Source organism: Acinetobacter sp. ANC 4204, from assembly GCF_002135205.1.
GTDB lineage: Bacteria > Pseudomonadota > Gammaproteobacteria > Pseudomonadales > Moraxellaceae > Acinetobacter.
Map to the genome: position 1 here is coordinate 1 of NZ_NEFZ01000011.1, position 57671 is coordinate 57671.

The following is a 57671-nucleotide window of genomic DNA, read 5'->3' on the forward strand; positions in this document are numbered from 1 at the left end:
CGAGGCACGAATGAAAATACAAATGGTTTAATCAGACAATACATTAAAAAAGGCAGTAATTTAAATGCCTATACGGATGAATATATCTCAGAAATCACTCAACGTTTGAATCATCGCCCAAGAAAAAGACTCAGCTTTAAAAGTCCGAGTCAGGTATTATGGCAACAACATGGTGTTGCACTTCAAATGCTAATCTAAGAAATAAAAAAAGCAGCATCGTAAATGCTACTTTTCATTTTGAATTATTTTTCAATCAGATGATCTAGGCTCATTTTTCCTGCACCATGTAGCATCAGAAAAAACAAACCTCCTGCCATGGCAAAGTTTTTCATAAAATTAATACTGTCTTGTGTGCCATCATGAAAGATAAAAGCGGTAATCACACTAAATAGACCCAAACCAAACGCAGCAAAACGCGCTTGGAATCCAAACAGCAGCGCTAAGCCACCACCAAACTCAACCAAAATAGTTAATGGTAATAGCGCTCCGGGAACGCCCATAGACTCCATATACCCTACAGTTGCGCTATAAGCTGTAATTTTCCCCCAACCTGCGACAAGGAAAATATAAGCCATCAGCACGCGTGCAATTAAAGCTAAAACAGCATCGGTATTGGGTTGATTGACAATATTTTTGACCACAACATTTGGATTAAACATTTTTACACCTTTAAATACGTTTTATTTGAAGTTGTAGCTATCTTAATAATCTCTGTTTTTAGAATAAATATGCATTTTCATTATGCATCGTTCCGAATAGAGAACAATAATAGCCGAATTTATTTACGTTTTAATACTGACTTCTGACAATGAGACTGCTAGGATTTCTGCACTCTTCTGTTTAATTGTGCCCCATGGAACTGATTGATTTTATATTACATGTCGATGACCATCTGCTCGAGTTTATCACCAACTATGGGGTTTGGATTTATGCAATTTTGTTTCTTATCATCTTTGTGGAAACAGGCTTGGTGGTCATGCCCTTTCTACCCGGCGATAGCTTATTGTTTGCCGCAGGTGCCTTAGCTGCATCAACGGGTGCAATGAATCCATGGTTCCTTGGTATTTTACTTTTTGTCGCAGCCGTACTGGGCGATACATTGAACTATCACATTGGTCGTTATATTGGGCCGCGTGTTTTTGAAATCGAGTCACGTTTTATTAATAAACAACACCTGATAAATACACAAAAATTCTTTGAAAAACATGGTGGTAAAACCATTATTTTTGCGCGTTTTATTCCCTTTGCGCGCACCTTTGCACCTTTTGTGGCAGGCGCAGGAAAAATGGACTACAAATTTTTCCTGTCTTATAACCTGATTGGTGCATTCTGCTGGATTGGTTCATTCATTACTTTAGGTTATATTTTTGGCAATGTGCCTGTGGTCAAAGACAATTTCACGCATCTGATTTTCGGTATCATTATTATTAGTGTCTTGCCTGGAATCATTGGTTTTATTCGGGCGAAATGGAAGAAAAAATCAACCACTCGTGCTTAGGCAAAAAAGCGTAAAATCACAGGGAACATACATACCACCAATAACATGGCCGATCCTTTGTACAAGAGATCGGCTTTTATTTGCTTGGACTCACCCGATAAAATGGCACGACCAAATGACATCCAAAACAAAGCCGTAGGTAATAAAACTAAGCTAAATACAATAAAGACCCATAAAAAATTCGTCGGATTATCCCATGTTTCATAAGGAAAAATACCTGCAGCAAACAGTACAGCTTTTGGGTTTTTCAAAGTTGAAAAAAACAACTGCATTGGTCGAATCGAGGTAAAACGTTGATTATGTTTTTCTAAATGTGAGCTTTTCCATAGGTGAAAGGCCAGCCAAAATACGTAACCTGCGCTAATAATATGCAAAATATCAATCAGATATGGCCAGATAGGGGTACTCAAATGAATTAACAATGCCCATAAGTTGATGGCATAGAAATACCCGAACAGTTCTGCAGGCACAAGCGCACTGGTTTTCGCCAGACCTTGCTGATGTGCAGAGCTTGCGAGTAAAGCATTGGTTGGTCCCGGAATCATCAGGACAGCAATCATTGCCAATACAAACAGCCAACTCTCAATCATAGACATCCAACAACAGTATTCAAGATGCGCAATTTAGCCGAAAAAGAGCAGTTTCCTCAAGTCAAGGCAGACAAAAAGACAGAACCTACTTACTGAAAAGTGACCTTAAAAAATAATAAGACGTTGTTTTATTGTGATTATTTTTGAAACATTTTGCTAAAATTTTCATTCTGCTAAAGATACAAACACTTCAGCAGAATGAATCTATCCGTGTTTAATTTGTCTTATTTCGGACAGTAATCGTACAACCCTTAAACTTTGCAGCTTGTACTATGGCTTCTTGTTGGCCCAAAAGCCTTGAAATTTCGGTCTTTTTAGTATTCGAAGATTGTCCCATATTGAGCGAAATACTTGGACCAAAGCCCCAGCCGCCACCATGACTCCAACCACCACCCAGTCCCACACCTACACCCATACCCGTGCGTTTTTCAGTCGGTACACCTTCATCTAAATGTTGTTGAATACGATTATACTCTGCCTGTAGCTGTTGGCAGTTCAGCGCTTGGTACTGTGTAGGAGAAACATAGGTTGGTTTAACCGTTGTGGCACACGCACCTAATAACAACGTACTGCCCGCTAAAAAAGCAACTAAGATATTTTTCATGCTGAATCTCGCAGTTTATTATTCTCAATCTCATTGAACAATGATTGATAGGCCTGCGTCAATTTATGATCATGCGCCAAATGAATCAACGGTAAATTTTTATGATGTGACTCTTTCATCATCACCGATGGCGGTAACATACTTTCTAAAACAGGTAGACCTTCATCTTTCAACTGTTGCACCACTTCACGTGGCAGTTTAGCCTGTGCTTGGTATTGATTGACCACGATGCCCTCAATTTCCAAATGGTCATTATGATCATCTTGGGTTTCAAGTACATTTTCAATCAAGGTTTGTAGTGCTCGTTTAGAGAAAACATCACAGTCAAACGGAATTAGAACTTTATTGGCCGCAATCAATGCCGATAAGGTAAAGAAATTAAAGGCTGGTGGTGTATCAATATAAACTCGGTCGTACTTCCCAACCAGTTGTTGTAAGGCATCACGCAATTTATAAATTTTATGTTTGGATTCTAATGCATGGGCCAAGGCACCCAAATTTGGGCTGGCAGGAATCACATCAAGATTTTTAAAAGGAGACTGATGCACATAGCTTTCTAAGCCTTTGGCACGTCCTTTCAGGATCGAACCAATCGCATTGCCGAGCAAGCTTTTATTTTGTGTAGCACCCAGAACTTCTTCAAAATAGTTCTCAATATTTGGCTCTAAAGCAGGCTTATCCGCAGTATAGGTTGCATCATCGCCCAACACATACTGACTCGAATTCGCTTGTGGATCGAGATCAATCAATAATGTTTTTAGACCTTGATGCGCACTGATAGCAGCCAAATTCACAGCAATACTGGACTTGCCTACACCACCTTTTTGATTAAATACCACACGTGTATGCATAAAATCCCCTCCATCTTGTTATTTTTCCACCTTATCTAGCAGTGTAGCGCAGAACAGGTTTCGTGCCGAACATTATGTCTAACAATTAGCCAAAGTTTGGTTTAATCATGACTAAACCAATAATCGAAACCATCGACACTACAGCGAGAAATAAGCCTGCACGGCGCTGTGCTAATAAAATTGTGTCATCCTTTTTATAGGCTTTAGATAAAGAAGACAGTATGACTAAAAATAAAACCACTTTGGCATAGAACCATGTTTGCACTTCAAAGTTTTTCATCACCAATAAGATGATGCCTGTGAGTACAATCATAGTCATACTCAAATGCTGAAATGCAACAAAAGCGATACGACCTGTAGGATTGGGCTGGTTACCCTGAACCCCTTTAAACAAGGTCATCGCACGTGCCAAAATAATTATGCATGCAATACTCACCGCACTCATATGTACAATTTTAATCAGTAATTGTGTTTCCATTCGCAAGCCTCTGTTTAGCTTTTCGGTGCATGCGCACAGTTTGGGCTAGAAGTGTCTTGCCCTTCCCACTCTTCTGGTAGAAAAGCATGAATAGCTAAAGCATGAATTTTTCCAGGACTGAGTAAATCGCCTGCTACGGCATAAATTTTTTGATGCCGCTGTACCAAACGCAGACCAGCAAAGGCTTCACTCACCACAATCACTTTAAAATGTGATTCCTTACCGGGGAAATATCCACCATGCCCCGAAGATTCATTCACCACTTCTAAATGGGATGGGGAAAACTGCTGTAAGCGCTCAATTAATTGCTGCTCTAAGCTCATGCCTGTCTCCAAAAATGATTATTCTGAGAGTATACCTGTTCCTTGCTGCTATGCGACGGTTAAAACGATCATCATCCGAACCAAGACTTTACTTTTCAGCGGTAAAAAATCAAAAAGTCGGAACAGACTGCATTAAACTGGCTTTATTTTATGCAATTAAACTCAGCTTTTTCATAAAGCTATTGACCCTGAACTTGCTTGCTGTATCATACAGCGCTATGCGGGAATAGCTCAGTTGGTAGAGCACAACCTTGCCAAGGTTGGGGTCGCGAGTTCGAGTCTCGTTTCCCGCTCCAAATTTTTTTCAGGGTAAGTTTTCGTAAAAACTGCTCAATACGCGGGAATAGCTCAGTTGGTAGAGCACAACCTTGCCAAGGTTGGGGTCGCGAGTTCGAGTCTCGTTTCCCGCTCCAAATTTTTTAGTGTAAGTTTTTATAAAACTGCTCAATACGCGGGAATAGCTCAGTTGGTAGAGCACAACCTTGCCAAGGTTGGGGTCGCGAGTTCGAGTCTCGTTTCCCGCTCCAGATTCAAAAAAGCCCTCATCGAAAGATGGGGGCTTTTTTATTGATTTGATTACAATTTTCTCTAACATCTAAAGGCAGTATAGACAATTTCAGCAAAGTCTTACCATAGATAGTGTCACCTTTACATCAATTTCTAAGCTGCGCGATATTCAGTAAATTTTTGTAGTAACTGCTGTCTAAACTCTTGCTCTTTCATGCCCTCTTTGGCACAAATAAATGCCCAAGGCAAAATCACAGTATCCTTAATTAAATCCGCTACATCAAACACCAAAGCACCACGTCGAGTTTTACCGTGCATCACTGCAAATGAATGAGAAATGCCTAACACCCAAAGCGTGGTTGCAGCTAAACCGTAGGCGAGATAATTACCATGATTCAAAAAATCATTGGCTAAATCCCCTTGTTCATGATTGCGTTCAAAACTGAGTTTGCAACGTGTGGCCGCAATCTTATAAAGTTGCTTGGTCATTTGTGCTTCAGCAAGCAATAAATCACCAACTTTGCTTTGATGTGGAATTTTCTTTTCAAACCCTGTTAACGCTTGGGTGATATCTTGGTCATCCAGATAAAATCCTTCGGCTTGTAAATCCCGATCTTTAGCCCAAACTTTACGAATAAACTCAATACGGGCGAACTGAAATTGTTTTGCGACCTCTAAACGTTTCGCCTCATCAAACCAAAAGCTCATCCACCCCTGCATGTACTCTGTTGGACGATATTCACTTTGTGGCATCATCCATTCAATTTCGCTCCCCATAAATAAAGGCGTTCCACCGCCGCCTGTAAAACCGACCAATACTCCTGCACTGGCGAGCATCCGCATCGCTGCTTGGGTAATGGATGTGCCTGTACCCAATAAAATGACCGTGGTATTGGCGATTGGAATATTCCAATATTGGTTTTCATTTTTGGCTTCTGTGAGATATAAAACTCGACCATCTTTTTGCATGACACGTGCATGTTCAAGGTAGTAAAGATTGGCACGTTTAGAATGTAAAATTGCTTTTAAATCGGAAGGATTAAGTTGTTCCATTATTGTTATCAATTTTAAAGAGGCGTTATTATTAAAATATCTTCACCCCATCTTTATTGAAATAAAATTAAGCAAGCTAACGTCACATCTTGACGCAGAATCTTCGCAAGATGCATCTGTATGGTAATTTATACCTCGATTTGCTGAAACTACTTCGTAACAACCCTCTTTAACTTCCTAAACCCCTAGTTATCTATTCTCAATAGAATTTCCATCAAGGTCATAAAGATTTACTGCTCGTGCACCAGTATCAAGAAATAATTCTTTAAAAGCTCGTATTTCAATCTTAGCTAAATTAGCCTGTATTGGCTCCATTATTTGGACAATCGCAATAGGAGCTGTAAACTTGAAAAAAGATAAACTATTAGAATGATGTTTCATTAAAGCTTTCAATGTTGTTGTAGCACTTTCAAAATCTGCCAAAATCATTCTCGGATGATCATAAGGTATTTGAGGAACTTCTGTTGCTTTGACAGTACCATCCCCTGACATCAAATCCATACGGTTTTTATAAAAATGTACCCACATTGCTTTAGGATGTTTCTTTAAATCGTCGCTTATCATCTTGATTCTTAATTTTCTCTAAATTAACATAATACGCTTATACGAAGTGCTTGAAATTTTCCTTTTAGCATCAATCCCCCAGCCAAAAAGATTTTAGAATTCAGCATACTAGAACGGCTTTTCATCATTATTCATGCTTCACACTTACTGTTTAAACAAGATAAAGCCACTGAGCCTAACCGCTCATGAAAACCGCTGACTTGAGCGATAAAACCATGATTATTTTATATCAAGCCGAGCCTTTCTCTTGTTTATAGAAAGACCCAGCCCATCAGTCACATTAGAACTTTACTAAGTCACCTTTTAACGCCACCCCTGCTAATGCCGTACCTTTCGCACATTGGTAAGTCGTGGTGCTACGTGTTTCGTTGGACTTATAGAAACTCACCAAATTGGTCACGGCATTTGCACCTTTTGCTTTTGCCGTATTTTGGAACTGAATCAACGCAGAACGTAGCACATGATCACATGAACTTTCTGCCGATTTAGCAAAACCATTGGTTTTTTTATTGGTCACTAAGCCTTTTTGAATGACCTTGCCACCTGACTTAGTGCCCGCTAAATAAAACTTGACTGAACCATCCAACACCCCATCAGCGACAGCACGGTTTACGGCTTCTTGGAAATTGAAATCATGCATTTGGTCAGCTGCTTGAGCCGATGCAATCCCACATAAAGACAATACTGTTACTGCAAAAGCTTTTTTAAAAGACATCATTTTTCCCTCATCTTATTTGAAACGTTTAAAAATTAAGGAGGTATTAATCCCTCCAAAAGCAAAATTATTGCTCATCATGGTTTGCGTTTCTGCTGAACGCATGCCCGATACCACATAATCCAGATCACCGCAGGCGCTGTCAATCTGATCTAAATTTAAAGTCGGCACCAATTGATTGCGTCGCATCATTTCAATACTGAGCCATGCTTCAATGGCGCCACACGCCCCAAGCGTATGCCCAAAATAACTTTTTAATGAGCTAATCGGTTTTTTGCCTAAGATCCGCGCAGTCGCTTGTGATTCAGCAATATCCCCCTGATCGGTCGAGGTACCATGCGCATTAACATAATCAATATCTTCGGCTGTAAGCTGTGCATCTTTGAGTGCCAACTGCATACAACGGCCCATCATTTCAGAATCAGGTCGGGTCACATGCTGACCATCGGTATTGCTGCCATACCCCACAATCTCGGCATAAATGGTCGCCCCACGTGCTTGCGCATGTTCATACTCTTCTAAAATCAAACAACCTGCGCCTTCACCCACCACCAAACCATCTCGGCTTGCATCAAATGGACGTGGGGTTTTCTCTGGATGGTCATTTTGCACACTGGTCGCCAATAGCACATCGAACACGGCTGAACCCGCTGCACTGAGCTCTTCCGCACCACCTGCAATCATCACAGTTTGCTTGCCATATTTGATCGCTTCATAAGCTTGGCCAATCGCCATAGAACCTGAAGTACAAGCACTCGAAGTTGGTAGGGTTAAACCCTTTAAACCAAAATACACCGTCATATTGACTGCACTGGTATGCGACATCATACGAATGTAGGTCGTGGCATTCAGTTGGCTCATATTGTGCTCAATCAACATGGCGCCAAACTCACGTACGGCATCCACACTGCCCGCAGAGGAACCAAAGGCCACACCTGCATCACCACTTTTTAAGATATCCGCATGCAGTAAACCTGCATCTTCTAATGCTTTTTCAGCACATACCGTAGACATTAAAGCAACACGCCCCATGCCACGGGTTACTTTACGGTTAAAATGCTTCGGTACAGTAAATGACTCCACCGGGCCAGCCAATTTACTGCGTAAATCAGGATAAATTTCCCAGTCAGGCATATAGCGAATACCGCTTTTGCCTTGTGCAAACTGCTCAAAAATTTGTTCTGCGGTTTCACCCAAAGAAGTAATTCCAGACATGCCTGTTACGACAACACGTTTCATTAGATCAAGCCTCCATTGACTGAAATCACTTGACGAGTGATATAACTGGCATCATCACTACATAAAAACTTCACCGCTTTTGCGACTTCTTCTACCTGTCCCATGCGTTGCATCGGGATCATTTTCAAGGCGTGTTCTTTAACTTCTTCGTTCACCATTTCGGTTTCAATCAAGCCCGGAGCAACACAGTTCACCGTAATTTTACGTTTGGCCAATTCCAGTGCCAATGCTTTAGTCGCTCCAATCAAGCCTGCCTTAGCAGCGCTATAGTTCACCTGACCACGATTCCCCATGATTCCAGATACTGAAGACAAGGTCACAATACGTCCGCCCTTTTTCAAGCGAATCATCGGCATCATCAGGGGTTTCAGCACATTATAAAAACCGTTCAGAGAAGTCGAGACCACATCATCCCAGTCTTCATCAGTCAGTGCGGGGAAAGCACCATCACGGGTTAATCCTGCATTCAACACAGCGCCGTAAAAAGCACCATGCTGTGCTATATCTTGCTCTAAAATAGCGGCAATATTTTCACGCTCATTCACATCGAACATCAGTACATGGCTGGCCTGTCCAAGTGCTTGAATTTCCTGAGCCACCGTTTCGGCCTCAGACTGTCTTGAACGAGCATGTACCGTGACATCAAAGCCCGCCTTTGCCAACTCCAAAGCGATCGCTTTACCTATTCCTCGACTCGAACCCGTGACTAAAATTCTTCTGTTCACACTAATTTTCCAATGATTTCATTCATATTTTCAGGCTCAAATACGCTCAACATAGCGCTGAACCGACGTTCTTGATATTCAATTTCACAATTAAACTGCCCCAAACCTTCGTGCAGATAACTTTGTTCGACCCGAATCTGCACGGTTGTACCCAAACTAAAATAGGCACAGGGTAACTGCATTTTACGCGTTCCCAATAAAAAGCCAATTTTCGGTGGCCAACCCTTGGTTTGCCCTTTATAGCCTGCATAGGCACTAATGGTCTGCGCCATCAGCTCAATACTGCTCCATGTGGGCAAGCCATTTGGCTCACAAAACATCAAATCAGCTGTGATATTAAGTTCTGCAATCGCAAACGTATCATCGGCTTCAATCAGATGACTTACAAAAACCATCGGTTTCGCATGCGGAATAAACTGTACTGCGTCCATCATGACAAAGCCGTCCCGAAAATTAAACTGATATTGCTCCCCCCAAAAGCAAAAGAATTACTCATCGCATAGCGAATAGGTGTATTCAAATGCGGTGTAAGCACATAATTTTGCCCAGCCAAAACATCATCCAATTCGCCTGCCTGATGCAGCGGCAACCAAGATTGGTCCAATAAAACTTGCTGGCAAATAAAGGCTTCTATTGCACCCGCCGCCCCCAGACAATGCCCTGTTTTATGTTTGGTGCTGCTAAGTGCAACTGGATAATCTGCAAAAACAGTCTGCACCGCCTTCATTTCCATCGCATCATTTTGCGGTGTAGAAGTCCCATGCAAATTTAAATACCCAATATCGCCTGCTTCAAGCTGTGCCATATCTAAAGCTTTTTGCATCGCCTCCGCAGCCCCTCGTCCTTCTGGATGTGGTGCCGAAATATGCCATGCATCCATTGACTCGCCACTCGACAGTAACATCACAGGAGCGGGCGTTTTGGACAGTAAAAACAGTCCTGCGGCTTCACCAATATTAATACCATCACGGTTGGCACCACAGGGCTGACAAATTCCGCTCGATAGGCTTTCTAAACTATCAAAGCCATTTAAGGTCAGCTTGCATAAGGTGTCTACTCCACCGACTAAGACAGCATCGGCCAGATCGGCATTCAGCAGACGTTGCCCCGCCGCCAGCGCTTTAGCTGCCGAGGAACAAGCGGTAGAAATGGTATAGGCAGGCCCTTTCCAGCCCAAATACTGTTGTAAGGCTTTCGCTAAACTGCCCATTTCTTGCTTTTGGTGCTGTACAGACTGCGGTACTGACTGTTGAAACTGGACTTTTAAGACAGGCTCATTATCCGCGATGCCTGAGGTTGAAGTACCGATAATCACAGCAAGACGTTGTTTAGCAAACTGTGCTGTATAAGCATGAATTTCAGTTTCAATGTGCGCCAAAGCCGTCAGGGCAAAGCGTAGATTCCGTGAATCTGCAGCGCTCAAGCTTTCAGGGACTTGTTGAACTAAGGTTTGATCAGATGCACCGACCCAGACCGAACGCCCCGCAATCAGATCCTCTCGTTGCGACAAAGTATTCTCTGTGCTGGTTAAGGCATGCTGAAGCTCAGTGGCATTTTGCCCCAAAGCCGACAGCGCCACACTGAACTGAATCCCCACGGCTGAAACATGCTGTAGATTTTTAGTCATGATGGTCACCTTGATCATCTTCTAAAGTATTGCTCACCGTGCTGATCACCATTTGATAAGGCACTTGCAAATTATCCAGTTCAATTGTTCCTTCATTGTGCTGAATTTTCAACACGGGTTGCTGCTGTATATAAATGGTATCGTCTTTCTGCACGACCGCATTTTGAGCAGTATGTAAGGCAGCAAAATTTGGATACGTAGCATACAGAATATCACGCACCACATAATCAAAAGGCAACCGTTTCATTGGATCAATCCGCTGTTCAACTTCGACCTTTTGACCATCAAAACTGAGCTTAAACAACTGCTGTCCTGTGAGGCTGAGCGCTAACATATCAAGCGACTGCCCCCGTTGTTGCTGATACAGTAAAAAGCTGAAACTCTGGGTTTTCCACTGTACTTCGATTTGATCTTGACGTTGATAATTTTGCGCAGCCCACTGCGGGGTCGCGAGTCCCTGCGCCTTGGGAATCCAGCTTTGGCAGGCACTACAGAGCAGAGCACTGGCTAAAACCCAACTGACGGTTTTCAAACGCAGCTTAAGTTTCATCAGTCAACGACTCTTTTTGCGGTTGTTCTTCTCGGCAATATTCGACCAAAGTGCTCAAGCGTTGCTTGGCATTACGATGAATCGGGTTGCTTGCATCCCACGCATAACCTGCCAGTAAGGAAGCAATCATACGGCGGATTTTTTCATCCTGATGAGTGGAGAACACCACATCCTGAAATTCACCTGAATACCATGACTCGACATAGGCACGAAATACTTGAATGCCTTTACGTAGTGGCTTTTCATATTGCTCCATCCAATCGACTGCCTGACCTTGCAGCACTTGCTCAACCAATGGCACCGCTAGACTGGACGATTTTAAGGCAATCGTTACCCCTGAAGAAAAGACAGGATCGAGGAACTCTCCCGCATTACCGAGTAGCGCATAATTGTTTGATGCCAAATGTTTCACATCGGCAGAATAGCCCACCAAAGTACGCACAGGAGTATCATGTTTGGCGTGACGCAGTACATGCGACAAACTGGCATCATCGGCTAAAATACGTTTCTGCAAGGCTTCAAGGTCATAATCTGCACTGCCGTCATAACCATATTTTTCAAAGAAATCCTGCTCCGCCACGATGCCAAATGAAGAACGCCCATCGGCAAAGGGAATCAGCCAATACCATGCACGGTGGTCTTTTTCATGTACGGTAATTAAAATTTTCTCACGGTCAAACTCAGGGTCATTCAATAGACCGTCTTCAATGTGGGTAAAGACCGCACGGCGCACAGGAAAGTCCGATGGGCTTTCTAAGTCGAGAAACTTCGGCAAAATACGGCCAAAACCACTGGCATCTAACAGGAACTTGCCTTGAATTTGGTAGCTGTTGCCTTGCTCATCTTTGACCGTCAAAATCGGCTGTGTGGATTTGACATCGACGGCCAAGACTTCATGGCCAAAACGGATGTCCGCGCCCATTTTTTCGGCTTGCTGTGCCAAAAGCTGGTCAAAGTTGGCACGTCGGACCTGCCATGTAGTGCCTGGGCCTTCACTAAATTTTTGGGTAAAGTCATAAAAACTACGCTGTCTGCCTCTTAAAAAAGCCGCGCCATTTTTAAACTGAAAGGCATATTCGTCGGCATGTGCACGCACCGTTTCCAATAAACCCGCTTCTTCTAAAAACACCATACACTGCGGCAATAAAGACTCGCCGATGGAAAAACGCGGAAAATATTGCTTTTCAATGACCGTGACTTGGTAACCTTTTTGGCGCAACAAAGCTGCAGCCGAGCTGCCTGATGGTCCCGCCCCAATAATTAAAACATCTGTCTGTTGCATGGTGCTCATTGCACTGTACCCTTTGACTCAGCTCTTTGGCTGATATTGTTGAACCACCACATGTTTTGCATCGGAGGATGTAAAAAGTGTGGCATAAATAAATGAAAAAATAACGCCCAGCAACACTGTTAAGCCAAAACTGTGAATGGCATAGGTATGACTAAAGGACAGCAAACCAAAACTAAAAAACGTCGACATCATGCACAGGAATAAAGCCATCCCCACCACCTGCGGATGATCATGTCCGTGGCGGTAGAAAATCGCATAGTCCACCCCAATCCCAATGATTAGGAAGGTACCCATAATGCTGAATAAATTAATCTCGACACCCAGCCATGCTTGAATCGCAAACGTGGTCATTAAGGCCATGCTGACAGGCAACACCAAAGGCAGAATGGATTTTTTGCCATATAGTGTCCCTAAGCCAATGGCTAAAATCACCAAAGCGCTGAGTAATAGCCACTGTGCCTGCTCACGGTGCTGTTTAAACAATTCAGACAGTTGATGAACGGGACGTAACAGTTGTACATCAGCATTCTCAAGCTGCTGTACGGCTTTGACATCATGCACATTTTGCAGCATCACCAAACGTTGTGTCGGACTCATCTGCAGAAAATGCAGAGGATGATCTTTAATGACTGCTTCGGTCAACAACGGTTGGTCTTTTAAATGGGCTTGCCAGTTTAAAACATCGGCTGCGTTGAGCTGTAGCGCTTGCGCATATTTCACTAAAGCTGGCTTGGGAATCGCCTGCAACATCGCGATATTGTGCTTCTGCTGCTCAAGCGAGGGAATCCACTGCCCTAAAGCTTGTACAGCATCCAACTTGCCAGCCTGTTGTAAGGGCGCAAGCTCTGCCAGTAGTTGCTGTTCGCGCTGCTCCAACTCTGCTGGGGTTCTGCCCTGTACCACAAAGTATTCACTGCTTTGCTGTTGCATAAAACGCGAACGAATATATTGATCTTCCTGCTTTAAGGTGGCATCCATACTTTGTAAATTACGGATGTCATCATTGCTTCTCAGCAAGGCGAGACTACTACCCATCACCAGTAGAATCAGTGCAATCATGCCATAACGCAGTGTGTTACGGCTCTGCACATAACTGCGTGCTTTGCCAATAAAGCCCAAAGCACGTATCGCAGGTTCCGCATTCAACGCAGGCAAACGTGGTAGCAATAAAATACTGGTCACCCATGCTGCGCTCAGTCCAACCATGGAAAAGACCGCAATCTGCTTAAAACCCGGAAATGGGGTAAAACTCAGCACTACATAAGCCAACAATGTAGTCATCAAACCCACAAATAGGCTTGGCAATAATGGTTTTAAAACTGCAAATCCATCCACCTGTCGGTGCTGAGACTGCATGGCCATAAAGTAAAATGAAAAATCGACACAAACCCCTATCAGACTGGCGCCAAAGACCAGTGTCATCAGGTGAATTTCACCGAAAACCCAATACGTCACCGCAAAGGCCACCAGACTGCCGGTACCGACTGCAACCATTTCCGTCAGCATCGGGCGTATCGAACGGAAGCCAAACCAGACCAGTAGTAATATTCCGATGGTCGAACCCACGCCAATAGTCGAGATTTCCTCTTTGGCAGAATTGGTGCCAAACTGTGCAAACAGTAACGTGCCTGTCCAGTGCGGTTTAACCTGCAACTGGTTGAGCTGCCGATTGATATTCTGAATAAATGCAGCAGTCTGCTCTTGGTAGGCAATGTTATAGGGACTGCTATTGAACTGAAGCACCATCAGGCGCGAGATGCCCTGCTCATCACGAATCGTGGCAAAGCCCTGCTCTAAATTGATATCGGCATTACTTTGTAGGGCACTTAAACCCACTGCATAACGGGGAAACAGCAATAAAGGATCTTGCTTGAGCATTTCAGCCGTGATTGGCATGCCCGGACTCATCAGTTGTAATAAGCCCTGCTCCATCAACGCGGCATCATCCTGCCCTTGCACAATCTGTTGATCTGTCTTAGATAATAGCCCTGCTTTGTGCTGATACAGCGCTTGAGCAAATTGATCAGGATCGAGTTGTGGGCGAACAGGTAAAAATAGCTGACTTTGGTCGGCTTGGGTTTTGAGTGCTTGCGTTGCCTGTTCGAGTTGCTGATCTGTTTTGGCATCCAGCACCACAAAGACTTTGTCATTTAACTGCTGACTGACATATTGCTGTGCTTGTTCCAGATAAGCATCTTGATGTGCCTCAGGCAGCAAAGCAAAAATATTGGTCTCAATCTTAATGCCTTTATTCAGCCAAGCCACGCCCAGTGCCAAAGCAATGACACACAGCACCAACAGCCACAGGGCGCTAAATTTATTTTGCCAATTGGAAAAGCGCATTTTCCACAGCCGTTAAAGTTTGAGGTTGAGCCGTTTGCTGGCTAAAACGAATGATGGTGCGATTATTGGCTTGTTCCAAAATCGTAATACGATCCACATAACGCTGACCTTGCGCATCAACTTGGACAAAAAGCTTTTTAAACAGACTGCTTTTCGGCGTTAAGCTGACATTCCACTGCGTCGGACTGTAATTGGCAGACACCACATTAAAGTTTTTAGCGAGTGCCGCTTCATTGCCCGACATCAACTGTAAAAACATCGTCGCTACAGAGCCATAAGGAGTCTTATCGACTTCAATTTGACTGGATGTGCGTTGTGTCTTTTGTACCAGCTTACGCGGTGTCACCACCAAATCGGCTTTGACTGGACTTTGAATCTGCCACAGCACCCCTTGGTTTTTGCTGAACAGCACCGTGCCTTTGGACACATAGGTTTTATTCAAAGTGGCCAATTTCTTCTGCTGCTCAAATTGGGCACGCACCACAGGCGTTGCACCGAGCTGAGCAAACACCTGTTTCAATTCAGTATTTTGTGCATTCACTGCGGGAGCAAGCAGTGTCATCACGCTAGCTGTACACGCAACCAAAATCGGCTTAAAAAATTTGTATCGAATCATGCTTGCATTACTCCGCTTTAAATTCAGGCCATGCATTTAAACAGTCCAGCAACACCTGTGGTGACTGGAAGCACATTTCACGTTTTTCAATATGTACCGCCACTTGCGAGGTATAACCCTTGGTCAGCTTTCTGCCTGAAACCGCATCGAAAATCAGATATTCGATTTTTAAGCGATTTTCCCATTCTTTCAAAACGGCGCGCACACGAATTTTTTGCTCAAACTCAATGCCTTGTACATAACGCACATGACTTTCAATCACCGGCCATGCATAGCCCGAGTCACGCATTTGGTTATAGTTATAGTGAAATTGATCCAGCAATTTGCAGCGCGCAATTTCAAAATATTTTAAATAATGCCCGTGCCACACCACATTCATGGTGTCGACATCATGAAAAGGCACTTCAATGATTACATCAGCATGCATGCTCATTTCCTATGAATATTGAACAGCAATGCTGTCTAACAGTTCTAAATCCTCAAAGCGATGAACCAATGCCTGAAGCTCTTGTTGCAAAGGACGATCTTCCGCTACATAGGTGAAGCTCTGAAGCACCCAGTGTTGAAATGCTGTTAAAACAGGGCTGAGTTCTGTATCTACCCCTTTGAGTTTGACCGCCTGAACCGCTGCACAGCTGAGTGCCACAATCACTTGTTCAGTCAGGGTAATCACTCGACTGGCATCACGCGCAGCAATGGTACCCATACTGACTTTGTCTTGATTATGACATTCGGTTGAGCGTGAGAAAATCGACGCAGCGAGGGTTTGTTTCAAGGCTTCTGCTGTCCATGCCGAAACCCCAATTTGCACCGCTTTAAAGCCATGATTCAACGGCAAACGCTCAGGGCTTGAACCGGTTAAATTGCGCGGCAAACCATTGTTCATTTTATAGTCGACCAACTGTGCCAACTGACGATCCATCAAGTCGGCAATATTCGCGATCATAATTTTCAGGCTGTCCATGGCTTGGGCAATATGTCCTCCATAGAAATGTCCACCATGCAGTACCCGCAAATTGACAGGATCAATCAATGGGTTGTCATTACTTGAATTCAGCTCATTTTCAATAAACTGACGCAACCAGACTTTAGAATCTTCAAATACCCCAATCACATGCGGCGCACAGCGCAATGAATAACGGTCTTGCAGACGTGAACTTTGGTGTTCAGTCTGCACTTCACTGTTTAACCAGTCACGTAACTGAGCTGCAATATGTTGCTGTCCTGGATGTGGTTTCTGCGCAAACAGGACTTCATCAAAATGGCTTGGATTCCCTTCTAAAGCCAAGACATTCAGGGCAGTAATCAAAGTACTGGCAAAAGAAATCTGTTCGGCTTTTTTATAATTCAGGCAGGCAATCGCGGTCATAACCGCTGTACCATTCATCAGGGCTAAGCCTTCTTTAGGACGCATCACCAAAGGCTGTATACCTTTTTCGGCATACACTTGTGCAATCGGCACAATCTGGTCTTGATAGTACACATCACGCTCACCGACCAAGGCCCCAGCGATATAAGACAAAGGCGTCAAGTCCCCACTGGCACCCACCGAACCTTCTGAGGGAATTACAGGAATGACATCTTCATTCAGCATCCAGACCAAACGCTGTAACAAGGCATGTGAAACACCCGAATAACCGCGTGCTAAAGAACATAAACGCACCACCACGACAGCACGTGCGGTAATTAAGTCTAAGTTTTGTCCCATGCCACAGCCATGAAAACGCGACAAATGTAGTGGCAACTCATGCACTTGATGGGCTGGAATTTCGACCAAGCACGAATCGCCATAGCCCGTGGTCACGCCATAAATGACGCCTTCGTCTTGCAACAGCTGATCGAGGAAATCTGCGCCACGTTGAATCAATGCTGTCCATTCAGCAGAGGCAGGCAATGCCACCTGTTTTTCTTTACGCGCTACAGCCACAACATCTTCAATACTGAGCGGAGTTTCCCCAACAATTAACACAAGACTTATCCTTTATTCCAAAAATTATAAAAATTAAACCATTGATAGGGTGCGCGTATGCAATGCTGTTCCAACAGCTCCACATACTGTCGTGTGGTCTGTTGCATGGCCTGTAAACGCTCTTTACGTGGCCAGTTTAACTGCTCCGCGACTTGATGGATATGCACTTCAAAATGTGTATCGACTCGATAGCAAAACACAGCTAGCACAGGAGCTTTCAACAAACTGGCCAAAATCCATGCGCCCTGTGGCCACAGCGCCTGCTCACCTAAAAACGCAACCGATTGTACCCGATCTGACTGCACAGGTACGCGGTCTGCAGCCACAATCACCCATTCACCTTGATCCAACTTATCCTGTAAAATCAGTGCTGTTTCAATTCCCAACTCATCCACCGAAACCAAATTAACATCGGCATGTTCATTCAGCTTTTTTAAAAACTCATTGAATTTGGTGGCATGTTTTTGATAGACCAACACATTAATTCTCTGCGGATGCTCTGCTTTGACGGCGCGCAACAATTCAATATTGCCAAAGTGCGACACCACAATCACCGCACCTTTTTGATAGTGCGAGCGAAAGTGCGCATGACCATGTAGCTTTAAGTTCTGTTCAGGAATATGCCCAAGCCAACCTTCAATTTTATCTAAAATACATTCGCCAAATTGCATCAAATGCGTATAGCTATGCCAAAGCTGCGGCTCAGCCTGAAACGGTGACTGTGCACCTGCAAAATGATGCAGTTTTTTTAAGTACAACAGAGAAGCCTGACGCGCGGTATTGGAAAAGAGCCAGTACCATAAAATCACAAAGTACAAGATGACCCGACACAGCCAGCGCCCACCCAAACGGTAGAAACCCAGCATCAGCATCAGCGGCAACATCCCGCCCCGCTCTTTCACGGCGCTCCATTTCTGCATATGCTTCTCTGACCGCCTTAGCCTTTAACTTTCTGATAAATCAGTTTGGGGAACCGCAGCAGCATGCCACCTAACAAGCGACTATGCGCGCGCGCCATGCCCAAATTGTCACGCCAAACATCAAAATGTGAAATGCCACCTTCAGGGTAAACGACATGCGTGGGCAAATTGATAAACGGCACATTATCCCATTTCAAACGCACCAAAATTTCCGAGTCAAAGCCCATCCTCGGTTGAAACTTGGCTGTATTTAGAATGTTCACCGTCTGCGCCAAAGGATAAACACGAAAGCCACACATGCTGTCTTTAATCTCAAAAGACAGACTGTTAATCCACACCCAAATATGGGTTGCATAACGGCCATAGAGACGTTTTTTTGGAACAGTCGCATCAAAGATCGGCTGACCAATAATCATGGCTTCGGGATGCTGGATAGAGGTGTCTAAAAAGCGTTGCACATCCTGCCAATCATGTTGTCCATCGGCATCCAGTTGCAAGGCATGGCTATAGCCACATTGAAAGGCATGCTTGAGACCCGTGATCACTGCCTGCCCCTTCCCCTGATTGTAGGTATGTTCAACCAAATCGACCCTTGGGTAGTCCTGCGCAAGCTGATGTAACACTGCTGTACAAGCGGCATCACTGCCATCATTCACCATAATGATGGGTAACTCAAAAGAGCTTAAATGTGACAATAACGCAGCCAAATAATGCGGATGGTTATACACAGGGATCACAAAGCAATGTTTCATTTTGTCTCTCGGCTTAAACGTCTGAAGGGACAGCAAACAGCAAACGCCCTGATGCCAATATTTTGTCATGATTTTTCAGTTCAAAACTGACCTTATGCGCTTTACGGCTGAGCACCAGTTCCAGCGTTTGATAGGGTTGGATCAGTCCTTGAAATTTTAACTGCTCAAAACCATTGCACCACAGTAAATCTGCCCAATTTTGTTTGGCAAAATGTTGAATAAATCCAATTTGCCCTACGCCTGGATAAATCGGGAAGTTCGGAAAATGCCCTTTAAAGCATTCCAGCTCAGGCACAAACTCCAAAGCATAAGTGATCTGCATATCCTGTGACTGCTGTGTCAATACCACAGGCAGAGTCATCGGCTGAAAGAGTGATTTTAAATACTGTTTGTTCAGCTTCGATTGTGCATTTTGTGGCATTTGCGTTAAAAACCGCCACTGCCGCGGAATCGCGATACTTTCCAATTTCAGTTGTAAGTGTTTTTTCAGCTGTGCGGTAAAGGCAGCTTTACCCTTTTCAATGAGCAGCGCCCTTGCATCATCCGTTAACACTGCCACCACCGCCAACATCTGACGCTGTTCTTTTTCATGAATTAAAACATGGCACTGCTGTATTTCTGCCAACTCAGCGATTTTTGCTTCAATCGCATCGAGACTTAACCGCTTTTCTTCGAGTTTGACAATGCGATCCAAACGCCCCAATAACTGGAATGGACTTTTGGGATTATCTGCATCCATAACCTGCACTTTATCTCCCGTCAGAATCCAATCCTCGCTATAGGCATGGTTGGTTTTAACGGCTAACTCTTGCTGCTCGGCGCAGTTAATTTCGACATTGGCAAAGGGTGTCCATAGTGCATCATCCGCCTGACGGTGAGCAATCCCGCCTGTTTCAGAACTACCAAACACTTCGGTAATGGGACGGTTCAGCAAAGGACGCACACCTGCATCCAACTTTCCGCCAGAGGAATAGACCCGATGGCAGTCTTGCAACACCACATCTGTGGTCCAGCGCTTCAACAATGCAGGACTTGAAATCAGATAATTGGGCAGTTGCAGATGGGCAATTTTCTTTTGAAGGTCAACCACATCTTCAGGGAAAGCCAGTTGTTTTTGGTAGAAACTACGTCCACTGGCTAAGGGCCACAACAGCTTGAACAACAAACCATAAATATGTTGATGACTCACCGTGGCAATCGCAACTGCCTGCTCAGGCAAATCAAAACTGGCTTCTAAACCACAGACTTCATTGAACAATTGTTGCAAGGTGCGCGGAATCTTTTTCGGCTGCCCTGTTGAACCCGAAGTATAAAAATACAGCTGTGCCTGATTGAGAAAGGCAGCATCAAATTGAAGCTCAAAGGTTGACGCGGCTGTCGACGGCAAACGTTTTAAAAAATAAATCTGCTGTTCAGCCAATTCTTTTTCTAAGTCGCTGACCCGATGCGGCGGCAACAGCACTTGCTTAGCTGCTTGCAAGGCTGCAAACAACAATACCAAAAACTCATAACTGTCTTGTTCCCAAAGCGCCCATACTGGCTGTTCCAACTGCTGAATTTGCGTAGCCTGCTCAGCTACATCCAACCAAAAAGTGTGAAAGGACACAAAACTTGAGTCCGCCTGAATACACAAGGGACGCGATGAATGGAGATGGTGTTGAAAATGACAAGACATAAAATTTGTTTTTAAAAACCGTATTTCTAATCGCTATAGTTCGAGGCCACTGTTTCAGTTGCCCTGACGGAAATGCTGTTATTTCTGTGCCTGATGCAGTCGTTGCTGGCGTTTACGCAACACAAACTCACCCAGTAACAGTCCACCCATCAAGACATAAGAGATCAAACCGTTATACAGCACCCAAATCTTCATCGGTGCAAAGAAAACAGTGATCAGGGCAATGACCGCATTGATGCAAAAAAAACCACACCAAACTTTGGTCACTTGACGGGTCCATTCTACTCCTTCTTCGGGCAGATTAGGCTCTGCCAAACGTGCAAAACGTTCAATCATTGAAGGCGGTCGAATCAAGGTGCTGGCAAAAATAAACAACGCCCCAAGACTCATAAAGACAGGATAGAGTTTAAGCCACGCATGATCTTTTAAAATCAAACTCAGCCCGCCACATAAAATGGCAAAACCTGTCAATGGCCACAGCAGGGCATTGCCCTTACTCAAGAGACGTAAAATGCCCAGTGCAATCAATACAGCACTGACCCAGACATACTGTCCATGTGCCAAAGCATATGCGACAAAAAAAGGATAGAGGATCAATCCGATCCCTGCTACCCCTTTTAAGATGTTGTTCATGCAACTGACATATTCTGAATCACGACCACCACATCTTCTACGGTGCGCACATTTTTAAAATCTTCAGGGTTGACTTGTTTGCCTGTCAACTCTTTAATTTTTACCACCAAATCAATGGCATCAATACTGTCAACATCGAGGTCTGAAGCTAGGTTTGACTCTAATTGCACATCTTCAGGCGCAATTTCAAACAGCTCTTCCATCCATTCACGTAATTTTTCTAACACGGTTTCTTGTGCAAGCATAGCAACCTCTTATGCTGTTTTCTGTGCTTCAACCAAAGCCACTAAGCTTTGAATTGATTTAAAATGTTCTTTGGTTTCTGCAGACTCTGCATTCAAATGAATGCCATAACGTTTTTTCAATGCCAAGCCTAATTCAAGGGCATCAATCGAGTCCAAACCTAGACCATCGCCAAACAAAGGCGCGCCTGTATCAATGTCTTCAATACTGATGTCTTCAAGGGCAAGGACATCAATAATCATTTGCTTTAATTCATCAGCAAGATTAGTCATTTAGGGATAACTCTTGGTTAAAAAACCACTGTAATTGTTGATTTAATTGACGTACATTTTTTGGATTGACCGTTACGTCATCCAATACGTCTTCCACGCGGATCGCATCCAAGACTTTTACATGGATATGAAAAGGCTGTTCTGGAATGTGATACCATTTTTCGTTTTTAGTGAGTGTCGAGGGCGTACAGCTAATTAGCACAGGCCGAATCGGTACCCCTGCCCTTAGTGCAATATTGGCTGCGCCACGCTGGAACTCGTTCAACTGCTCACCTTTGGCCGTCCGTGTTCCTTCAGGAAAGATGAGCAATGAGGCAGCATGGTCTTGTTGTAATTTATGTACACAGTCCTGAATAAACTGCTCGGAACCTGCATTTAAAATATAGCCTGCGCTTTGTACAGGGCCTTTGGTAAATGGATTCGACCACAGCGCCTGTTTCACAACGCAATTCGCTTGTTCCATTAAACCAATTAAAACCACCACGTCAATCAGTGTCGGATGGTTGGCAATCACCAGCTCTTGCTGGCTGTGCTGTAGCTTATCTAAACCTTCAACCGTATAGGTCATAATGCCCAGTTTTACCATCATCTCGGTAAAACCTTTGAAACTGTGCTTAATGACCTTTTGGGTGCGCTGCTTGCGAACTTCTGGGTCTTGTGAACTCAGCTTGACCATTGGTGCAATCAAACTACCAATCGCCACACCGCCTAAGCCAAAACTGGCAAAGCTAAAGCCCGTTGCCCCAACACGCCATGCATAGTTGGCTTTTTGCTTGATTTCATCTAATTTCAGCATTTTGTCCACACTTCAAATTCGGTTTCGTTGTTATTGTTCCAAAACGCATTAAACGCTAAAGCTTGTTGATAAGCAGGATCTTGAGCGATGTGATGCTCTGACTCTAAAATCAAATTTGCTGGCGCTAATGAAATCATCGCTGCCATCGCAAAAGCAGCAAATGGCTGATGCTCGATATAAATTTCAGGTAGCGCATCATCATAATACACCAGCAAAACCTGACGGGCTTCGGGCTGTGTTTTTAACCACGCATAGGCTTCAATCAACCCATCATTCCACGAGCCTGCCAAACTGGTCGCAGGTGTCGCATCCTGACATAAAATAGAATACAAGCCTGAAATTGCATTATGAACCGAGGTTGAAAACTGTGTCGGTGAAGGCGTTTGCCCTCTCAAGACATCTTCTAATATATTCAGCGTTTTGGCTTCATCGCCATATTGCGACACCCAAACAATATAATCGACATTGCAGGTATCTAAAGCTTGTATGGCACTATTCAAAGCCAGCTTTGCCAGACGCGATAAACGTCGACGTTGCATCGCAGGAATGTGTTCTATAGCTGATAATTCTTGATCAACCGAACTTAGATTTAAGCGGGATACGTGGAGTTGCATCATCATGATCAGTGTTTAAAAAATTGACAAATTATCAGGCGCGCAATTATAGCACCGAGCCAAATTTTTCACAAAAAATAACAAAACCACGTTGTTTTCAAAAATAAAAATGTGAAATACCATTCACTTATCAATAAAAAATTGCCGCTTTTTTTATCAATACCTCTAAATTGGCGGATTTTTAGTATCCCCACGTAACATGGACTACATTTAACCTACACGTTGTATCATTTTAAAAGATCGCACCATAAGCCTTTGATTATATCTATTGGCAAACCAAAGGCTTAAAAAGAAAGGATCTTCATTAAGCTTGGGCAATGACGGGCTCAGTTTGTGGCAAACGACGTTTGATCACGGCATAAGCTACACCAGTCACCACGCTTCCAATCGCAATCGCCAATAAATATTTTAATGGATAATTCATCGCATTCGGAATGATCAGCACCATTACACCGCCGTGCGGAGTGACCAATTCACATTTAAACAATGCAACCAAAGCCCCCGTTACAGCACCACCTGCGATCGTACATGGAAGCACTCGAATCGGATCTTTGGCTGCAAACGGAATAGCTCCTTCCGAAATAAAACATAGGCCAAGGACCACAGCAGCCTTCCCTGCATCTTGCTCAGGTTTGGCAAATTTATGCTTTGCCAGAAAAGTTGCAATTGCCATACCCAATGGCGGTACCATACCCGCGGCCATGGTAATCGCCATCGGTCCGTATGTTTGTGACGTCAGTAAGCCTACCGTAAAGGCATAAGCTGCTTTATTAATTGGCCCCCCTACATCAATACACATCATACTCCCAAGAATAATCCCCATGATCATGGCATTGGTCGTACCCATATTGGCAAGGAAATGTGTAAGTAATTCAAACAATTGTGCAACAGGCTGTCCAACCACATAAATCATGATTAAACCAACAGCTAAACTGGCTAATAGTGGAATAATCAAAATTGGTTTTAAGGCTTCTAGGCTACTTGGGAGTTTTAATTGTTTCGATAAAAATAACGCAATATAACCTGCAATAAAACCTGCAACTAAGCCACCGAGAAAGCCTGCCTCTAATTGTGTTGCAAGCAAGCCTCCAATCAAACCAGGGGTTAAACCTGGACGATCCGCAATAGAATAGGCAATGTAACCTGCCAGCATAGGTACCATGAGGGTAAATGCTGCAGCGCCTATTTGTTTTAAGGATGCTGCAAAGCTCCCTTCAACAGGATTGAGGCCAAACATAAACGAGATCGCAATGATCAAACCGCCCGCCACCACCATCGGCAGCATGAAAGACACCCCCGTTAAAAGGTGTTTATAAATTCCAGCTTTTTCTTTGTTTTCACTTTCTGTCTTGGTGGCTGTTTGCTTACCCGTTTCAAGCACTTTGGCCTCAGCAATTGCATTTGCAAAAGTCTTATCGGTTTGCTTAAGGGCAAATCCCGTACCGCAGCGATATACACGTTTGCCTACAAAGCGATCGGTATTGACCTCAATATCCGTTGCTAAGATCACCACATCTGCATTGGCAATACATTCTGCCGATAAAATATTTTTAGCCCCAACCGAACCTTGGGTTTCAACATCAATCTGATAACCATGCTTTACTGCACCTTGTTGCAAGGCTTCGGCCGCCATAAACGTATGTGCAACACCAGTTGGACATGCTGTAATTGCGACAAACCGTGTAACCTCAGCATTGTCTGCAATAGGTTCATCTACAGCATCTGAATACTCAAAGACTTGTTGCAAAAGTATGGTCGCATCATGTTGTGCGGCACCCAAACGAATGACTTTCACAACTTTGTCACGCAGTTGATCTGTATCTGTCGACTTCTGTCCCACAAAAACAACCGTATCAATAGCATTTGATAAATCGAGATGTTCGACTGACGTCGCTACATGATTGGAAATACCAAGTGCTGTTGCTGCTTTGGACAATTTTTTGGCAAAAATCACTGCATTAATCGGCTGCTCGGGACTATGTGGCACAAATAGAATATGTTTTATCTCTTGCATCGTATTAACTCAATGATTGGACTGAGATTTGCGATTTCAAATCTTCAATAACAGCAAATTCTGGAAGGGCAAACCCAATTTGGGTCACAGCATTGCTCGCAATTGCGGTTGCTGTTTTCAATGTTTCTTCTGGGGAAGTTGAACTCAACAAGCCATGAATCATCCCTGCCACTAAGGAATCTCCTGCACCGACCGTACTTTGGACGCTGACCTTCGGTGCAGTAGCATGCAGGGATTGTGTGCGGTGAAGCCAGTTCACCCCGTTTTCACCCATCGAGACCACAATGTGTTCTATCTGACTATTTAAACGGGCAAAAAGGTGCTGTTGTTCTGCAAAAGTTTCTGCTGGCAAATGGTAAGTTTCTGTCAACTCATCCGTATTGGGCTTAATCAACCAAGGATGGGCAGCAATTGCCGCTTTCAATGCAATACCACTGGTATCCACTGCGACTTTTTTACCCTCAGACTGTAACCATATAATCAGCGTTGAAAGCTCTTCTGCAGAAAAACCTTGTGGCAAACTACCTGCAATCACAATCGCATCCACTGCAAAAATCAGTTGTGATAAGCGCTCACGTAGCTGTTGTTTTGCGGTGGTATCCACAAAAAAGCCCTTGCCATTGATGTCTGTCATCTGACCAGAGGCTTCTGCAACTTTAATGTTTTGTCGTGTTTCACCTGCAACATAAATAAATTGGTTATCAAATTGCTCTTGCTGGATATGATGGTCAAAAATTTGACGGTTTTCTTGCCCCAAAAAGCCACTCACAATCAGTTCATGTCCCAAATCCTTAAGGACCTGTGCCACGTTTAAGCCTTTACCTGCTGCATGGCTTTGGGCCGTTAACTGACGATTGACCTCACCAATTTTTAGTTGATCCAATTGCACGGTAAGGTCAATTGCAGGATTCAGGGTAATGCTTAATATCTTAGCCATTCGGTAATCACTCCACCAATGCACGTACGGCAGTTGCACTGTCACAACTTAAGGCTTGCTGTGCGATCTGTTGGCAATTTATATAGTTCAAACCACGAATTTGCGCCTTCACCAATGGAATACTGGTACTCGACATACTCAACTCATCCACGCCCAAGCCCATCAATACAGGCACAGCTTTTGGGTCAGCAGCCAATTCACCACAAATGCCCACCCATTTACCATGCTGATGTGCTGCCCGAACCGTCTGATCAATCAATAACAAAATACTCGGATGTAAGCCATCAGCTTCAGCAGACAACAGCGGATGACCACGGTCAATCGCCAGAGTATATTGAGTCAAATCATTGGTTCCAATACTAAAAAAATCAACTTCTTGAGCAAGAATCGGAGCCAACAATGCTGCCGCAGGAACCTCAATCATAATACCGACTTGTAAGTTTTCACATGGATGCTGTATGCGAACCTCATCCAAAATCGCTTTTGCTGCTCGCCATTCTTCAACCCGCCCAATCATAGGAAACATAATCCTTAATGGGCGATTATCCGCCGCTTTAAGTAAAGCAACCAATTGCTGACGTAACAATTCTGGCTTACGTAAAGTCAGACGAATACCACGTAAGCCCAAGAATGGATTTTCTTCTTTTTCAATAGGCAAATACGGCAAAGGTTTGTCCCCACCCACATCAAGTGTACGTACCACCAATGGACGACCCGCCAAAGCATCTAACACCACCCGATAATCGGCTTCCTGTGTAGCCTCATCAGGCGCACTGCTGTGTGACATAAAGACCAATTCTGTGCGTAGCAAACCAATTGCTTCTGCCCCATCTGCCACAGCCTGTATCGTAGCGCCCACTTTGCCAATATTGGCTGCAATTTCAACTTGATGTTGATCCAGTGTGATGGCAGGTTCTAAACAGTGCTGTTCCGCTTGTTCTCGTAACTCACGCTGGCGTTGGCGCTCTGCAATAGCATGATCAATCTGGCTTGGCTCTGGTGAGACCACATACTCACCTGTATCCCCATTAATCAGCACGGTGGCATGGTTCTCAATACTTAAAACAGTTGCACCCGCACCTACGACCGCTGGAATAGCCAAAGCACGTGCCACAATAGCACTATGGGCACTCGCCCCACCAACCGCGGTCAAAATACCTGCAACCCGGTCTTTATTCAGACGCGCGACATCACTTGGACCAACATCATGCATAATTAAGATATAAGGTTGTTCGGGTTCTGTGACCTCAGCAACACCGCACAAAGCAGCCAAAACACGCTCACCAATATCTCTCAAATCAGCCGCACGCTCTGCCAGTAAATGATCACTAAGTGCAGCCTGCGCAGTCGCAGCCACTTCAATATGCTCATGCCAAGCCGCCGCAGCAGACAACCCTTGTTTTAAACCGCGTTGCACACTTTGGATGAGGTCTGGGTCATCCAGCATTTCCAAATGTGCCATGAAAATCTGCTTAATGGCGGTAGATTCAGTATGCGCAATGAATTGACGTAAGCTGTTTTTCACCTGATGAAGCGCAATTTCAAGCTTTTCATTCTCAGCTTTAAAGCTCTGTCCGAGACGTTCATAGCTAAATTCACGTGGCTTCACCACATGTGCAGGACCAAAAGCAAGGCCAGTTGATGCTGCAATACCGCAGCTCCCCGTATCGCCATGTGATTCAAAACGCAGTAATTCCAAAGTATTTACGACTGGGTCGCTACTGCTGTGCTGATGAGATACAAGGTCAACAGCTTCAACCTCTTCTCCTAAACCCTGTTGAACTGCATCAATAATCTGTTCTAAGCCTGCTACAGCATCGGTATCAGGTTGTGCAATAAAAGTCAGAGTTTGACCACGGCGGCATCCCATGGCTAATAATTTGGTTAAACTTTTTGCCGAAACGTAAGCCCCCTCATCTACAGCAACGAGAATATCCCCTGCAAATTTCTTGGTCATATTGACCAAGTGTGTCGCGGGACGCGCATGTAGTCCATGAGCGTTGGCTAAGACAATACGACGAGATGGCCAATCAGGAATCAGTTCAGCACCAATTAACTGCGCCAACTGGTGACTATCTTGCTCTTGGTTGAGGGTATGAACTTGTTCAGTATCAAACAAAATATCCATTAATTGTTGAAACCGTGGCATATCCAGTTGCTCATTACTGGCAATACACACCAAAGTCTTGAGCATTTCCTGCTGATGGCTTAAAACCTGTTCCGCTTTTACCAAACTTACAGCTGGGCTCAAAACATGCTGGTTCGAAGTGATCGACCAGACCCCCTCCCCTAAATGAATCATGCTTTTTAGATTTAAACCCGACAGAAAACCACACTCCACCATTTTTTGCTGTTTCAGTAGCTGTGTTGCCTGCCAAATCAAATCCTCTACATCTAGTGCGGGAACTTGAGTGGCGATTAAATTTTCATGCAATGCCAAAGATGCTGGTTGGGCTTGTAATAATGCAATAATTTGCTCTGCAGATTGAGCCTGTTTCACTTGGTCAGCGACCTCGTTAATTAAAGCCCGTGTCAAAACTTGTAAGACTTGCAAATGCTCATCTGATTTCGCAGCAATCACCACCGCTAAATAAATTTTATTTTCACCGTCCCAAACAATTCCTTCAGGAAAGTGCGCCAGACGAATACCCGTTTTTAAAATAGATTGGCGCGACTGAGGTGTCCCATGCGGAATGGCAATTCCTTGCCCTAAATACGTTGCACTTTGTTGTTCGCGCGCGGTCAAGCCATGAATATAATCAGGGGTAACCAATTGGTCTTCGACTAAGATATCGACTAGACATTGCAACGCTTGTGCCTTATCAGTGGCGTGTTGTTTCATTCGAACATGTTGTATATCTAGCGCGAGCATAAAACGTCCTTGCAAAGCAGCATAGTGAGAAGCCATGCCTTTTTTACTGGAGAAAAAATAAAAGTCGAATTCTACTCAGGATTTACCCGAAAATCTGTATATTTTAGTCAATCATTTAAATGATTGTTATCGTGAATAAAGGTTTAATATTTTATGAAGAAAAATTTTCATAAATTATAAATAGTTAAGAATAGTTAAAAAAAGAGAAGGAAATATGTTCCTCCTCTTTTTATTTTTCAACTAGATATAGTATTGCGCTCTTTTTTTGGCAAATTTATCGAGCTGCTTTAAAAAGCCTTCAAAATAGTCTTTTTCTTTTTCTTCAGTACGATATCCAGCGTAGAGAGTACGACGCAAACCTTCAGGTGCTACACAGTCCAAACGACGTGAAGTCACCCAGCCTTTTTGTTCATATTCATTCACCACCCAATCGGGTAATGCTCCTATGCCACGACCACTGGCCACCAACTGGATCAGCATTTGAGTCAGATCGGTGGTACGGATTTGTTTTGGCAGAATATTGGCTGGAATAAACAGACGCGACATAATATCCAAACGATGTTTATCAACTGGATAGGTAATAAGAGTCTCTTCGGCAAGCTCTTGTACAGTAATCTCTTTAGCGCGAACCAAAGGATGGGTATTGGATAAGACCAAACGTGACTCGTACTCAAAAATTGGGAAATATTCTACCCCTTTTAATGCAATCGGATCGGCTGTAATCAATAGGTCAAATTCGCCCGTCTGTAATAATTCATGCGGGTTCGCCTCAAAGCCTGAAGCAAAGTCCAAATCAACATCAGGATATTGCTGACGATATTGATTTAACAACGGCATTAACCAATCAAAACAACTATGACACTCAGAAGAAAAGGTAATGCGTCCTGTTTGCCCATGTACGATACGGGTAATGTCGCTTTGTGCAATTTGTACCTGTGGTAACACCTCATCCGCTAGCTTTAATAGACGCTGTCCAACATTCGAAAAACTGACAGGACGACTGCGACGATTCACCACCTCCACGCCAAACCATTGATCAAGCTCACGCAACTGGTGCGATAGTGCTGAAGGGGTTAAACACAAATCCCCTGCGGCAGCAACCAATGAGCCATGCTCTCTTAAGGCGGTCAAAGTTTTTAAATGGCGGAGTTCTAACATCTGGCGCAACTCAAGGTTTAATTTTAATAGATACGGTATAGCTTAACTGATAATTACGCCCAATACTTAATATTTTTCATCTTTAAATTAAACTTATTAATTTATTTCATTATTTAATTTGAAAGCATGCTGTCTATAACAAAAATTTTACCGCCCTACACGGTATGTAAATATATTCAGCACACGATCAAAAACTCAGAGATGCAAGCCATAATTTACTGCTGAAGCCTGTTTTAGACATGAAAGTAACTCTCAAACAAGTAAAGAAAATGATTGGCACGATCAACTACAAGTTAAAAACCACAGCTAAACACTTCTTATGGGTTAAGCTCAATCCACCCTATTATATACCTGAGTGATATTCATCTCATTTATATAAAGCTGATGTTTTCAAACACCTTCAATCAACTAAAGCACACTACATTATTTGCCTCAGCCTTGGTTTTTGATGTTCCACGTGAAGCATCATGTAAGCAGGGAGCAAAAGTCGTTTGTATCTCAAACTAACGAGATACAAAACAAGGCATGCAAAAACAAAAAAAGCTTCCTATTTTGGAAGCTCTTTTCAATCTTAACTTAACTATCAATCGTGAGTTTTAAAATCTCAGCTTTGGTATAACCACGTTCTTTTAAAAGATGTTGAATGGCTTTTTTCTCATCTTGATCTTCAAGAAATTTACAGCGTTGGATCAAACGCATATCAGTTTCAAATTGGAAATTATGACGACACTCCAATTCCTTATTAGAAGGCGTAGTAAAAAAATGCAGCACTGTTAGATACTCTCTTTCTTGCTGTTGAAGTGGCCCGCCTTCAACGAATACCTATCTAACACAACTGTTAAACACCCTTTGTGTAAATGATGACGAATCTCGATCCATTATGCAAGTTTAGGCCTCTCAAATGTTCTCTCTATATCCATTACAAGGCTAAGTGCATATCTTAATCATCGACTCAACTCGCTTTTGATCATGAAAATTCATCAGCTCATCCTGAGAATTCTTCACCCAATCTGGATTGATCTGTCTCTTAGACGTTTTAAACTGTCTGGTTTAAATATATAACCATTCAATATGTCGAAGCTCGAACGTCAGAAACTTACCCTCCCCACAGGTCATGACAAACTGCTCCTGCATTCCTGCTGTGCACCTTGTTCAGGTGAAGTCATGGAAACCCTGATTGAGTCAGGTATCAATTTTTCCATCTTTTTTTACAATCCCAATATTCATCCCGTGAAAGAATATCTAATTCGTAAAGAAGAAAATATTCGCTTTGCAGAAAAACATCATATTCCATTTATTGACTGTGATTACGATACAGACAACTGGTTTGCACGTGCCAAAGGGATGGAAAATGAGCCAGAGAAAGGCATCCGTTGTACCATGTGTTTTGATATGCGGTTTGAACGAACGGCGTTATATGCGGCAGAACATGGCTTTAGCCTAATCAGTAGCTCTCTCGGCATTTCCCGTTGGAAGAATATGCAACAGATCAATGAATGCGGACACCGTTCTGCTTCACATTATGCAGGCATTCAGTACTGGGACTATAACTGGCGCAAACATGGCGGTGCGGTACGCATGCTAGACATCAGCAAACGTGAAGAATTTTATCAACAAGAATACTGTGGTTGCGTGTATTCACTGCGGGATAGCAACCGCTGGCGCATGAGCCAAGGCCGTGAGCGCATCAAACTCGGAGAAAAGTTCTATTCAAATGCTATGGATCAGGACAGCTGATTTTAGTCTGCAGACTCCACATACCAATTTTTCCAAGAGCTGGTTCCACGTACCGCAATCGACACGGTCGGAATCAGCTTTTCTTTTAAAATCGCTGTTTGTCCAACCGCTTTGGCTAAGCGTGCTTTGACGGAATGAATGCATTCACGGTCACCAAATTCACAGCGGTCTAAACTGGTTCCACCACAGGGCCCATTGGCCAAACCTTTGGGGCAAGTTTCTGGGCAAATGTACAGGGTCTCGCCTAAACGGCATTGACCACAACTCTCACAGCCCACCACTGCATGCTTACTCAAATGTTCCGTTTTCAGTAATGCATTGTTGGCTTTCGTTCGATCCCAAACATTAAAATTAAAAATAAACCGCCCTACTCCTTTAGCCAGTTTAGATTCAAATAAAGCATCGTGCATCAGATGCAGATGTTGGTATTTAATGATCTGACTTGAGGTCGCAGGCCGTGAATAATAAGTCAGCTTCGGATGAAACTCTGTACCTGTTTGCACCTGCCAAAGCGTATTCCAAAGTCGTTCACACTCAGCAAAACTCAAGTGTCGATATTCTTCAATATAGCGTTCCAACAACATTTGTTCTTCAGGCTGATGGCAAGCCGATAAATGCACTCCCGCAAAGCCCAAATGTCGACACATAAGAATCTGTAATGCGCAGCGCACATAAACGCGATCACTTAAACCCTGTTCTTTTTCCTGTTGTAACACCTTCAATATATGCGGGGTAATTACAATGCCGGCTACCTTATGTTTCAGCATAAACTTAGCCCGCGCCAAGGTCAGTGGCATAACGCAGGCTAAGATTTTCTGCGCATACTGATGTTGCGCTAAAAATGCATGTGCATCCTGTAAAGCAGCCATGTCATAGCCCAATTGGGTAATCACATAATCCGCCCCTGCTTTCATCTTTTTATGCAGTTTCAGATATTGTGCCTCTTTTTCCGCTTCCGCATATTTAAACGGATTAAACGCCACACCGATATGAAAACCGCCTTGGCGTTTGGCTTCCATGACAGCATTCACAGACTCCAAATAACGTGTCCGTGGCTCTAAGTCATGGCTGTAGTGGTGCTGTTTTAATTTATCACCCGTTAAGAGTAACAGGTTCTTTTGACCCTGTATTTTTGCATCTTGCAAAAACTGCTCAAAGTCCCGTATATCGCGCGCTTTCCCCGAAAAGTGAATGACTTTTTCAATCGCTTGTGGATACTGCTTGGCGACCATTAAAGGCGCTTCATCGTCATCCGCATGTACCCGATCGGCCAGCGTCATAGCCGCAGGAAAACCTGCAAATTGAGTCTTGACAGGCGATTGGGCTTGCTGCACGCTTAAGTATTCAACCAATACGCAAAATTGTTGCTGTGCAAAATATTGAGCAAGTAAGGACATCACAGGAGAAATAATCCAGAGGATTAAAAAAAGAAGAATTATAGTACAAATCAAAAAGAGATGACGAATCATCTGATTATTCACTACGGCACATTTAATATTTCGTTAACTCACCCTCTACCCGATGAGTGCCCCCTGATCGGATTACTCAATTGCCGTGTCCATCTCGAATTAAACCTGATGCTCAAATGCAAAAAAGAATGACTTGAGCGCTCAACGACACACCAGTACCAACACAACATTTGTCTAGCCCCCTTATTTACTACGCCGATTGACTTATTTTCAATAAGATTGTTCTTTTTTATGCTTTTCAATTGTTTAAAGACTAAGCACTTTTCGGCTTTTTAAAATAAAGGTCTCTTTTCAAGCTGAGATTGACTGTGTATAACAATGGACAACTCAGGGAAATGATTCGCGCATAGGCAAAAGCCTGAAAAAAGCTTAAACTATGTGCCAATGAAAACAAATGATATGTCGTCCATGGCGACAACGATGAAGGTGAAGGTTGATGCCGCTCAATACTGTTGAAGAGCTAGTTGCAGATATCCGTGCAGGTAAAATGGTTATCCTGATGGATGACGAAGATCGTGAAAATGAAGGTGATTTAGTTATTGCAGCGACCCATGTTCGCGCAGAAGACATCAACTTTATGATCACCCATGCCCGTGGTTTGGTGTGCTTAACGCTCAGCCGTGATCGCTGTAAACAATTGAATCTTCCTTTGATGGTCGATGCCAATGGCGCACAACATGGCACCAACTTCACGCTTTCAATTGAAGCGGCAGAAGGTATTTCTACAGGGATTTCACCTGCGGAACGTGCGCATACCATTCAAACGGCTGTAGCGGCACATGCCAAACCATCAGACATCGTTCAACCGGGTCATATTTTCCCATTGATGGCGCAGCCTGGCGGTGTACTGCACCGTGCTGGGCATACCGAAGCAGGTTGTGATTTATCTCGCCTAGCGGGTTTAGAGCCTGCATCAGTCATCTGTGAAATCATCAATGAAGATGGCACAATGGCGCGTCGTGCCGATCTTGAAATTTTTGCTGAAAAGCATGGTTTAAAAATTGGCACCATCGCGGATCTGATTCACTACCGTATGACCAATGAACAAACGGTTGAACGGATTGATCAGCAAAGCATTGATACCGAATATGGGACTTTTGACTTATATCGTTACCGCGAATTAGGCAATCCAGATATTCACTTGGCTTTGGTGAAAGGTGAACCGAAAGAAGGGGTAACCACCGTTCGTGTTCATGGTTTCAACCCTGTTCGTGACTTGCTTAAGTTCAATAAAAAGGACGGCGAGCCAGCATGGAATCTCGACAAAGCGCTGCAAGAAATCGCAAGTAGCGATCGGGGTGTTTTGGTTTGGATTGGTCAACGTCACTTACAAGACCTAGGCCCAGCCTTAGACAGCCTTACCGCACCAAAACCAACCAAATCCAATGCTGCTTTATCTCAGCAGTACCAAACCATTGGGGTTGGCGCACAAATTTTACGTGATTTAGGCGTAGAAAAGATGAAGCTTTTAAGCTCACCTTTACGCTTTAATGCACTCTCTGGGTTTAATTTAGAAGTGGTGGAATATATCACCGCACATCAAACAACTTAAAAAATCATCGAGGTTGCTATGGCAATTCGCCGTATTGAAGGTATGTTACATCTCGCTAGCGAAGGCCGTTATGCGATTTTAGTGGGTCGTTTTAATAGTTTTGTTGTCGAACATCTATTAGAAGGTGCAATTGATACATTGAAACGTCATGGTGTATCAGAGGATAATATCACTGTTGTTCATGCACCAGGCGCGTGGGAACTTCCTGTCGTGGCTAAGAAATTAGTGGCGTCTGAACGCTTTGATGCCATCATTGCACTGGGTGCTGTGATTCGTGGTAGCACACCTCACTTCGACTTTGTTGCAGGTGAATGTGCCAAAGGTTTAGGCGTGGTTGGCCTAGAATCTGGTCTTCCAGTGATTAATGGTGTATTGACTACGGATAGTATCGAACAAGCGATTGAACGCTCGGGTACAAAAGCAGGTAATAAAGGCGGCGAAGCTGCTCTTACTGCAATTGAAATGGTTAACTTGTTAAAGGCTATTTAACGCTATGTCGCAAACATTGCAAGCAACTTATGCAGCAAAACGTAAAGCACGTCGCTTTGCTGTACAAGGAATTTACGAATGGCAAATGAGCCACAATCCAGTCCATGAGATTGAAGCACGTACGCGTGTGGAAAATGCCATGCACAAAGTGGATCTGAGCTATTATCATGAATTGTTAACTCAAGTGGTTGCCAATCATGAAGCATTGGATGCGCTCTTAATCCCTGTGCTTGATCGCGACGTTTCTGCGCTTGACGGCGTTGAACTGGCGACCCTTCGTTTAGGCGCATATGAACTCAAGGAACATCTTGAAATTCCATATCGTGTGGTTTTAGACGAAGCAATCGAGCTTGCTAAACACTTTGGCGGTGCAGACAGCCATAAATACATCAATGGTGTATTAGATCGTTTAGCAACAACTTTACGTGCAGCAGAAAAGCAACAAGCGAACTCACAGTAGTAGATTTGTTGTATGGCTGAGTTTTCGATCATTGATAGCTATTTTAATCGTAAGAGTCCTTATTCTGTCGATTTAGGCGTCGGTGACGACTCAGCCTTGCTCACCCCCCCTCCACAGCAACAATTGGTCATCTGTGCCGATACTCTCGTTGCTGGACGTCACTTCCCGCTTGATACCCGTCCTCATGCGATTGGCTGGAAATCTGTCGCGGTCAATTTATCTGATATCGCCGCAATGGGCGCGAAACCTCAGAGTATTTTACTGGCCTTGAGCTTACCCCAAATTGATCATGACTGGCTTAAAGGCTTTAGTCAGGGTTTATATGATTGTTGCGATCAATTTGGCGTGAGTTTAATTGGTGGAGACACCACCCAAAGCCCACATCTGACCATTTCAGTGACTGCACTGGGCTGGGTCGATATCGGCCAAGCCGTCACCCGCTCCGCTGCTCAAGTGGGTGATTTAATTTGTGTTAGTGGTACGGTTGGTGATGCCGCCTTCGCACTGCAACACTTGGGCCACCCTCTGCAACAACGTTTGGACTACCCTACCCCACGCTGTGAACTGGGCCAAGTACTCAAAGGCTTGGCACATAGTATGATTGATGTGTCCGATGGCTTAGCACAAGACTTAGGTCATATCTTAAAGGCATCAAATGTCGGTGCGACCCTACAACTTGATCAACTGCCCATCAACACCGCTCTACAAGATTTAACACGAGAACAACAATGGCAATATGCTTTGGCGGGTGGCGATGACTATGAATTATGCTTTACAATAAGTCCGCAGAATTATGAAAAACTTTTGCAACAACAAAACCATACTAAGATCAACGTGATTGGAAAAGTTGACGCTCAAAGCGGTCTACGTTTTCAACAAAATGGCTTAGACCATTCATTGCAATTTACTGGATATCAACACTTTGCATAAGCCTCCTATCCTCTTTCGTCAGATGTCTGGGTACGACCGTTTCATCGTGTTTTGCGGTGTAGGTTTTGGCTCAGGACTAGCACCCAAAGCACCAGGAACATTTGGTTCAGCCTTTGCACTGCTGTTCGTCCCAATCTGGCTTGCAATTGGCTTATCCAACACCATTATTGCCATCATCTTCATGTCTCTGATCGGCATTTATATTTGCGGCCATACCGCCAAAGTCATGGGGGTACATGATGATGGACGTATCGTATGGGATGAATTTGCAGGCCAATCCATCACTTTCTTGCCTGTACTGTATTTAGGGCAAATGAATTGGCTCTGGCTGTTGCTTGGTTTTGCCTTATTCCGCTTATTTGACGTATGGAAACCCTGGCCAATCCGTGTCATTGACCAAAAAGTCGATGGTGGTTTCGGCATCATGCTTGATGACATTATTGCTGGTCTTTGGGCCGCACTTTGTATTGGGCTTTATTTTTATTTCACCGTGGCCTAGGCCATTTTTAGGATTAGAACATGTCAACGACTGTTATTATTCTTGCTGCAGGTAAAGGAACGCGTATGCGTTCGACGTTACCCAAAGTGCTACAACCACTTGCAGGGCGTCCTTTACTCGGTCATGTGATTGAAACAGCAAAAAAAATCCACGCTGAAAACATCATTACGATCTATGGTCACGGTGGCGATCGGGTTCAAGCAGCTTTTGCAGATCAAGACATTAAATGGGTTGAACAAGCAGAACAACTCGGTACTGGGCATGCGGTACAAATGACCCTGCCCGTTTTACCTCAAGATGGCATTTCCCTCATTCTCTCTGGTGATGTGCCTTGCATTAGCCAGAATACGCTACAAAAACTATTAGATGCATCGAGCCAAACTGGTATCGGCTTAGTCACACTCACTGTGGATGATGCAACAGGCTATGGTCGTATCGTCCGTGAGAATGGTCAGATTCAGGCAATTGTTGAACATAAAGATGCAACAGAGCAACAGCGCCAAATCAAAGAGTTTAATACCGGCATTTACTGTGTGAGCAATGCCAAATTGCACGAATGGTTACCCAAACTCAGCAATAACAATGCGCAAGGCGAATATTACCTGACAGATATTGTGGCAATGGCATTGGCTGATGGTTTGACCGTTGCCTCAGTTGAGCCTGAACAAGCCTTCGAAGTTGAAGGGGTCAATGACCGTATTCAGCTGGCAGCTTTAGAACGCCAGTTCCAAGCAAATCTAGCTAAAAAACTCATGCAACAAGGTGTGCATTTAATTGATCCTAGTCGCTTTGATCTTCGTGGTAACTTAGTCGTTGGACAAGATGTGCGCATTGATATCAATGTCATCATTGAAGGCGAATGTGAATTCGGTGACCATGTAGAAATTGGCGCAGGCTGCATCATTAAAAATACCAAAATCGCGGCAGGCACCAAAGTTCAGCCTTATAGTATTTTTGATCAAGCTATTGTCGGTGAAGATGCGCAGATTGGACCTTTTGCCCGTTTACGCCCAGGTGCCAAACTCGCGGCTGAAGTGCATATTGGCAACTTTGTAGAAGTCAAAAACTCAACGGTCGGTGTCGGGTCTAAAGCCAACCACTTTACTTATTTGGGTGATGCTGAAGTGGGCAGTGGCTCTAATATTGGCGCAGGAACCATTACTTGCAACTATGATGGTGCAAACAAATTTAAAACCATCATTGGCGATCATGCCTTTATTGGTTCAAATAGTGCTTTGGTTGCCCCAGTCACCATTGGCAACGGCGCAACTGTCGGGGCTGGCTCAACCATCACCCGCGATGTCGAAGAAAATAGTTTAGCGGTAGAACGTTCTAAGCAGTTTACGAAAGAAAACTACCAACGTCCGCAAAAGATCAAGAAATAAGAGGAATTTGTTATGTGTGGTATCGTCGGTGGCGTTGCAGAACGTAATATTAGTAATATCCTCATCGAAGGCTTAAAGCGTCTAGAATATCGTGGTTACGACTCTGCGGGCTTAGCTCTCATTAACCAAGGCCATGTTCTACGTGAACGTCGTGTCGGTAAAGTAGCCAATCTGGGTGGTGCGGTTGAAGAATCACAGATTATCGGTTCATTAGGGATTGCACATACTCGCTGGGCAACCCATGGCAAACCAACTGAAAACAATGCACATCCGCATATTTCAGGCAACGTTGCTATCGTACACAATGGCATTATTGAAAACTATCAAGAACTTAAAGATGATCTTGAAGCACGGGGGTATGTATTTACCTCTCAGACCGATACCGAAGTGGTTGCCCACCTGATTCATGATGCATTGAAGTCAACGCCAAGTTTACTTGAAGCAGTCAAACAAGTCGTGCCACAGCTTAAAGGAGCTTATGCTCTCGGTATCGTACATACTGATTATCCAGATGAACTGATTACCGTGCGTGAAGGTTCACCTTTGGTCATTGGTGTGGGTATTGGTGAAAACTTTATCAGCTCAGACCAATTGGCGCTGCTTCCGATTACCAACCGATTTATTTATCTCGAAGAAGGTGATATTGCGCGTCTCACTCGTAATAGCATTGAAATCTTTGTTGATGGTCAATTGGTTCATCGCCCAGTAAAAGAGTTAGATGCGACCGTCAGCAATGCATCAAAAGGCGAATATAAACACTACATGCTCAAAGAAATTTATGAGCAACCTGAAGCGATTCAACAAACCATTTCACAAGCCTTAAATGGCAATGCCCTACGTGAAGATTTCCTTGCGAATGCTGTTGCAGATTTATCTCAAATTCAGCAAATCCAAATCATTGCCTGTGGTACCAGTTACCATGCGGGTATGATTGCAAAATATTGGTTTGAACAGCTCATTGATCTGCCTTGCCAAGTGGAAATCGCGAGTGAATTTCGCTATCGCACACCAGTGATTGTCAATAATACCCTATATGTCTGTATTTCTCAGTCCGGCGAAACAGCAGATACTTTAGCTGCCCTGCGCGATACTCAAAAGCGTGCTACAGCAAAAGGCTTAGACATCATTACGATGACCATTTGCAATGTCGCAACATCTTCCATGGTACGTGAAACCAACCATAGCTTATTAACTCTGGCAGGTCCTGAAATTGGTGTTGCATCCACCAAAGCATTTACCACGCAGCTTGCAGCGCTTATGTTATTGGTACTCAAAATAGGTACGATTAAAAATCGTATCTCTACACAACAGGTGGCTGAGATCACCGCTGGACTTTGGCACTTACCTAAAGTCATTTTAGATACTTTACGGAACGACGCTGAAATTCTCCGCCTCTCTGAACTATTTGTAGAGAAACAGCATTGCTTGTTCCTTGGTCGTGGGACTCACTTCCCTATTGCACTCGAAGGTGCATTGAAACTAAAAGAAATTTCTTATATTCATGCAGAAGGCTATGCAGCAGGCGAACTTAAACACGGTCCACTCGCTTTAGTTGATAATGAGATGCCAGTGGTCATTCTCGCACCGCAAGATGACATGCTCGATAAACTCAAATCCAATATGGAAGAAGTCCAAGCGCGGGGCGGGGAACTCTTTGTCTTTGCCGATGAAAACAGTGGCATCCAAGCCAAAGACCGCCAACATGTGGTCTATGTGCCAAGCATCAGCCCTGTATTAGCTCCAATTGTTTATAGCGTTCCCGTACAGCTCTTGTCCTATCATGTTGCCGTACTTCGAGGAACCGATGTCGATCAGCCTCGAAACTTAGCTAAATCCGTAACTGTTGAATAATAACGTTTAAAGGGCTGACTTCCAGCCCTTTCATTTTTAAATAGGGTAATAAAATGACTTTAACCTGCTTCAAAGCCTACGACATCCGTGGAAAGCTTGGCACAGAACTCAATGAAGATATTGCATATAAAATTGGTCGTGCTTATGGGCAAATTTATCAACCAAAAACAGTTGTGATTGGTGCCGATGTTCGTCTAACCAGTGAAAGCCTTAAACAAGCAACCATTCAGGGTTTAAATGATGCAGGCGTAAATGTTCTTGATCTGGGTATGACAGGTACAGAAGAAGTTTACTTTGGCGCATTCCATTTAGATGTCCAAGGTGGTATTGAAGTAACGGCCAGCCATAACCCTATGGATTACAATGGGATGAAACTGGTTCGCGAGAACTCACGACCAATTAGTGCGGATACAGGTTTAAAAGAGATTCAAGCGCTTGCTGAATCAGGCAACTTTATCGACGCTACTCAAAAGGGGCTTGTAGAAAAATACAATATCCTACCTGAATTTGTAGATCACCTCATGACCTACATTGACCCGACTAAGATTCGCCCAATGAAACTTGTCACCAATGCAGGTAATGGTGCAGCAGGGCATGTGATTGATGCGATAGAAGAAAAATTTAAAGCATTAAATATCCCAGTCGAGTTCATCAAGATCCACCATGAAGCTGATGGCAATTTCCCAAATGGAATCCCTAACCCTATTTTAATCGAAAACCGTGATAGTACCAGCCAAGCAGTACTTAAGCATGGTGCAGATATGGGGATTGCTTGGGATGGGGACTTTGACCGTTGTTTCTTGTTTGATGAAAAAGGCCAATTCATTGAAGGTTATTATATTGTTGGCCTCTTAGCACAAGCCTTTCTACTCAAACAAGCAGGTGAAAAGATTGTGCATGACCCTCGTTTAACCTGGAATACATTAGATATTGTTGAGAAACATCAAGGGATCGCCGTCCAATCTAAATCAGGCCATGCATTCATTAAAGATGTAATGCGTGAGCACAATGCTGTATATGGTGGTGAAATGAGTGCCCACCATTACTTCCGTGATTTTGCTTACTGTGATAGTGGAATGATTCCGTGGTTATTGGCTGTTTCTGTACTATCTGAAACAGGTCAATCTTTATCTTCATTGGTTGAGGATATGATTGCAAAATTCCCGTGCTCAGGTGAAATTAACTTCAAAGTTGCCGATACACAAATCACCATTCAAAAGATCTTTGATCATTTTGCTGACCAAAATCCAGTAATTGATCAAACTGATGGCGTGAGTTTAGATTTTGGTATTTGGCGCCTAAATGTACGGGCTTCAAATACTGAACCACTATTACGCTTAAACATTGAAAGTGATGCAAGTAAAAACCCTGAACCAATACAAGTCTATGTCGATCAGTTGACCCAACTTATCCAAGCTTAAGCAATATTTAGCCTCAAATAAAAAACCATTCAAACGATTTAACATCGTTTGAATGGTTCATGTATAGATACGTTTTTTAAGAAAGTCTTTTTAACTTAGTAAAATAAAGAGCGATCCAAAGGAATTTCAACCCCTAAAGACACGCCGCTATCTCCACCATACACGTCAGAGTCACTGACCCAACCACTTAATTTCAACGGCGTATTCGGACGAAGATAATGTGTCCACGTTAAATCCAGAGCTTTGATTTCATCTTTTTGTGGAAAAGCATGATTGATTTCAAGTCCTGACTGATTCACTTTTGCCAACAAGATGCGACCATTTAAACGATTCATTTTATCGAAACGAATATCCCCACCTAAACTATACATCTGACCATCACCGCCCATAGCGTGACCTAAAGGGAATCCATGTTGGTAGTAACCATCCGTATAATTATGATGATTATATGAATAACCCCAAACATCACCATTGGTACGTGTATCTGCCCATTCAGTATAAAGCTGGAACGGCATATTCTTCACTTGTGAGGAATAATCGAGTCCTGCCAAATACATTTTCCGAGATGGCAGTAAACCTGATTCATCTTCACCGACAAACTGCCCATACAAACTCAATGGAACTTTAAACCATTGTTGTAGATTTAAACGCGCATCTAGGCCTGCAATTTGGTTTGAGGCATTCCCCTCTCCAGTACACCCACTATCATCACATTCGTTATCTTTACCAATAAAAGCATTCCAATAGGCTTTGAAACTATCAGGTTGACCTTGACCATCTATTTGGAATGTACGTGATGCACCCAATTCAAGATAAGGTAAAGGTTGGGCTGTTAAACGCATTCCCAAGAGATTTGTATTTGGCACGGCCTCATAATCATCTAATCGGCCAGCAAAAACTTGATACTGCCAAGGGCCAATCCAAGACAGCCATTTCGTTTCAAATGCCTTTTGCTCAGCGCGTTGCATTGTAAAACCGTATACTGGACGACTTGCATCCCCTCGAATTAGACTACCATCATGTCCAGGCCCCCAATAGGTCGGAATCTGCCCTGCAATCAACCATTGATTCCACAACTTTCCAGCTAAATATGACCCTTCAACATTCACATCATGCCCATTATCAATAATAGGGTCTTTTTCAGCATTAATACGCAGTCTTGCATCCCATTGCGCCCCACCAGCATTGAACTCAACAGCCGCTTGGTATTGTGATTTTTGTTCATCTGCAAAATGTTGCGGTACATTTTGGGGATCAGATTCAGCATATAAACTGGCTTTGGCCGTTGTATTTTCCGCACTTAAAGCAGCTTGCACGGAGTCCAAGACTTGTTGCTGAACTTGATTATCAATCTTTGCATTAGATAAAGCACGTTGTATTTCATCACCACTTAAAGGCCATGTAGACGTGCTAATTTGAATCACACCTTGTTGATTTAACCAATTTAAATCAGTTCGTAAGTCTTCATTATTTAACACAATTCCTTGTGCAACTGCTGGCAAAGCAAGTGCAGATAAAACCGCAAGTGACAAAAATCTAATACTTTGATATCTCATAAATATTCTTCATCTAAGTTCATTTTTAAAAAACATCATAGCGATGTTTTTTAAAATAAGGGAATAAATACATGATTGTTTGCATAATCAATACATGATTCAATCATATTTTAAAGACTCATGAGATTTTTTATTCAACACATCTAACTTCGATCAACTAAAGCCATGATAAAAATAAAAAAATCACTCATAATATTCTTTTAATCATTAAATTTTTGTCTAAAAATAAAACGAATAACTTGAGGAAAGAAACAAATTTTAGGCAGTCTGAATCCTATTTACCTAGTAAAATATCCAACAGCCCTCGCGTTGAACTATCGAATTCAGAGTAATCTTTTTCTGTACCTGTTAAAATCGGAAGTACTTGATTTGCAATTTGTTTTCCTTTCTCAACACCCCATTGGTCAAAAGCATTGATATTCCAAAGTACAGATTGCACAAACACTTTATGCTCATACAATGCCACAAGCATTCCCAGTGTATAAGGGCTCAGTTCTTTAAGTAAAATTGTTGTACTTGGTTGATTACCATCATATTTTTGATAATTTTCTAAACCTAAAACCTCTTCAGCGTCTAATGCTTGATTACCAAAGGCCAATAGTCGAGACTGAGCCAAACAATTCGACAGTGCTAAATGATGCTGATCAATTAATGCATTGGCATTTTTAACATAGGTAAATTGGTTCGCTGCATAACGATTAACGGGCGCTATAAACTCACAACTCACTTTATGCGCACCTTGGTGTAACAGCTGATAAAAAGCATGCTGTGCATTCGGACCAACTTCCCCCCAGACAATTGGGCAAGTGTTTAGCTCAACTTTCTTTCCGTTACGCTGAATGGATTTACCATTCGATTCCATTTCAAGCTGTTGTAGATATGCAGAAAAATACTTTAAACGACCATCATAAGGTAAAATAGCCTGTGTCTGAATTCCCAAAAAGTTATGATTCCAGATCCCTAAAATACCCATAAGAACAGGAATATTTTGCTGTAAAGGTGCGTTTTGAAAATGCTCATCAATTGCATAGGCCCCTGCAAGTAATCGCTTAAATCCTTGCACACCAATATTTAATGCAATCGGCAAACCAATACAAGACCATAAAGAGTAACGGCCACCCACCCAGTCCCAGAGTAGAAACTGATTATGACTTGCTATACCCCATTCTGTCATTTTCTCAGGCTTAGTCGATACCCCAATAAAATGATGCTGATTTACTGCTTCAGATTGCCCCAATTGCTTTTCGAGCCATTGGCGTGCTGTTTGTGCATTGTATAATGTATCAATCGTTCCAAAGGATTTGGATGAAATAATAAACAATGTCGTTTCTGGACGTAACTGATGCAACAGATCTGAAAGTTGAGTGCCATCCATCGTTGACACGAAATGCACCTTCAGAGGCTTAATCGTATTAACTTTAAAATCAGACAAAGCATGACTCACCATCAATGGGCCTAAATCAGACCCACCCACACCAATATTGACCACATCTTGTATAACTTCACCTGTTGCACCACGGTACTGACCCGCATGAATTTTCTCAACCAATGCATACATTCGCTCTAATTGCTCATGTACTTTGCCTGCTAATTTAGGATGCTGTTCATCATGCTTTGGTAAACGAAGCGCCCAATGCATAGCTGCACGCTGTTCTGTATAGTTAATTTCTTCTTCTGAAAATAAACGTTTCGTCCACGTAGAAAGATCACGAACTTGTGCAAAGTCAATCAATGCGCTTATTACAGACTCATCAACACGATGTTTGCTGTAATCAAAAGTAATTTCGTCATACTGAACAGAAAAATGCTTAAATCTTTGATTATCTTCGGCAAAAAACTCGTTTAAATGCTTTTGACCTACGGTCAAACTTAAATCTTGTAAATGCTCAAGTGTTGTTGGTAATGTTTTTTTAGGAAAAATAGTTAAATTTATCATTATCTTCCTACTCCCATATATGCAAAACCCTGACTTTTAACATAATCAGGTTGATAAATATTACGTCCATCCAAAATTAAAGGATGAGCTAACTTAAGTTTTAATTGCGTATAATCAAGTGACCAATATTGCTTCCATGCAGTCAGAACACATAAACCATGTGCTTGATTCACCGCGTCATACTGATCTTCACATAAAATTAAATTATCACGTTCACCATAAATTGTGTGTATTTCTTCTAAGGCTTGTGGATCATGCAAACGAACAGTCACACCTTGCGCCCACAGTGCGGCAAGCATCGGATGAATAGGTGAGAAACTGGTACTTGAGGTATGTTGCTTAAAAGCAGCCCCCCAAATCGCAATCGTTTTTCCAGCTAAATTTCCATGAAAATAATTCCACAACTTGCGAAAAAGAAACTCTTTTTGTTGCTCATTGATATCCCAAACCTGTCCCAATAGCTGACTTTTTGTTCCAGTATTACTGATGGTATTTGATAGAGTCAAAATATCATGTGAAAAGTTTTCACCACCAAAACCTGCACCTGAATATAAATACGATTCACCTATCCGACTGTCTGCTGCCATTCCATCTCGAACATGGGCAATATCAATACCCAACTTTTCAGCAACATCTGCCAAATCATTCATATAACTGATACGAGTCGCCAACATGCCTGAAATACTGAGTTTAGTAAATTCAGCATCTAAAACAGGCATAAATAAATATTGTTGCTGGCGTGGGAATAAAGGTCGCAACATTTCCTCTAAGTCACCCTGTGCTTGTTGGTCAGCACAGCCAATAATCACTTTAGAGGCACTCGTCACACTTTTAAAAGCTTGACCTTCCTGAATAATATCCGGGAAATAAACCCAATGATCTTTTGTTAATACGGCTTTTAATTTTTCAGTACCATTAAGACCAAAAGTAGAGGCATTAATCATCAATTTAGGATGAATAATCGTGCGCATTTTTAATTTCTGTACAACATCAAGTGCCTCAGCCTCTTGAGTTGGATTGAAACTAAAAAAATACGCATCAATATCCAAGGGAAGAGCCGCAAAATTACAATAACTTAGAAAACCACTTTGATGTTGTTTTTCTAAAGCACGAACAACATCTTGATCTCTAAGATTGAATAGCGCTGTATGGTCTTGTAAATCATTACAAATAAAGACCTGATGTCCACTCTCTGCAAGTAATGATGAGATAACACCCGCATACAGCGTTGTACCAAACATTGCGATTTTCATGGCTCATCCCTCTTTTTTTTATAACTCTAACTCTTTAATCAGTGCTTTAAACTCATCACCTAACTTGGGATGGTCAACACCATAATGTAAAACTGCTTTCAAATAGCCAATTTTGCTACCACAGTCGAACGTTCGTCCTTTCATGCGATATGCTTCAACAGGCTTTGATTGCTGTAGCATTGCAATCGCATCTGTCAGTTGAATTTCATTCCCAGCACCTTTCGGTGTTTGTTCTAATAAAGTCATAATCTGTGCAGGCAATACATAACGCCCAACAACTGACAAATTAGAAGGAGCCGTACCTATTGCAGGTTTCTCTACAATTCCTTGCATGACATAACTTTCGCCTTCAGCAGGAATTTCAGCAACATCGACAATGCCATATTGATCAACCAAACTATCAGGGACAGCTTCAACCATAATTTGGGCTGCGTTTGACTTAGTATAACGCTCAATCATTAAGCTTAAATCGTTGCGCGTATCACTATCTTTAACCAAGACATCAGGCAGGAGCACAGCAAAATCATCATCACCAACAATAGATTTAGCACAAAGAACAGCATGGCCAAGCCCTAAAGGTTGTGGTTGGCGTACACTAACAACACTTACACTTTCAGGTAAAATGTCGGTAATTTCTTTAAGTAAATCAAACTTCTTTTTTTGTTCTAATATCGCTTCTAATTCAAAGTTACGATCAAAGTAGTTTTCTATAGATGCTTTCGATGAATGTGTGACTAAAATGATTTGCTCGACCCCAGCAGCTACTGCTTCTTTGATGACATACTCAATTGCTGGGCGGTCTACCACAGTAACCATTTCTTTAGGAATCGCTTTACTTGCAGGCAAGAATCGGGTACCTAGTCCAGCCACAGGAAGAATCGCTTTTTTAATCATCGAAGTTACACTTTTTCATCAAAAAATTATTTATTAACACTACACTATTTTTTATTTCAAAATGTTTAAAAATAGTGCAAATAACCCAAAGTTTGTATAAACGTATCAAATATTGAAAACACAAATATTTAATATGCAGCTTTATTAATGAAACCCTTAAACACCGTTAAAAATATAATTTTAATATCCAATAGAAGACTCCAAGTTCGGATGTATTCCAAGTCACATTCAACACGCTTTTCCATCTTATCCAGAGTATCTGTTTCCCCACGCCACCCACGAATCTGTGCTAAGCCCGTAATACCAGGCTTCACTTTATGTCTAAGCATGTAGCCCGTGATTAGTTTGCGATATTCTTCATTGTGCGCTGCTGCATGTGGACGCGGACCTACAACAGACATACTGCCTAATAAAACGTTAAAAAATTGCGGTAGTTCATCTAAAGATGTCCGTCTTAAAAAGCCACCTATTGGGGTCAACCGAGGGTCATTTTTAATGGCCTGAGTTACTTTTGTTCCATTTTCCATGACATTCATACTTCTAAATTTGTAAACTAAGATCGGCTTTCCATTTAAACCATAACGCGTCTGCTTAAAGAAAACCGGACCTTTAGATGTCAATTTAATAGCAATTGAAATACCAATTAAAATTGGAGAAATCAACAGTAAAATAACCAGTGCAAAACAAATATCTTCAATGCGCTTCAGTAAAGTATTAATACCTGTTAAACGAGTATCTATAATTGGAATGATCGGCGTACCATTAATATCTTCAACACGCGAGTATAAAAAGTCATGCGAGAACAACTCAGGAATAATTACTGTTGAACATGTAGTATCTGCTAAAGACTTAATTACTTGATCAGCTTGTTCAATATTATCTTGATTGATCACCACATAAACCTTATTAATTTTTTGTTTGTGAACAATCTCCATCGCATCATCAAGTCCACCAGAATAAACAAAGCGGTCATAGTCCTGTCTAAATGAGAACACACCTATTGGGTTAAAACCTGTCCACTCTGAGTGCTTTAAGTCTTGAAATAGTTTCAACGCTTTGTCTGTATTACCTAATATCAGGACATCATTTGCGCGAATAAAATATTTAAAAAATAATGCATATGCCAATCGAATAAAAACACGCAGCGCAGACATAATAAAAACGACACAAATAAAGTAAGATATAACAATCTGTAAATTTATTTTCCCTAAAAGAAAAAGAACTGGGCTTGCCAAAACAACACTTAATAGAATATTTTTAAGACAAAAAATTAATTCATTAAATAGGCTAACACCACGCCATGAGCGATAAAAATCAGTCAAGCCACCAATGAGCTGAAATAAACTGACCACACTCAAAAACATTAAAAGCGTTCTATTATCTACAGGAATATTATTTATTTTAGAAATAAAATAAAAGCCCAAATAAATTGCTACAACATCACAAAAACGTTGTAATATTGACACATATGATGCGTGTAACCTTGAAGCCATTTTTTGCCTATAATATTGTTGCGCAGGCTTAATAAAAGTCTATCTTTTATAAAGTGTAAATTAGTTGAAAAGCTCGTTCTTATGAGACACAAGAAGTTACCCCAACCCTATAATTAAAATGATATTATTTACATTTACCACTATACCAAGAATTTAAGTTTCTCAAAGAGCAGTTTGTATAAATTAAGTACTAAATTTTGAAACCAATAGCTACAATTTATAGTAGTATTCACTTTAGTTGCTCAAAACATCTTGAATTCATTCTTCTTCGTCCACTATCGTAACACCATCCCCATTTCCAAAAATATTGCCACGCACTCTTTAAGTGCGCTTTTAATAATATAGGGTTTTTATAAGACCCTTGCTCATGTGCGTGCACTACTTGTACAAATGGATAGTAGACATTTCCAAAGTTATCTGCACATCTCCTTGAAATATCAACATCTTCCATATACATAAAGAAACGTTCGTCAAAACCACCCAGTGCTATAAGTGCTTCAGATCTAAAAAGCATAAAGCATCCATGTAAATAAGGTGCAAAAATTGCTTTAGATAAATTAAAATCTTTGAGTAAAAAACTATGATCAAGTATTTCAGCATATTTTGGGGAAAAACGACGTGCAAATAAATTAAGTGGTGAAGGTAGAAGTCTTGCCCCATATTGATTTTCACCGTTAGCATAAACAATTCTAGGTAAAAAAAGACCCTCAGGACGGCTGGCAGCAAACTCAATTAATTGCTCAAACTGACGCATATCGAAACTAATATCCGGGTTGCAGACTAGAAAAAAATCAGCATCTTGTGCAAAGCGCTTAATCGCATAGTTATGGCCATAGCCAAAGCCGAAGTTTCCCTCTGACTTAACATAAACAACTTTCGAATGGCTAAATGATTTAGCCCAAGTACTTTCATCGTTATCAACTAAAATAACCTTTGAAAGCGACGGCGTAGCCAATAAACTGTCTAAAGTTGGCTTTAAATCTAAATAACTATGTTTATATAAAACAATAGAGGCGATAACACTAACCATTTTTATGACGCTCGTAATGCAAAATTCCATCTTTCACACCACGTAAATATGATGCAATATATTCTTTTTTCTTAGATATAAATAGAATTAAAATTAATTGATGTACAAGATTAAAAATTATTTCTCGAATGGCTAAAAGTTTGGGAACATGAGGTTCTCTATACATATAGTAAGCGTTTCTAACTCTATAATACCTTCTAAAAGGTGAGTGTACTGGAACATTAAAGTATTTAAATTGTAGGACATCATCACCAATGGTATGCATCATAGATGCTTTAGATGAGACATAGTTCTTGTATCCATTTGCTTCAGCACGTATACACCATTCAGTATCTACATAATCAATAAAATAATTTTCCCTCATCAACCCAATTGATTTTAATGTTTCTACTGATACTAAAGAACCTGAGGAAATCAATAAAGCTGAATGCTTAGGATAATCTATGCTTGACACATCCATTTTTTCCCTAAAACCGTGTTTAGTTATATTTACTGTTTTATAATAAAAGCCAAATCGCTCATCAATAAAACGTGGACCGATAGCCCCTATTTTTAAACCTTGGATTTCTAGCTGCTTATAATCAGATATTAGGTCATCAATATAATTATCAGGGATAGAGCTATCTTGATCAAAGAAAACTACATATTCAGCATTATTCTCTTCAGCATAATCAATCCCAACATTTTGGGCTTTAGCTATTCCTACATTATCACTAAGCATAATGGAATGAGTTGACATAAGTGAATTTAAATCACTCTTATTCTTCGAGTTATTATCTACCACAACAACGTTTACATTTTGTAATAACAATGACTGGGCTAATTTAGACACATTATCTACATTAGGATTAAATGTAATTATTACTGCATAAATTTTCATAATATTTCAACTATTATATTCTTAAAACTAAATATATTTGGAAGAACGATGTCTAAGCCACGAAAGCTTAGATATCATATAAAACAAAGCCATTGCAACACCAGCAGATGAGGAAAAAAGCATTGGATTAAATAGCGAGCTACTAATCCAAATTACAACAAGTCCAGAATAACAAATAAATATATTCAAGCTTAAACCATTTGCTGATTTAATAAGCGGAATTAAAATCATAAGCAAAATAATAATAAAGCCAAAAAATCCAAGTTGCATAATCAGAGCATGTAACTGTAATTCGTAGGAATATTTTGCTAAATCACTTCTGATCAGGTTTGGAATATAATACCCTATACCATTTCCAAATAGTGGTGCTTCTGAAATTGCTTGTTCTATGCCCTGTCGCTGAATAATCCTTTCAAAATCTGATGCACTCACTAATTTCTCATCGAACCGGGCTAACAATGCGTCTTGAACTGATTGAAAAGTTAAGGATAAAAAAGCCAAAGATGTCAAAAAAAGCAAAGTAATAAAAGATTTCTTATTACTAATGTTCAGTAAAATTGCAAATATAATCGCTACTAGAGTGAAAGCCCATTGAAATCTCGACATAGTTATAAATGCTGAAAAAAGAATAATAATCAGCATAAAAGTATCAATTTTACTGTGACCTCTTCTGTAAAATTTCATCAATAAATAAAAAATAGATATTGGTATGATTAAGTCTGATGTGAAGTTAATTCTTGAAATATATGTATCTTCAACATCATAAGTCATAATAGGAACATTAAGAAAATCAGATATATTAAGAATTACAAACGAAACTGGAACACCAATGTAAAAAGAATATAAAAGTATAATAATTTTAATTAAACCAACATAATACAAAGACTTTACTATAGTATCTGCTATATATTGATATTTATTCTCAAATCTCGCATATTGCATCAAGATATAAAACATCAAAAAGAAAACAAGGATATCTTTAGCCTGAAAAAAAATATATGAACTATCATATTTATATATAATAAAAGAATATAGACTTGAGGCTAGTAAAAACAAAGCAACAGGAACTAATGAGAAAACTGTTTTTAGAATAACTATATTTTTTTTGACTAAAATTAGCAATAAAAGAAAAGCTCCCAATGAAAGCATTTTCAAGTTAACACCAAATATAGAACCAGTAGGTAAAAGCACTGTAACAAAAATTAAAAACTTCAGAACACTATCTGTAATTGTTACTGCTTTATCTTCGATTATAAAATTTTGATTCATATTAAAAGATTCTCAAAATCACTCTATACTTTGACATTAAAAATAGACCCACAACTATATTCCCCTTAATACTATCATTTTCTTATTAAGATAAACTATTAAAAAAGTTAGTACATACAACTCAATGAACAACATTGAGAAGAAAACACCATTAAGTTTATATATATCTAATAAAAACCAGCATAAAGGAAAGTATATAATAACTGCTGAGAAGTATATTTTCTTTAAAATGAAAGTATTATCACTAGGTATAATTACAAAATTTACTAATATTGATGCAAATGATACTACCACCTGTATCACAATTGCGATTAATAAATAATAATATACATCATAAGCTTCACCAAAAAGCATAGGTAATAAAATATTCCCAAGGAGTAGATTACCTAAAAAAGCTAAAGCCCCCAACGCAAGGAAAATTATGCTTATTTTTCTTAGCATCAAAATATATTCTTTGCTTTTTGTTTCGTAGGCAATACAAACTTTAGAAAAAAATGCCTGTGTAATTGGTGCATAAAGTTGCCTAAATGCAGCAATTAAACGATCAACTACAGCATAAAGACCAAGTGCGGCATCACCAAGCATAACTTTAATTAGAATTGGAGTTAAATAAGTGAAACCTAATGTAAAAAAAGATGCTATAAAGTTATCAAAGCTCTTTTTGGTTTCAATGATATACAGCTTCTTTTTAATGAGCTTTGACTTAAATTTAACAATTTTCCTTCTATGAATAATGTATTGGATAGTCAGACCTACAACCAACCCAGACATTATTTGTAAAACTACAGCAAGAAGAATATCCTCTGGTGTATTTACAACAAAAAAAACGGGTATTAAGAATAAACTTTTTATTAATACTGTAGTAAATGCTAATATAGAATTTATACCTAATCCATTAAAAATATAATTAGGAATAAGAAAAGAACTAAATGAAGCTAGGAGTGCTATTCCAATAATTATCGAATCTATATTTTTGTATCCCATCATAAACACGATGGGAATCACTAACAAAGATAAAATTAAAAATAGAAAGAATTTTACAGACTGAATATTTGTATACAAGGCATTCAGATTATTTCTTTTATCTTTATATAAACTTATACTTTTTGCACCTGTCAGGTTAAAGCCAAAATCTATAATAAAAACGAATAAAAAATACATAGTTTGAGCAAATCCAAGTTTGCCAAAACCTTCAACGCCAAGTGCCCTTGTCAAAAATGGAAATGCAATAAGAGGAATAATAAAATTCGAGATCTGTATTACATATAAATACAAGGCTTCTCTTTTTATATTTTTATCCATTTTATTTTCTTATAAAAAATAGACAGAATGCTGTAAAATATAATATTAATGAATCCTGTCTTTTGTACCTATTATTGATATTGTATAAATTTACATTACTAATTCCACGATTTGAAAAAGAATTAGCAAAAGAATTTCGTAGCTCAATTGATTGCTTTACAAGATTATTTTTTCTGAAAAATTTACTATTTTTATTTTTCGTTGCCTGTGCAATAACACTAGTAGAATGATATCTAAACTTATTCAACATTTGATTATGGAAATATACATCGCCTAACAATAAAAATTTTAACCATAAATCCCAATCGCCATTTGTTTTCATATCAACTATAGCACCACCAATTTCTACATAAGTTTTCCGTCGAAATAATACAGCACTTGCATTTGGAATCGTATTTTTATGAATAAGAAATTTCTCTATATACTCTTGCCCATTCATCTGAAAACTATCATTAAAATATTTTCCTGTAGCTAAGTCTTGCGTCCATTCTGACCAGCTTCCTGTAATTTTCCCTTCGCTATCCATTTTAGCTGACTGACTATATGCAAGTACAACCTCAGAATGTTGCTGTAGCATTGGCACTAATGCTTCTAAAAATTTTGGGTCAGCAACATCATCCGACTCAGCAATCCATATAAACTCACCTTTTGCAAGTGATAATACAGCCTTATTCCACTGAAAGAATGTCGAACCTGAATTTTTTTCGTTATAAATGATCTGACTAACTTTAGGATGAGCCCTATAACTTTCAATAATCTCTCGGCTATTGTCAGGAGATAAATCATCCAAAATAATAAGTTCAAAATCTTGAAAAGTTTGATTTAAAACACTATCAATTCTTTCCTTTAAGAATTTCTCATGATTATAACTAGGGATAATTACTGAAACCAACGGACTCATCTTTTCACCAATTAAAATACATTTTTCGTGTTTTTAGCTTCATTAAATGTCGGAGCAAACTTATCCTTATCGGTTAACTTTAATTCCAGACCACTTTCAATAGGCCATTCGATCGCAATATCGGCATCATCCCAAACAATGCTTCTTTCACATTCTTTAGAGTAATAGTTCGTTGTTTTATATAAGAACTGCGTATTATCCTCAAGAGCCACAAAACCGTGTGCAAAACCTGCTGGTATCCAGAACTGCTTATGGTTTTCACCAGTAAGCTCTACACCAACCCATTGACCAAATGTAGGAGAATCTTGGCGAATATCGACAGCCACATCCCAAGCACGGCCTTGTACTACACGTACCAATTTGCCCTGAGCATGTGGATTCAGTTGGTAATGCAACCCTCTCAGTACACCACTTTGAGAGTACGAATGATTATCCTGAACAAAATTTGGAACCTCAAGACCGCGCTCTGTTAAAGCTTGTTCAAAGTTTTTTTGGTTAAAGCTTTCCATAAACCAACCACGATCATCACCAAACACGCGTGGTTCAAGTATGAGTAGGCCATTAATCTTTGTTTCAATAATATTCATTCGTATCACTCAGTTTTATCTAGTCTTTTTTTTCTAGCAATGCTTATGCTTGATGCTCTTTAAGCAATTTAAGCAAGTACTGACCATAGCCCGTCTTTTTAAAGAACTCTCCACGCGCTTTGAGCTGATCGGCATTGATCCATCCATTGTTGAAAGAAATTTCTTCCAAACTCGCCACTTTCAAACCCTGACGGTGTTCAATGGTTTGTACAAACTGACTTGCTTCGAGCAATGAGTCATGCGTACCTGTATCTAACCACGCAAAACCACGGCCAAGCACTTCAACATTCAACTCATTTTGCTGTAAATAAAGGTTATTTACATCCGTAATTTCCAACTCACCACGGTGTGACGGCTGAATATTTTTAGCAATTTCAACGACTTTGTTGTCATAGAAATATAAACCCGTTACCGCGTAGTTTGATTTTGGTTGTTCAGGCTTTTCTTCAATACTGAGAGCCTTTCCTTCCGCATCAAAGTCAACTACACCAAAACGTTCAGGATCATTTACATAATAACCAAAGACTGTTGCACCGCTAACTTGTGACGCTGCACGTTTGAGTTGCTCACTAAAGTGTTGACCATAGAAAATATTATCGCCCAAAATCAGACAAACATTATCCTCACCAATAAACTCTTCCCCTAAAATAAAGGCTTGAGCAAGACCATCTGGTGATGGTTGGACTTTATAAGAAAGTTTAATTCCGAGCTCTTCACCTGTACCTAAAAGTTTTTCAAAATTAGGTAAATCTTCTGGTGTCGAAATAATCAAAACTTCATTAATCCCTGCCAGCATTAGAACTGACAAAGGATAATAAATCATAGGCTTATCATAAATTGGGAGTAACTGTTTTGACGTTCCCATAGTAATTGGATACAAACGTGTACCTGACCCACCCGCAAGAATAATACCTTTGCGTTTTATTTGACTCATGGAAGAAGTTCCTCTAATACTTGTGCTACACCTTGCTGCCAATGTGGCAGGTGTAATTTAAAATTTTGTTGTAACTTATCTGTATTTAAACGTGAATTTAAAGGGCGCTTTGCTGGTGTTGGGTAAGCTTGTGTTTCTATGGGATTCACTTGTTTTAAGATCAACGGTTGATTATGTTCACGTGCCTGCTCAAACACAAATTGTGCATAATCATACCATGTTGTTTCACCTGTAGGCGCTAAATGGTAATGACCGTGCAACAGTATTTTTTGTTCATCCGACTGTAAAGTATAATAGCGAATAGCTTGAGCCGTGACATCTGCAATCAGTGCTGCCCCAGTAGGTACACCAACTTGATCTTGGATGATATTCAGCTCTTCTTTCATTTGCGCCAATTTGAGCATGGTCTTAATGAAATTATTTCCTCGCGCCGCATAGACCCAACAGGTACGGAAATTTAGGAATGAAACTCCGCTTTGCTCTAAAGCAAGCTCACCGTCTCGTTTAGTTTGACCATACAAATTAACTGGGGCAGTTTGGTCATCCTCTTTCCATGCCAAAACACCTGTGCCATCAAACACATAGTCTGTTGAATAATGAATCAACAATGCACTATGCTTTTGACATTCCTCAGCCAAATGTTTAACCGCTAAAGCATTGATAAGATGTGCCTGTTCAGCATCAGATTCAGCCTTATCTACAGCGGTATAAGCGGTTGCATTCACAACAATATCTGGGCGAATTTGTTCAAAGGCTTTTGAGATTTCTGCAAAGTTTGCAACATCACCACACCAACCCTCAGGGATTGTTTGACGATCTAAAGCAATCACCTCTCCAAGTGGTTGGAGTGCACGCTGTAACTCCCACCCCACTTGGCCATTTTTTCCTAACAACAGTATTTTCATAGTATTACGCAACTTAATTTGTTTCTTCTGCAACCTGATACTGTTGATTGATCCAATTTTGATATTCACCACTTTGGATATGTTGAACCCACGCTTGGTTATTCAAATACCATTCAACGGTTTTTCTTAAACCCGTTTCAAAACTTTCTTCAGGCATCCAACCAAGGTCTTTTTGAATTTTGCTTGCATCAATTGCATAGCGTAAATCGTGACCAGGGCGATCTGTTACATAAGTAATCAATTCTTCATAACGAGCCACACCATTTGGTTTATTTGGTGCAAGTTCTTCTAACAATGTACAAATGGCTTTAACAACATCAATATTCTTTTGTTCGTTATGACCGCCAATATTATAAGTTTCACCAACAGCAGCCTCAGTAACCACTTTATATAAAGCACGTGCATGGTCTTCTACAAATAGCCAATCACGAATTTGATGCCCATTGCCATATACAGGTAATGCTTTGCCATTGAGGGCATTCAAAATAATTAATGGAATCAGCTTTTCT

56 protein-coding genes, 3 tRNA genes and 3 pseudogenes (1 of these 62 running past the window's edge) are annotated in these 57671 nt (G+C 41.4%); 14 read left to right on the plus strand and 48 right to left on the minus strand.

Annotated elements, in window-relative coordinates:
• Positions 1-198, plus strand: a pseudogene (locus B9T36_RS19120) (IS30 family transposase); the annotation flags it as partial.
• 44 nt (positions 199-242) lie between these two features.
• Here B9T36_RS19120 and B9T36_RS17135 read toward each other — a convergent pair.
• A complete protein-coding gene (locus tag B9T36_RS17135; RefSeq protein ID WP_086210662.1) occupies positions 243-659 on the minus strand; it encodes a DoxX family protein in 417 nt (138 codons plus the stop codon).
• 194 nt (positions 660-853) lie between these two features.
• Here B9T36_RS17135 and B9T36_RS17140 point away from each other — a divergent pair, with 194 nt between their 5' ends.
• On the plus strand, positions 854-1498 hold the full coding sequence (locus B9T36_RS17140) for a DedA family protein (RefSeq protein WP_086210663.1): 645 nt from the start codon (positions 854-856) through the stop codon (positions 1496-1498).
• Here the strand turns inward: B9T36_RS17140 and B9T36_RS17145 are convergent.
• The 5 genes from B9T36_RS17145 to B9T36_RS17165 all read right to left on the minus strand — a co-directional run bounded on the left by B9T36_RS17145 (position 1495) and on the right by B9T36_RS17165 (position 4344).
• Complete coding sequence (locus B9T36_RS17145) at positions 1495-2088, minus strand: LysE family translocator (protein WP_086210664.1); 594 nt, start codon at positions 2086-2088, stop codon at positions 1495-1497. The genes B9T36_RS17140 and B9T36_RS17145 overlap by 4 nt on opposite strands.
• A 214-nt stretch (positions 2089-2302) precedes the next feature.
• A complete protein-coding gene (locus B9T36_RS17150) occupies positions 2303-2692 on the minus strand; it encodes a hypothetical protein (RefSeq protein ID WP_086210665.1) in 390 nt (129 codons plus the stop codon).
• Positions 2689-3543: a ParA family protein gene (locus B9T36_RS17155; RefSeq protein ID WP_086210666.1), complete on the minus strand. Its 855-nt coding sequence runs from the start codon at positions 3541-3543 to the stop codon at positions 2689-2691. The genes B9T36_RS17150 and B9T36_RS17155 overlap by 4 nt, the downstream gene beginning before the upstream one ends.
• An 85-nt stretch (positions 3544-3628) precedes the next feature.
• On the minus strand, positions 3629-4021 hold the full coding sequence (locus B9T36_RS17160) for a SirB2 family protein (RefSeq protein WP_086210667.1): 393 nt from the start codon (positions 4019-4021) through the stop codon (positions 3629-3631).
• 14 nt (positions 4022-4035) lie between these two features.
• Positions 4036-4344 (minus strand): BolA family protein, encoded by a 309-nt coding sequence (locus B9T36_RS17165; RefSeq protein ID WP_086210668.1) that lies wholly within the window; start codon positions 4342-4344, stop codon positions 4036-4038.
• Positions 4345-4564: 220 nt separating this feature from the next.
• On the opposite strand from B9T36_RS17165, the gene B9T36_RS17170 reads away from it, so the two are divergent.
• From B9T36_RS17170 to B9T36_RS17180, 3 genes are all read left to right on the plus strand, one after another.
• Positions 4565-4640: transfer RNA gene (locus tag B9T36_RS17170), tRNA-Gly, on the plus strand.
• A gap of 41 nt (positions 4641-4681) precedes the next feature.
• Positions 4682-4757 (plus strand) — tRNA-Gly (locus tag B9T36_RS17175).
• Positions 4758-4795: 38 nt separating this feature from the next.
• Positions 4796-4871, plus strand: a tRNA-Gly gene (locus B9T36_RS17180).
• A 133-nt stretch (positions 4872-5004) separates the two neighbouring features.
• Here the strand turns inward: B9T36_RS17180 and cas1f are convergent.
• From cas1f to B9T36_RS19345, 27 genes and pseudogenes are all read right to left on the minus strand, one after another.
• Complete coding sequence (gene cas1f, locus B9T36_RS17185) at positions 5005-5904, minus strand: type I-F CRISPR-associated endonuclease Cas1f (protein ID WP_086210669.1); 900 nt, start codon at positions 5902-5904, stop codon at positions 5005-5007.
• 189 nt (positions 5905-6093) lie between these two features.
• Positions 6094-6468, minus strand: coding sequence for a rod shape-determining protein (locus tag B9T36_RS17190; RefSeq protein ID WP_086210670.1), 375 nt, complete (start codon positions 6466-6468; stop codon positions 6094-6096).
• A gap of 280 nt (positions 6469-6748) precedes the next feature.
• Entirely contained in the window at positions 6749-7183 is a 435-nt protein-coding gene (locus B9T36_RS17195; protein ID WP_086210747.1) for an excinuclease, read from the minus strand.
• A 15-nt stretch (positions 7184-7198) separates the two neighbouring features.
• Complete coding sequence (locus tag B9T36_RS17200) at positions 7199-8422, minus strand: beta-ketoacyl-ACP synthase (protein ID WP_086210671.1); 1224 nt, start codon at positions 8420-8422, stop codon at positions 7199-7201.
• Positions 8422-9147 (minus strand): 3-ketoacyl-ACP reductase FabG2, encoded by a 726-nt coding sequence (locus tag B9T36_RS17205; RefSeq protein WP_086210672.1) that lies wholly within the window; start codon positions 9145-9147, stop codon positions 8422-8424. The genes B9T36_RS17200 and B9T36_RS17205 overlap by 1 nt, the downstream gene beginning before the upstream one ends.
• Positions 9144-9581 (minus strand): 3-hydroxylacyl-ACP dehydratase, encoded by a 438-nt coding sequence (locus tag B9T36_RS17210; protein WP_086210673.1) that lies wholly within the window; start codon positions 9579-9581, stop codon positions 9144-9146. Before B9T36_RS17210 ends, B9T36_RS17205 begins: the two co-directional genes overlap by 4 nt.
• On the minus strand, positions 9578-10774 hold the full coding sequence (locus tag B9T36_RS17215; protein WP_086210674.1) for a beta-ketoacyl-[acyl-carrier-protein] synthase family protein: 1197 nt from the start codon (positions 10772-10774) through the stop codon (positions 9578-9580). Before B9T36_RS17215 ends, B9T36_RS17210 begins: the two co-directional genes overlap by 4 nt.
• Positions 10767-11324 (minus strand): DUF3261 domain-containing protein, encoded by a 558-nt coding sequence (locus B9T36_RS17220; RefSeq protein WP_086210675.1) that lies wholly within the window; start codon positions 11322-11324, stop codon positions 10767-10769. The genes B9T36_RS17215 and B9T36_RS17220 overlap by 8 nt, the downstream gene beginning before the upstream one ends.
• Positions 11314-12615, minus strand: coding sequence for an NAD(P)/FAD-dependent oxidoreductase (locus B9T36_RS17225; RefSeq protein WP_086210676.1), 1302 nt, complete (start codon positions 12613-12615; stop codon positions 11314-11316). The genes B9T36_RS17220 and B9T36_RS17225 overlap by 11 nt, the downstream gene beginning before the upstream one ends.
• Positions 12616-12633: 18 nt before the next feature.
• Positions 12634-14958: an MMPL family transporter gene (locus tag B9T36_RS17230; protein WP_086210677.1), complete on the minus strand. Its 2325-nt coding sequence runs from the start codon at positions 14956-14958 to the stop codon at positions 12634-12636.
• Positions 14933-15574: a LolA family protein gene (locus tag B9T36_RS17235; protein ID WP_086210748.1), complete on the minus strand. Its 642-nt coding sequence runs from the start codon at positions 15572-15574 to the stop codon at positions 14933-14935. The genes B9T36_RS17230 and B9T36_RS17235 overlap by 26 nt, the downstream gene beginning before the upstream one ends.
• 7 nt (positions 15575-15581) lie before the next feature.
• Positions 15582-16001, minus strand: coding sequence for an acyl-CoA thioesterase (locus tag B9T36_RS17240; RefSeq protein WP_005012597.1), 420 nt, complete (start codon positions 15999-16001; stop codon positions 15582-15584).
• A 9-nt stretch (positions 16002-16010) separates the two neighbouring features.
• Entirely contained in the window at positions 16011-17543 is a 1533-nt protein-coding gene (locus B9T36_RS17245) for an HAL/PAL/TAL family ammonia-lyase (RefSeq protein ID WP_086210678.1), read from the minus strand.
• A 5-nt stretch (positions 17544-17548) separates the two neighbouring features.
• Positions 17549-18463, minus strand: a complete 915-nt coding sequence (locus B9T36_RS17250) for an acyltransferase (RefSeq protein ID WP_086210679.1) — start codon at positions 18461-18463, stop codon at positions 17549-17551.
• A 17-nt stretch (positions 18464-18480) separates the two neighbouring features.
• Positions 18481-19215 (minus strand): glycosyltransferase family 2 protein, encoded by a 735-nt coding sequence (locus tag B9T36_RS17255; RefSeq protein ID WP_086210680.1) that lies wholly within the window; start codon positions 19213-19215, stop codon positions 18481-18483.
• A 13-nt stretch (positions 19216-19228) separates the two neighbouring features.
• A complete protein-coding gene (locus B9T36_RS17260) occupies positions 19229-20890 on the minus strand; it encodes an AMP-binding protein (RefSeq protein ID WP_086210681.1) in 1662 nt (553 codons plus the stop codon).
• 78 nt (positions 20891-20968) lie between these two features.
• Positions 20969-21523 carry a septation protein IspZ gene (locus B9T36_RS17265; protein WP_086210682.1) on the minus strand — a complete coding sequence of 185 codons (555 nt, stop codon included), beginning with the start codon at positions 21521-21523 and terminating at the stop codon, positions 20969-20971.
• Entirely contained in the window at positions 21520-21768 is a 249-nt protein-coding gene (locus B9T36_RS17270) for an acyl carrier protein (protein WP_058868645.1), read from the minus strand. Before B9T36_RS17270 ends, B9T36_RS17265 begins: the two co-directional genes overlap by 4 nt.
• A gap of 9 nt (positions 21769-21777) precedes the next feature.
• Complete coding sequence (locus tag B9T36_RS17275; RefSeq protein ID WP_086210683.1) at positions 21778-22038, minus strand: phosphopantetheine-binding protein; 261 nt, start codon at positions 22036-22038, stop codon at positions 21778-21780.
• Positions 22031-22834 (minus strand): lysophospholipid acyltransferase family protein, encoded by an 804-nt coding sequence (locus B9T36_RS17280; protein ID WP_086210684.1) that lies wholly within the window; start codon positions 22832-22834, stop codon positions 22031-22033. Before B9T36_RS17280 ends, B9T36_RS17275 begins: the two co-directional genes overlap by 8 nt.
• Positions 22828-23451, minus strand: coding sequence for a beta-ketoacyl synthase chain length factor (locus tag B9T36_RS17285; protein WP_086210685.1), 624 nt, complete (start codon positions 23449-23451; stop codon positions 22828-22830). Before B9T36_RS17285 ends, B9T36_RS17280 begins: the two co-directional genes overlap by 7 nt.
• A 301-nt stretch (positions 23452-23752) precedes the next feature.
• Complete coding sequence (locus B9T36_RS17290; RefSeq protein WP_086210686.1) at positions 23753-25462, minus strand: fructose-specific PTS transporter subunit EIIC; 1710 nt, start codon at positions 25460-25462, stop codon at positions 23753-23755.
• Between the two features lie 4 nt (positions 25463-25466).
• Positions 25467-26399, minus strand: coding sequence for a 1-phosphofructokinase (pfkB, locus tag B9T36_RS17295; RefSeq protein WP_086210687.1), 933 nt, complete (start codon positions 26397-26399; stop codon positions 25467-25469).
• Between the two features lie 7 nt (positions 26400-26406).
• Positions 26407-28056, minus strand: a pseudogene (ptsP, locus tag B9T36_RS19385) (phosphoenolpyruvate--protein phosphotransferase); the annotation flags it as partial.
• A gap of 86 nt (positions 28057-28142) precedes the next feature.
• Positions 28143-29271 (minus strand): annotated as a pseudogene (gene fruB / locus B9T36_RS19390) (fused PTS fructose transporter subunit IIA/HPr protein); the annotation flags it as partial.
• 240 nt (positions 29272-29511) lie between these two features.
• Complete coding sequence (locus B9T36_RS17305) at positions 29512-30429, minus strand: LysR family transcriptional regulator (protein WP_058952405.1); 918 nt, start codon at positions 30427-30429, stop codon at positions 29512-29514.
• Positions 30430-31005: 576 nt separating this feature from the next.
• Entirely contained in the window at positions 31006-31128 is a 123-nt protein-coding gene (locus B9T36_RS19345) for a hypothetical protein (protein WP_265733404.1), read from the minus strand.
• Between the two features lie 372 nt (positions 31129-31500).
• Between B9T36_RS19345 and B9T36_RS17310 the strand changes: the two genes are divergently transcribed.
• On the plus strand, positions 31501-32166 hold the full coding sequence (locus B9T36_RS17310; RefSeq protein ID WP_086210688.1) for an epoxyqueuosine reductase QueH: 666 nt from the start codon (positions 31501-31503) through the stop codon (positions 32164-32166).
• Between the two features lie 2 nt (positions 32167-32168).
• Here the strand turns inward: B9T36_RS17310 and B9T36_RS17315 are convergent, their stop codons facing one another.
• Positions 32169-33563, minus strand: coding sequence for a methylenetetrahydrofolate reductase C-terminal domain-containing protein (locus B9T36_RS17315; RefSeq protein ID WP_086210689.1), 1395 nt, complete (start codon positions 33561-33563; stop codon positions 32169-32171).
• A 508-nt stretch (positions 33564-34071) separates the two neighbouring features.
• Between B9T36_RS17315 and ribBA the strand changes: the two genes are divergently transcribed.
• Genes ribBA through B9T36_RS17355 form a run of 8 tightly spaced genes read left to right on the plus strand, consistent with a single transcriptional unit; the run spans position 34072 to position 42222 of the window.
• The gene (ribBA, locus tag B9T36_RS17320) at positions 34072-35187 is read left to right on the plus strand and encodes a bifunctional 3,4-dihydroxy-2-butanone-4-phosphate synthase/GTP cyclohydrolase II (RefSeq protein WP_058868641.1); all 1116 of its coding nucleotides are present in this window, start codon (positions 34072-34074) and stop codon (positions 35185-35187) included.
• Between the two features lie 18 nt (positions 35188-35205).
• A complete protein-coding gene (gene ribE, locus B9T36_RS17325; protein ID WP_004684294.1) occupies positions 35206-35676 on the plus strand; it encodes a 6,7-dimethyl-8-ribityllumazine synthase in 471 nt (156 codons plus the stop codon).
• 4 nt (positions 35677-35680) lie between these two features.
• Entirely contained in the window at positions 35681-36136 is a 456-nt protein-coding gene (nusB, locus tag B9T36_RS17330; RefSeq protein ID WP_058952409.1) for a transcription antitermination factor NusB, read from the plus strand.
• 12 nt (positions 36137-36148) lie between these two features.
• Entirely contained in the window at positions 36149-37066 is a 918-nt protein-coding gene (thiL, locus tag B9T36_RS17335) for a thiamine-phosphate kinase (RefSeq protein ID WP_086210690.1), read from the plus strand.
• The gene (locus tag B9T36_RS17340; RefSeq protein ID WP_086210691.1) at positions 37044-37565 is read left to right on the plus strand and encodes a phosphatidylglycerophosphatase A; all 522 of its coding nucleotides are present in this window, start codon (positions 37044-37046) and stop codon (positions 37563-37565) included. The genes thiL and B9T36_RS17340 overlap by 23 nt, the downstream gene beginning before the upstream one ends.
• A gap of 20 nt (positions 37566-37585) precedes the next feature.
• Entirely contained in the window at positions 37586-38950 is a 1365-nt protein-coding gene (glmU, locus tag B9T36_RS17345) for a bifunctional UDP-N-acetylglucosamine diphosphorylase/glucosamine-1-phosphate N-acetyltransferase GlmU (protein ID WP_086210692.1), read from the plus strand.
• A 12-nt stretch (positions 38951-38962) separates the two neighbouring features.
• A complete protein-coding gene (gene glmS / locus B9T36_RS17350) occupies positions 38963-40801 on the plus strand; it encodes a glutamine--fructose-6-phosphate transaminase (isomerizing) (RefSeq protein ID WP_086210693.1) in 1839 nt (612 codons plus the stop codon).
• A 53-nt stretch (positions 40802-40854) separates the two neighbouring features.
• Entirely contained in the window at positions 40855-42222 is a 1368-nt protein-coding gene (locus tag B9T36_RS17355; protein ID WP_086210694.1) for a phosphomannomutase, read from the plus strand.
• Positions 42223-42317: 95 nt separating this feature from the next.
• Here the strand turns inward: B9T36_RS17355 and B9T36_RS17360 are convergent, their stop codons facing one another.
• The 14 genes from B9T36_RS17360 to rfbB all read right to left on the minus strand — a co-directional run.
• Entirely contained in the window at positions 42318-43784 is a 1467-nt protein-coding gene (locus tag B9T36_RS17360) for a capsule assembly Wzi family protein (RefSeq protein ID WP_171264503.1), read from the minus strand.
• Positions 43785-44052: 268 nt separating this feature from the next.
• Complete coding sequence (pgi, locus tag B9T36_RS17365; protein ID WP_042891518.1) at positions 44053-45714, minus strand: glucose-6-phosphate isomerase; 1662 nt, start codon at positions 45712-45714, stop codon at positions 44053-44055.
• Positions 45714-46967: a UDP binding domain-containing protein gene (locus B9T36_RS17370; protein ID WP_042891516.1), complete on the minus strand. Its 1254-nt coding sequence runs from the start codon at positions 46965-46967 to the stop codon at positions 45714-45716. Before B9T36_RS17370 ends, pgi begins: the two co-directional genes overlap by 1 nt.
• An 18-nt stretch (positions 46968-46985) precedes the next feature.
• Positions 46986-47861, minus strand: coding sequence for a UTP--glucose-1-phosphate uridylyltransferase GalU (gene galU / locus B9T36_RS17375; RefSeq protein ID WP_086210696.1), 876 nt, complete (start codon positions 47859-47861; stop codon positions 46986-46988).
• 128 nt (positions 47862-47989) lie between these two features.
• The gene (locus B9T36_RS17380) at positions 47990-49327 is read right to left on the minus strand and encodes an undecaprenyl-phosphate glucose phosphotransferase (protein WP_322853536.1); all 1338 of its coding nucleotides are present in this window, start codon (positions 49325-49327) and stop codon (positions 47990-47992) included.
• 256 nt (positions 49328-49583) lie between these two features.
• Entirely contained in the window at positions 49584-50384 is an 801-nt protein-coding gene (locus B9T36_RS17385; protein ID WP_086210698.1) for a glycosyltransferase, read from the minus strand.
• Complete coding sequence (locus B9T36_RS17390; RefSeq protein WP_086210699.1) at positions 50377-51264, minus strand: rhamnosyltransferase; 888 nt, start codon at positions 51262-51264, stop codon at positions 50377-50379. The genes B9T36_RS17385 and B9T36_RS17390 overlap by 8 nt, the downstream gene beginning before the upstream one ends.
• Positions 51265-51291: 27 nt before the next feature.
• Positions 51292-52533: an O-antigen ligase family protein gene (locus tag B9T36_RS17395; protein ID WP_086210700.1), complete on the minus strand. Its 1242-nt coding sequence runs from the start codon at positions 52531-52533 to the stop codon at positions 51292-51294.
• A 54-nt stretch (positions 52534-52587) separates the two neighbouring features.
• Positions 52588-53835: an oligosaccharide flippase family protein gene (locus tag B9T36_RS17400; protein ID WP_086210701.1), complete on the minus strand. Its 1248-nt coding sequence runs from the start codon at positions 53833-53835 to the stop codon at positions 52588-52590.
• A 1-nt stretch (position 53836) separates the two neighbouring features.
• Positions 53837-54736: a glycosyltransferase family 2 protein gene (locus tag B9T36_RS17405; protein WP_086210702.1), complete on the minus strand. Its 900-nt coding sequence runs from the start codon at positions 54734-54736 to the stop codon at positions 53837-53839.
• 11 nt (positions 54737-54747) lie between these two features.
• Positions 54748-55323 (minus strand): dTDP-4-dehydrorhamnose 3,5-epimerase, encoded by a 576-nt coding sequence (rfbC, locus tag B9T36_RS17410; RefSeq protein WP_086210703.1) that lies wholly within the window; start codon positions 55321-55323, stop codon positions 54748-54750.
• A gap of 43 nt (positions 55324-55366) precedes the next feature.
• Positions 55367-56257: a glucose-1-phosphate thymidylyltransferase RfbA gene (gene rfbA / locus B9T36_RS17415; protein ID WP_086210704.1), complete on the minus strand. Its 891-nt coding sequence runs from the start codon at positions 56255-56257 to the stop codon at positions 55367-55369.
• On the minus strand, positions 56254-57162 hold the full coding sequence (gene rfbD, locus B9T36_RS17420) for a dTDP-4-dehydrorhamnose reductase (protein ID WP_086210705.1): 909 nt from the start codon (positions 57160-57162) through the stop codon (positions 56254-56256). Before rfbD ends, rfbA begins: the two co-directional genes overlap by 4 nt.
• A gap of 13 nt (positions 57163-57175) precedes the next feature.
• A protein-coding gene (gene rfbB, locus B9T36_RS17425; protein WP_086210706.1) for a dTDP-glucose 4,6-dehydratase crosses the window boundary here: on the minus strand, positions 57176-57671 show its final stretch. 587 nt of this gene lie beyond the right edge of the window; the window shows 496 of its 1083 coding nt (coding positions 588-1083); its start codon lies beyond the right edge, outside the window; it ends in the stop codon at positions 57176-57178.

Bases quoted from the DNA above. Each gene is read 5' to 3' on its own strand.
- B9T36_RS17135 (WP_086210662.1), bottom strand. From the start codon at position 659: ATGTTTAATCCAAATGTTGTGGTCAAAAATATTGTCAATCAACCCAAT.
- B9T36_RS17140 (WP_086210663.1), top strand. From the start codon at position 854: ATGGAACTGATTGATTTTATATTACATGTCGATGACCATCTGCTCGAG.
- B9T36_RS17145 (WP_086210664.1), bottom strand. From the start codon at position 2,088: ATGATTGAGAGTTGGCTGTTTGTATTGGCAATGATTGCTGTCCTGATG.
- B9T36_RS17150 (WP_086210665.1), bottom strand. From the start codon at position 2,692: ATGAAAAATATCTTAGTTGCTTTTTTAGCGGGCAGTACGTTGTTATTA.
- B9T36_RS17155 (WP_086210666.1), bottom strand. From the start codon at position 3,543: ATGCATACACGTGTGGTATTTAATCAAAAAGGTGGTGTAGGCAAGTCC.
- B9T36_RS17160 (WP_086210667.1), bottom strand. From the start codon at position 4,021: ATGGAAACACAATTACTGATTAAAATTGTACATATGAGTGCGGTGAGT.
- B9T36_RS17165 (WP_086210668.1), bottom strand. From the start codon at position 4,344: ATGAGCTTAGAGCAGCAATTAATTGAGCGCTTACAGCAGTTTTCCCCA.
- cas1f (WP_086210669.1), bottom strand. From the start codon at position 5,904: ATGGAACAACTTAATCCTTCCGATTTAAAAGCAATTTTACATTCTAAA.
- B9T36_RS17190 (WP_086210670.1), bottom strand. From the start codon at position 6,468: ATGATAAGCGACGATTTAAAGAAACATCCTAAAGCAATGTGGGTACAT.
- B9T36_RS17195 (WP_086210747.1), bottom strand. From the start codon at position 7,183: ATGTCTTTTAAAAAAGCTTTTGCAGTAACAGTATTGTCTTTATGTGGG.
- B9T36_RS17200 (WP_086210671.1), bottom strand. From the start codon at position 8,422: ATGAAACGTGTTGTCGTAACAGGCATGTCTGGAATTACTTCTTTGGGT.
- B9T36_RS17210 (WP_086210673.1), bottom strand. From the start codon at position 9,581: ATGATGGACGCAGTACAGTTTATTCCGCATGCGAAACCGATGGTTTTT.
- B9T36_RS17215 (WP_086210674.1), bottom strand. From the start codon at position 10,774: ATGACTAAAAATCTACAGCATGTTTCAGCCGTGGGGATTCAGTTCAGT.
- B9T36_RS17220 (WP_086210675.1), bottom strand. From the start codon at position 11,324: ATGAAACTTAAGCTGCGTTTGAAAACCGTCAGTTGGGTTTTAGCCAGT.
- B9T36_RS17225 (WP_086210676.1), bottom strand. From the start codon at position 12,615: ATGAGCACCATGCAACAGACAGATGTTTTAATTATTGGGGCGGGACCA.
- B9T36_RS17230 (WP_086210677.1), bottom strand. From the start codon at position 14,958: ATGCGCTTTTCCAATTGGCAAAATAAATTTAGCGCCCTGTGGCTGTTG.
- B9T36_RS17235 (WP_086210748.1), bottom strand. From the start codon at position 15,574: ATGATTCGATACAAATTTTTTAAGCCGATTTTGGTTGCGTGTACAGCT.
- B9T36_RS17240 (WP_005012597.1), bottom strand. From the start codon at position 16,001: ATGCATGCTGATGTAATCATTGAAGTGCCTTTTCATGATGTCGACACC.
- B9T36_RS17250 (WP_086210679.1), bottom strand. From the start codon at position 18,463: ATGCAGAAATGGAGCGCCGTGAAAGAGCGGGGCGGGATGTTGCCGCTG.
- B9T36_RS17255 (WP_086210680.1), bottom strand. From the start codon at position 19,215: ATGAAACATTGCTTTGTGATCCCTGTGTATAACCATCCGCATTATTTG.
- B9T36_RS17260 (WP_086210681.1), bottom strand. From the start codon at position 20,890: ATGTCTTGTCATTTTCAACACCATCTCCATTCATCGCGTCCCTTGTGT.
- B9T36_RS17265 (WP_086210682.1), bottom strand. From the start codon at position 21,523: ATGAACAACATCTTAAAAGGGGTAGCAGGGATCGGATTGATCCTCTAT.
- B9T36_RS17270 (WP_058868645.1), bottom strand. From the start codon at position 21,768: ATGCTTGCACAAGAAACCGTGTTAGAAAAATTACGTGAATGGATGGAA.
- B9T36_RS17275 (WP_086210683.1), bottom strand. From the start codon at position 22,038: ATGACTAATCTTGCTGATGAATTAAAGCAAATGATTATTGATGTCCTT.
- B9T36_RS17280 (WP_086210684.1), bottom strand. From the start codon at position 22,834: ATGCTGAAATTAGATGAAATCAAGCAAAAAGCCAACTATGCATGGCGT.
- B9T36_RS17285 (WP_086210685.1), bottom strand. From the start codon at position 23,451: ATGATGCAACTCCACGTATCCCGCTTAAATCTAAGTTCGGTTGATCAA.
- B9T36_RS17290 (WP_086210686.1), bottom strand. From the start codon at position 25,462: ATGCAAGAGATAAAACATATTCTATTTGTGCCACATAGTCCCGAGCAG.
- pfkB (WP_086210687.1), bottom strand. From the start codon at position 26,399: ATGGCTAAGATATTAAGCATTACCCTGAATCCTGCAATTGACCTTACC.
- B9T36_RS17305 (WP_058952405.1), bottom strand. From the start codon at position 30,429: ATGTTAGAACTCCGCCATTTAAAAACTTTGACCGCCTTAAGAGAGCAT.
- B9T36_RS19345 (WP_265733404.1), bottom strand. From the start codon at position 31,128: ATGCGTTTGATCCAACGCTGTAAATTTCTTGAAGATCAAGATGAGAAA.
- B9T36_RS17310 (WP_086210688.1), top strand. From the start codon at position 31,501: ATGTCGAAGCTCGAACGTCAGAAACTTACCCTCCCCACAGGTCATGAC.
- B9T36_RS17315 (WP_086210689.1), bottom strand. From the start codon at position 33,563: ATGTCCTTACTTGCTCAATATTTTGCACAGCAACAATTTTGCGTATTG.
- ribBA (WP_058868641.1), top strand. From the start codon at position 34,072: ATGCCGCTCAATACTGTTGAAGAGCTAGTTGCAGATATCCGTGCAGGT.
- ribE (WP_004684294.1), top strand. From the start codon at position 35,206: ATGGCAATTCGCCGTATTGAAGGTATGTTACATCTCGCTAGCGAAGGC.
- nusB (WP_058952409.1), top strand. From the start codon at position 35,681: ATGTCGCAAACATTGCAAGCAACTTATGCAGCAAAACGTAAAGCACGT.
- thiL (WP_086210690.1), top strand. From the start codon at position 36,149: ATGGCTGAGTTTTCGATCATTGATAGCTATTTTAATCGTAAGAGTCCT.
- glmU (WP_086210692.1), top strand. From the start codon at position 37,586: ATGTCAACGACTGTTATTATTCTTGCTGCAGGTAAAGGAACGCGTATG.
- glmS (WP_086210693.1), top strand. From the start codon at position 38,963: ATGTGTGGTATCGTCGGTGGCGTTGCAGAACGTAATATTAGTAATATC.
- B9T36_RS17355 (WP_086210694.1), top strand. From the start codon at position 40,855: ATGACTTTAACCTGCTTCAAAGCCTACGACATCCGTGGAAAGCTTGGC.
- pgi (WP_042891518.1), bottom strand. From the start codon at position 45,714: ATGATAAATTTAACTATTTTTCCTAAAAAAACATTACCAACAACACTT.
- B9T36_RS17370 (WP_042891516.1), bottom strand. From the start codon at position 46,967: ATGAAAATCGCAATGTTTGGTACAACGCTGTATGCGGGTGTTATCTCA.
- galU (WP_086210696.1), bottom strand. From the start codon at position 47,861: ATGATTAAAAAAGCGATTCTTCCTGTGGCTGGACTAGGTACCCGATTC.
- B9T36_RS17385 (WP_086210698.1), bottom strand. From the start codon at position 50,384: ATGGTTAGTGTTATCGCCTCTATTGTTTTATATAAACATAGTTATTTA.
- B9T36_RS17390 (WP_086210699.1), bottom strand. From the start codon at position 51,264: ATGAAAATTTATGCAGTAATAATTACATTTAATCCTAATGTAGATAAT.
- B9T36_RS17395 (WP_086210700.1), bottom strand. From the start codon at position 52,533: ATGAATCAAAATTTTATAATCGAAGATAAAGCAGTAACAATTACAGAT.
- B9T36_RS17400 (WP_086210701.1), bottom strand. From the start codon at position 53,835: ATGGATAAAAATATAAAAAGAGAAGCCTTGTATTTATATGTAATACAG.
- B9T36_RS17405 (WP_086210702.1), bottom strand. From the start codon at position 54,736: ATGAGTCCGTTGGTTTCAGTAATTATCCCTAGTTATAATCATGAGAAA.
- rfbC (WP_086210703.1), bottom strand. From the start codon at position 55,323: ATGAATATTATTGAAACAAAGATTAATGGCCTACTCATACTTGAACCA.
- rfbA (WP_086210704.1), bottom strand. From the start codon at position 56,257: ATGAGTCAAATAAAACGCAAAGGTATTATTCTTGCGGGTGGGTCAGGT.
- rfbD (WP_086210705.1), bottom strand. From the start codon at position 57,162: ATGAAAATACTGTTGTTAGGAAAAAATGGCCAAGTGGGGTGGGAGTTA.